Raw genomic sequence first — 57,369 nt, 5'->3', positions numbered from 1 at the left:
GGGTGTAATGGATGTCGGTCTCCCAGCGGAAGCGGCGCCGTTGCGCGGCCGGATAGCCCATGAAGGCCGGCAGCGGGTCGTGCAGGGTGCAGTTCAGTTCGGCGGCGAGCTCGGCGAAGCGGGCCTGGTAGGCGCTGGCGTCGCAGGCCTGGTCCAGGTGCTGGGGCAAGGGCAGCGGCATCAGCACCACCGGCCGCGCCGACCGGAGGATCCATTCCGACAAGATGGCGCGCATCAGGCGCCAGCCGGGACTGTTGGGGGAATCGTAGTCGGGCAGCGGCTGGTAGTGGGTCAGGCGCTGGACCGCATCCTTGGCGCCGACCGCATTGACGATCTTGCGCAGCAGCGCGAAGCGGCCGCCCATGTCGACCGCGCCCTGTTCGGCCGGCGGCAGGTCCTGCATCTCGTAGGGCGTCGGTCGCGGCGGCACATTGCGCAGCAAGAGCGTGTCGCCATCCAGGGAAAAATACGGCTTAGCGTAGATGCGTTCGCGCCCGTCGGCATCGCGGTGCGGCCGGTAGTGGGCCATCACGCGGCGGATGTTCTCGACGAACACGGCGATGACCAGCACATCGTGCTCGATGCCTTGCGCAAACTCGCGCCAGGCCAGGTATTGCTGGTCGGTGCCGGTTGAGGACAGGCCGAAATTGTAGGCTTCCACCCTGGCCCGGGTGGCTTCGGACAGGCGTGCTTCCAGCACGTCGGTGTAGCGGTGGTGGTTGCTGACGGCGTCGCCGGCGGTAAACGAGTCGCCGAAAAACAGCACCCGGCGCGCACCCGGCGCCAGCGCCTTGACGAAGGGCCGGTTGGACCGGAAGCCGTCGTCGTTGGCATGCACCAGGTAACCGCCGCCCTCATGCTGGATGCGGGCTTTCAGGTTGGGGATGAAGCGGTAACCAACGACAGGGTGGTACTCGTAGAGCTGTCTCATTAGAACTCCGCAAGAATGTCCGGACCGTGGTCCGCGCTCGGCCAATTCTGGTCAAAGAGCTCATTCTTGCGTTTGTTCATGGTCAAGCATTTCGCCGACCCTGATTCCAACCCACGCCAAGGTTTGATGTTAAGAAGTTAAGCGTGAGATTAGTTGTTTCCCAGCGTTACGGCAGGTCCTCGACAGGCGTTTCCAGCACCGGTTCAGGCAGCTCGACCGGCTCGGCGCGGCGGCCCGGTTCCAGCTGGCGCGGCGGCTCCGGTTCGATGCGGCGGCCGAAGCCAGGATCGCGGACCGGTTCTGGTTCCGCGCGGCGGCCGAAGCCAGGATCGCGCAGCGGTTCCGGCTGCTCAGGCGCCACTTCGATGATCTCTTCCTCGCCCTCGACTTCGACCGGCTCGTCCAGCACCGGCTCGGCCGGGGCCACGCCGTCTTCATACAGCTCGCCCGGCTCCTCCATCACCTCGACCGGCTCTTCCTCGCGCACCGGCGCAGGACGAGGCGCGCCCGGGAAGGTGGCGCGCGCATCGAGCTTGCCCGAGTCCAGCGCGGCCTTGAAGAAGTCGCCCACCAGCAGGATCGCGTTGTGGCCGCCTTGCCCCCAGTAATTGCTGCGCATCGCCACCCGGTTGTCGTTGAAGCCGACCCAGGCGCCCGCCACCAGGTTCGGGTGCATCAGGATAAACCAGCCGTCGGCGTTCTTCTGGGTGGTGCCGGTCTTGCCGGCCACGTCGGCGGTGATGCCGAAGCGGTAGCGCACGCCGGTGCCGGTGCCGCGGTTGATGACGCCGCGCATCATGTCGATCAGGTTGATCGCCGATTCGCTCGACATCGCGCGGCGCGGCGACTCGCCGCCGAACTCGGCGATCACATTGCCTTCGCGGTCGGTGATGCGCTTGACGAACACCGGCGCGCGGTATTCACCCTGGGCGGCGATGGTCGAATAGGCGTTGACCATTTCCAGCAGGGTGACCGGACTGGTGCCCAGCGCCAGCGACGGCACCGGCGACAGCGGGCTGTCCTTGATGCCGAGGTCGCGCGCCAGCTGGATGATGCCGGGCAGCCCGACATCCTGCATCACCTGGGCGGTAATCGTGTTCTTCGAATACACCAGGCCGTCGCGCAAGGTCATCCGGTTGCCGCTCGAGCCGGTCATGTCGGTCGGGCGCCAGATCTTGCCGTCGCCGGCCTTGATGTCGAGCACCGCGTCAACGTAGGGCTGTTCCGGCGACATGCCTTTTTCCAGCGCGGCGCCGTAGACGATCGGCTTGAAGGTCGAGCCGGGCTGGCGCAGGGCCTGGGCCACGTGGTCGAACTGGTCGCGCTCGAAGTCGCGGCTGCCGACCCAGGCCTTGACCTCGCCGGTGGTCGGGTCCATCGCCACGAAGCCGGTTTCCAGGCGCGTCTTGGCGCTGCGCAGCGCGGCCATGAACTTGCGGTCGGACTTCAGGCGCTTGAGCACGTCCTTGCCCGCCTCGCCTGCCTCGACGGCATTGCGGTATTCGGCGGTGTCGCGCACGAAGGCGTCGAGCAGGCCGCGCTTGGATTTCCAGAAGTATTCGAACGGGTTGATCGCATGATGCATGCCGGCGTAGGCGCCGGTCGACGAGGTGTAAGACAGCCCCGGCTGGCTCCATTCGATGTCGGCGATGATCTGCAGCGCCTTGCCCTGGCGGTCGACCGCGCGCACCGCCGCCTGCTGCAGCGCCGAGTCGAGCGTGGTGTGCACCACCAGCCCGTCGAGCTGGAGGTTGTAGTCGTTCTCGTCGGCCCACTGGATCATCCACTTGCGCACGTGCGCCGAGAAGTGGCTGTCGGTGCCGCCCCGTTCGGGCTGGCGCTCGAAATGCAGGCGCAGCGGGCGCTTCTTGAGCGCCTTGAAGCGCGCCTCGTCGATCACGCCGTGCTTGAGCATCTGGCCCAGCACCACATTGCGCCGCTCGACCGAGCGTTCCGGGTTGGTCACCGGGTTGTAGTACTTGGTGCCCTTGAGCATACCGACCAGGGTCGCGCTTTCGAGGATGTCGAGCCTGGCGGCCGGCTTGTCGAAGTAGGTGCGCGCCGCCATCTCGATGCCGAAGGTGTTGTACAGGAAAGGCACCGTGTTCAGGTAGGCTTCCAGGATCTCGGTCTTGCTATAGGTCGCCTCGATCTTGATCGCGGTGATCATTTCCTTCAGCTTGCGGTTCAGGTTGCGCGAACGCCCGATCTCTTCCGGGAACATATTGCGCGCCAGCTGCTGGGTAATGGTCGAGCCGCCCTGGGAATCGCCGCGCAGGGTGTACAGCACCGCGCCGACGGTGCGGCGGAAATCGATGCCGTTGTGGTCGTAGAAGCGGTGGTCCTCGGTGGCCACCAGCGCCTTGATCACGTGGGGCGAGATCTTGTCCAGCTTGACCCGCTCCTGCAGGCCCGACTCGAAGGTGGCCAGCTGCTTGCCGTCGGCCGTCACCAGGGTGCTGGCTTTGGCTTCGCGCGCCTGGCGCAGGTCGCTGATGCCGGGCGTGAGCGGAATCAGGATCAGCACATACAGCAACAGCAATCCGAGCAGGGCCGCGATGCCCCACAGTACGATCAGTCCCGCGCGCTGCGCCGGTGGATAGCGCAACAGGTGCTCCCTGAACCGCGCGTAGCCCGCTTGCGCGCCAGTCGTTGCCGCGCTGCCCGCGCGGCGGGCCTTCTGGCGCATGCGTTGCGCCAGTTTATCGTTATCGTCCACCATGTATGCCTTGCCAAATGTTCATTTATTGCGAATGGCCGAGTATAGCCGACGCAGGCAAAAAAATGCGTTACGGGTGGCGACAGGAGAAAGCAGGCCTAGTGCGCCGATGGCGGCGCCAGCGTATCGATGTCGCGTCCGCCGAAGCGGCCCATCAGTTCGGCGGCCGCGGCGGCCTCGGGACCGTCGACCGCGTCCAGCACCACCATGCACAGGCCGCGCTGGGCAACGTTTTCATAATTGCGCGCATAGGTATGGTGGCCTTCGCCCATGCCGCCCGGCGCTTCGGTGGCATTGCCGACGGTGAAATTGCCCTGCACCGGGCCGGCCTCGTCGTCGCGCACGCTCACCCTGACCGAATCGCGCGCATAGCCGGCCGCCAGCAGCGCGTCGCGCGCCGCCTCGGCGTCGGCATATTGGTCGAAAATGCGGATCATCTGTGTCGCCATGTTTCCTCCTGGTGTGAGCCGGGCGCGCCCGCAAAGGCGCGCCCCATGGCCAGATGTATAGCACAAGCGCGCGCGGCGGCACGCACCGCTGGCGGTCCTACCAGGCGAACTTGTTCCAGGTGTTTTCGCCGACGATGCCGTCCACACCCAGGCCTTTGGCGCCCTGGAAGCTGCGCACCGCGCTGTCGGTGCCCGGCCCGAAGACGCCGTCCACCGCGACCGCATAGCCGCTCTCGACCAGCTGGCTTTGCACCGCCCTCACCTTCGCGCCCGAGTCGCCCTGCTGGGCCAGCACCGTCAGCGCGGGCCAGCTGGCGTTGCCGACCACGCCGTCAGCGCCCAGGCCCTGCGACGCCTGGAAGTTTTTCACCGCGGTCAACGTGGTGCTGCCGAAGCTGCCGTCCGCCGTCACGCTGTAGCCCCACTGCTGCAGCAGGTACTGGACGGTGCGCACCCGCTCGCCCGTATTGCCGTACTGGACTACTGGCCAGGTCAGGGTCGGGGTCGCACCGCCGCCGCTGCCCGATCCGCTGGTCACCAGCTGCTTATAGCGCGGCCAGTCCCAGCCCGAGCCGGGGTCGGTATGCGACTGGCTGGCGTAGTTGACGTGGCCCTTGACGTCGAAGTTGGCGTCGGGAAGCACCGCATTCCAGCCGCTGGCGCCGTCATACACCTTTTGCGCCAGTGCGCGCGAGGCCAGGATGTCGCGGGTCAGGTCGGCCGAGGCGTTGTACATGGCCGTGGTGTACCAGGCGGACGGATTGGCGACATAGCCCTCATGCTCGATGCCGACCGTGTAGCCATTGGAATTGCCGATGTGCCAGGCCTTGTCCGCTTCGCGCACCATCTGCGTCACCTGGCCGTCCGACGAACGGATCACGTAGTGGGCGCTGACGCCGGCGCTGCAGTTCTGGAACCATGAAATGGAGCCGGCATACGAGCCCTGCGTCGTGTGGACCGCCACGTGGCTGACCGAGACGGTGCGCGCCGAGTAGTTGCAGCTTGCCGCCGGGTTCCAGATCGCCGGCGGGTAATCGGTCGATGCAGCAGCCGGCAGCGCGGCGGCCGCGCAGGCGACCAGCAGGCCTGCGAGCAGGCCATCAATAGTGTTCTTCGTCTTGATTATTCTCCAGGTGGGCGCGTTATTTCGACTGGAAGTCGGGGACCGAGATCTTCGGGTCCGGCACACCGGTCTCAACGGTGATGCGCGGTGCGGCCAGCTTCTTCAGCTTGTCGCGGCCGTAGATTTTTTCCATCTCGACGTGGCGCTGGCGGATCTTGTAGTCGGCGCCCTCGCGGCCCTGGCGGATGGCGGTAAACACCTCATAGGTGTACAGCTGGGCAATTTCGGGCTGCGGTATGCCGCTGTATAAAGCCACCGCCCGCTCCCAGTCTTCCAGCGGGAAAGCGCGGGTTTTGCGCGCGCCGTGGTAGGCCAGCAGCGCGGCGGCGCCGCGGATATTCGCGCGCGTGCTGCTAAGCAAGGTGGCGGGCTGCTCTCGGATCAGGCCGGCGGCCTGCACCAGCGAGGTGCCAAAGTGGCTGTCGTTGCGCAAACCCATGATGCCGTAGTTGGGCGGCATGCCGCCGTGCGGGTCGACCTCGACGTCCGGCTCGCCGTTCTTGCGCGCCTGCCCTTTCGGCATGTGGTGGCGCCAGCGCGTCTCGGCGTACGCGATCGCCTCGAGCAGCTCGACCGGCACGTTGAATTCCGCCGACGCCTCGGCAAAGTACTGCTGGTATTTCTTCGCGTGCAGGTTCAATTCGCTTGCCTTGCCGTCGGCAAATGCGGCGGGCGCCCCTGCCATTCCTGCGGCGAACAGGGCGACAAGCAGCCCGGCCTTGTTGTTCAACTTCATTGACAGCCTCCTGGTCCAGATGACGAAGCCTGCGGCGCAGGCAGAATGCCCGGTACGGCCGGCCGCGCGTCGCGGTCAAGGGCTTGGAAAGTATAGGTATAAGTTTTTCCTGTGGTGAAGAATTGTCATTTCTTAACATTCCAATCGAAAACATTCTTTTTTTAACAGTCCAACGCCTCCCGCAACGCGCCGACATGCGGGCGGGTGTCCGTCCTACTCCCGCAGCGAAGATCGAAATTTAAGATGGCAATGTCAGCCTAATGGGAGAAAAACGATGTCGGCACTCAGCAAACTCAGTCCTTCGATCACGGACATGATCCGTTTCGACCACTCGCACGTGATGGTCACCTTCCACCAGTACACCGGCACCACCCGGCCAAGCGTCAAGAAAGCGCTGGCCGAAACGATCTGCGATGCGGTCGAGATCCACGCCACGCTGGAAGAAGAAATTTTTTATCCGGTGATGCGCGGCCTGGCCGGCGGCGAACCGGTCATCCAGAAGAGCCCGGCCGAGCATGAAGAAATCAAGCGCCTGATCGCCAACCTGCGCGCCACCGACGCCAGCGATTTCCGCCATGACGGGCTGATGCACGAACTAATGCGCGACATCATGCACCACGTCGCCGACGAGGAAACCGTGCTGCTGCCGGAAGCGGAGCGCATGCTCAGCAAGGACCGCCTGAACGAACTGGGCGCGCAGATGACCCGCCGCCGCCTCGAGCTGCTGTCGCCGAAAGCGGGCAAGGTGGCCAAGAACACGCTGGTCGGATTCTCGGGCAGCACCACTGCCATTGTGGTCGGGCTGGCCAGCGCGATGATGGCGGCCAAATTCATCTCCCGGCGCCACGCCTGAGGGGGCTGATACTTTTCAGGCACGATGCCGCCGAATGCGATATCGTGTCTGTATGAACACGCCTTACCTGAAACGCCTGGCGCTGGCAGCAGCCACGTCGCTCTTCCTCGCCCTGCCCGCCGCAGCCGCGCCCGCCGCGGCCACCATCGAGGCTCTCGCCACTGCGTCGCTGTCGGCCCCGCCGGCGGCGCGCCCTTATGACGAACGCAACTGGCTGCAACGCTTCTACGCGCCGCGCGGCTACGCGCCGGCCTGGAGCGGGCACAGCGCGAAACTGGCGCTGGCCCTGCTCGATGGCGCCGAGGCCCACGGGCTCAGTCCTGCGGAGTACCGAAGCGATGCGCTGCGTGCCCAGCTTGACGACGGCGACGCCGGCGAGCCGCGCTTCGACGCCGCCCTGACCCGCGCCATGCTGCATTACCTTGCCGACCTGCGCGTCGGCCGGGTGACCTCCGAATTCCATACCACCCTGCCCGACCCGCGCCTGCACAGCTTCGATCCGGTCGTCCAGTTGCGCGCCGCGCTCGACGGCGGCGGCCTTGCCGCGGCCGTCGCGGCGGCCCAACCGGCGTTTCCGTTCTATGCACGGGTGAAGGACGCGCTGGCGCATTACCGCGCGCTGGCCGCCACCGGGCAGCACAGTGCCTTGCCGCTCCCGGCCACGCTGCGTGCCGGCGACCCGTACGCCGGCGCGGCGCAGTTGCGCGAGCGCCTGGTCTTGCTGGGCGACCTGCCGCCCGGCAGCGCGGCCACCGGCGACGGCGCCTATACGCCCGCGCTGGCCGAGGGCGTGCGCCACTTCCAGCTGCGCCATGGACTCGAAGCCGACGGCGTGCTCGGCAAGGAGACCATGGCCGCGCTCAATGTCCCGCTCAGCCGGCGGGTGCGCCAGCTCGAACTCACGCTCGAACGGCTGCGCTGGCTGCCCGCGCTCGGTCCCGGCCGCGTCATCGCCGTCAACCTGCCGGCCTACCGCCTGTGGGCGCTGGACATCGGCGCCACGGGAGCGCAAGCGGCGCCGCTGGAGATGCGCGTGATTGTCGGCGAGTCGGTCAAGACGCCGACCCCGCTGTTCATCGGCCAGATGCGCTACCTCGAGTTCAATCCTTACTGGAACGTACCGAGCAGCATCGCGCTGGGCGAGCTGCTGCCCAAACTGATGCGCGACCGCGACTACCTGGCGCGCAACGAGATGGAGCTGGTCGGCGCCGGCCTCGCTACGCCTGCCACGACCGTCACCGACGCCAGCCTGGCTGCGCTGCGCGCGGGCAAGCTGAGGGTACGGCAGCGTCCGGGGCCGAAGAACGCGCTCGGCGCTGTCAAATTCGCGATGCCCAATCCGATGAACATCTACCTGCATTCGACCTCGCAGCGCGAACTGTTCGCGCGTAACCGGCGCGACCTCAGCCACGGCTGCATCCGCGTCGAGAAACCGCTGGAACTGGCCCATTTCGTGCTCGGCGACCAGCCCGAATGGACGTTCGACAGCGTGGCGGCGGCGATGGCGCCGGGCCCGATGCGCAAAGTCAATCTGAGCGCGCCGATTCCGGTCGTGCTGTTCTATGCCACCGCCATGGTGGACCGCGACGGCAGCGTCCTGTTCACGCGCGATATCTACCGGCGCGACGTGGCGCTGGAACAAGCGCTGCATACCCATCAAGGTTGATAGGCTCGCCCGGCGGGGTGACAAAGTACGCATTTCTCGCTTGGTCCAACTGCTACCATCTTTCCATGCGGAAAATTTGGTACGGGACTTATGCGTTTTGACGGACTACTGACATCATGGAATGAAGCCACGGCCAGCGGCGTTATCACCCCCGGCAAAGGCGGTGACGACATCATCGTGCATGCATCGGAATTCCCGCAGGATGGACCAGCCCCTGCCGTCGGCGAAGCCGTCTCGTTTGGCGTGGAACTCGGACCCGGCGGCATCAAGCACGCCCACAGCATCTCCCGCCCCCGCGTGTCCTCGCGCGTGGCGGTCAAGCACCAACAGGCGCGCTCATCGTCATCGATGTTCACCGCCGCGCTGGTGGTCCTGACGGCCACTGCGGCCTTGTACTACGCCAGCATGCGCCACCAGGGCGGCCAGCCGGTTCCGGCACCTGCGCCCGTCGCGGCCGAAGCCGCCGCCGCGGCGTTGCGCGCGCACCGGACCGACCTGGTGGCCGCATCCCGCTTCGCGCGGCCGGCGCCGCCGGGCTGCGACGGGCGGACCCGCTGCAGCCAGATGAAGTCATGCGCGGAAGCGACCTACTTCCAGGAGCAATGTCCCGGCGCCGAGATGGACGGCGACCGCGACGGCATCCCCTGCGAAACGCAGTGGTGCAAGCCAGCGCAGGCCGCCCTGCCGCCGGGCCCCTAAGCCTGCATCCGGGGCGCGTCCGAGGCGGGCGCCGCGCTGGGCCGCGCCTCCGAATCGGCCGGCTTGAGCAACAACAGCTGGCCTTCCAGCACCCGGAATTCCAGCGGCGTCGTCATCTGCGTCACCTCGCCATCGGTGGCCACCTTGACCCGCCGCTTGCCGTAGAACTTGCGCGGCTTGACCGTCATGCGCCTGAAGCTGAAGGTCACCAGGTTGTCGGCCTCGCCCAGCCGTCCCAACATCGCCCGCAGCATCAAGCCCAGCATGCCGAGCTTGCCGACCGACTTGGGCGCGATGGCCGCCAGTTTGCCGTCCTCGACCGCGTCCGACAAGGGGGCGATGCCGACCTGCTCCATCTGCAGCCGGTTGTTGCCGACGAATAGGGTGGACGTGCGCAGCGCATGTTCCTTGCCGTCGAGTTCCAGGGTGATGCGCAGGCGGCGGTGGGGGCTGAAAAACGTTTTCAGGCCAGACAGGAAGGCCACGAAACGACTGCGGCCGAATTGCTTCTTGTCGATTTCGCGCTCTTCGAGCAGGCGCGGATACAGGCCGATGCTGGCGTTGACCAGGAAGATGCGGTCATTGACGACGCCGACCTGCACCGGCTGCACCTGGGCGTCGAGCAGCGCGCGCACGGCGTCGCCCAGGTCTTCGGGAATATGGTGGGTGCGGCCGAAATAGTTGAAGGTACCCTGCGGCAGGACGCCGAACAGGCAGCCCTGGGCGACCGCCTCGCGCGCGACGGCGTTGATGGTGCCGTCGCCGCCGGCGGCGACCAGGATGCCGCCGGCCGCCCTGGCCTGCGCCGCCGTGCGCGCGGCGACCTCGGCAATCTTGCCCGGATCGTCGACCAGCGCCAGCTCGAAACGCCGGCCGGCCTGGGTCAGCACTTCTTCGATCACGGAACGCCGCAGCGCCGTTTCCGATGAGCCGGAACCGGCGTTCACTACAATGAAAAACGGCGCCTGCGGATCGGGCTTGATTGCTTGCATGTTCTGGTCAGTGTGATGTGGTATTCGCTACCCTGACTGTACCACCGACGACCCGTTTTCACAGGTTCTGGCCATGCTTCAGGCGCGCCAGCCAGTCCTATGGCCGCGCACATGGGCGGATCGTGCGGCCGATGTGACTTGCCCTCGGCACCAGAAGTGATTCCTGCGTAGGGCCCGGCGCACACTCGCCGGGAGCGGTAAAATGGACTTCCCGATGAGCATTGACGCCTCGCGCAGCAAGCGGGCCACCTGACCATGACCACCTCATGCATATCGATCAGCGCGACCGACTGCGGCGCCGCTCCCGCGGCGCGCCTGAACGCCAGTTGCCTGTGCGTCAGCCATGAACGCCAGGCGCTGGTGGAGGCGCTCGAAGCGGGGTCCGGCGACGCCGAAGTGGCGGCACTGATCGCCGAACGCTGTCCCCACCTGTTCTCGCGCCAGCCGGTGTTCGTGTCGCGCCAGCACGCCGAACGCATCGCCGGGCTGGTCACGGCGATCGAATCGGTCATCGCCCTGCCCGCCTGGCGCGAGGCCGTGCTGGCCAATGCGCCCGCCATCGCGCGCGACGATCCGGGCGCGCGCGGCGTGTTTTTCGGCTACGACTTCCACCTCGGCGACAACGGCATTGCCCTCATCGAAATCAACACCAACGCCGGCGGCGCCCTGCTCAATGCCGCGCTGGCGCATGCCCAGGACCCGTGCCAGGCGATCGCCGGCGCCGCCCACGGCGCGCAGGACGCGCGCCGCCTGGAAGACGAGGTGGTGGCGATGTTCCGCGAAGAATGGCGCCTGGGCGGCCGCGGCGGCCCGCTGCGCAGCGTGGCGATCGTCGACGCCGATCCCCAGGAGCAGTACCTGTATCCCGAGTTCCTGTTGTTCCGCAAGCTGTTCCAGCAGCACGGCATCGCGGCGCTGATCGCCGCGCCCGCGGACCTGGACTGGCGCGGCGGACGCCTGTGGCACGGCGGCACGGCCATCGACCTGGTCTACAACCGCATGACCGATTTCATGCTCGAGGCGCCGGCCAGCGCGGCGATCCGCGCCGCCTACCTCGAGCGCGCGGCCGTCGTCACGCCCCATCCCCACGCCCACGCCCTGTACGCCAACAAGCGCAACCTGGCGATCCTGTCCGACCGCGCCCGCCTCGCCGCGCTGGGCGTGCCGGCCGCCACCCAGGAGATCCTGCTCGCGGGCATCCCGCATACCGAACTGGTCGAGGCGGCCGACGCCGAGCGCCTGTGGGGCCTGCGCCGCCAGCGCTTCTTCAAACCGGCCGACGGTTATGGCGGGCGCGCCGCCTACCGCGGCGACAAGCTGACCCGGCGGGTCTGGAACGAGATCCTGGGCGGCGCCTATGTGGCGCAGGCATTGGTCGCGCCGTCCGAGCGCATGGTCGCCACGCCGAGCGGCACCGCAAGCCTCAAATTCGACCTGCGCGCCTACTGTTACGCCGGGAAAGTGCAGTGGCATGCCGCGCGCGTCTACCAGGGACAGGCGACCAATATGCGCACGCCGGGTGGCGGCTTCGCGGCCGTGTACTTCGTCTAGCCGCCTTGCGGGCGGCGCGCAACCACGGTCGAAAAGCGCTTCACGGTGTTGCCCGGGGCATCGAATTGCTCGACCGCCGCGTGCAGCACCTGCCAGCCGGAAAAGGCGTCATGCAGGGCGTCCTGGCCGAACAGCGTGTAGCCGCCCGGGTTGAACATCTCCAGGTAGGTGGTGCCTTCGATCAGGACATTGACCGCCGCGACGCCGCCCGGGCACGTCAGCTCCTTGATGCGGTTCAGCCAGCCATACGCCTGCACCGGCGGGAAGAACATCAGCAAGCCGACGCAGGCGACCGTGTCGAAACGTCCGGCGACGGCGGCGTCCGCCAGGTTCGCCACGCGCGCGCGCACCGGCAGGCCGAGGCGCCCGGCGCGCTCGTTGAGCGCCGCCACCGCACTGGCGCAACCGTCGAGCGCAAGCACCGGGTAGCCGCATTGGGCTGCCGCGATCGACAGGTTGCCCAGGCCACAGCCCAGGTCGAGCATGTTGCCTTTGACGAAAGGAAGAATAGCCTGTTCAAACGGGTTCAGCGACAGCTCCTGCCGGGCAAGCTGTTTCCTGAACTGGACGTCAAAGAATTGGATCGACTGGTTCACCTTGGTCTCGCTGGCGGATGCATGCAGGGATTATGGCTTGCTAGATTAGCAGCTTCCGGCGCCGCTGTGACAGCTTTTGCGCACACCTTTTTCGCAACCGAATGTCACCATTTATCACCACCACCCACGCGGAAGCGCTCCTTTACTGGCGGTCGTGTGGTCATGCCGGAATATATTTTTTTCAATCACCGTGCGCGACGTCAAAACTTAACTTCTTGTATTAAAGTGTCATCATGGTCCCCACACGGCAGGCTGCGCCATTTGCTGTGGACTTCTTCCTTTGGAGTAGCGATGAGCGGGCAGGAACCAGCGGTTAACCAGAGTTCGCGCGCGGAGATCACCTTGAAATCGATTGGCGACGGCGTCGTCAGCGTTGACGCCATGGGGCGCATCGAATTCATGAACGAGGCTGCCAGCAAGCTCACCGGATGGGGGGCGGCCGAGGCGCTCGGGCGGCCGGCGGCAGAAGTCATTTGCCTGCGCTGCAAGACAACCCTCGAGCCGCTGGTCAATCCGCTGGAGATCGTCCTGCAGCGCAATGCGCCGATGCGCTTGCCTGTTGGCACTGTACTGCTCAGGCGCGACGGCAAGCAGAGCGCGATCGAAGACTCTACCGCGCCCATCCATGACCACAACGGGATGCTGTCCGGCGCGGTCATGCTGTTCCACGACGTGACCTCATCCCAGCAGCTGGTGCTGCAGATGGCCCACCTGGCGAGCCACGACGTGCTCACCGACCTGCCCAACCGCGCCATGCTGGACGACCGCATCCGCCAGGCCGTGGCCGCGGGTGAACGCAACAATGGCGCGTTCGCGGTGCTCTACCTCGACCTCGACCGCTTCAAGCGGATCAACGACTCGCTCGGCCACGCGGTAGGCGACCTGCTGCTGTGTTCGGTGGCGGACCGCTTGCGCGCCTGCGTGCGCAACAGCGATACCGTGTGCCGCCAGGGCGGCGACGAGTTCCTGGTGCTGCTGGCCGACCAGCAGTCCCAGCACCACGCGGCGGCGGCGGCCGAGAAAATCCTCGCCGAACTGGGACGTCCGCACGAGATCGGCGGCCACGCGCTGCTGGTGAGCGCCAGCATCGGGATCAGCGTGTTCCCGGACGACGGGCATGACGCCGCCACCCTGATCAAAAACGCCGACACGGCGATGTACCGGGCCAAGGCCGGCGGGCGCTGCAACGCCCAGTTCTACAAGCACGACATGAACTTGTTGGCAGTGGAACGCCAGCAGATGGAAGCGGACTTGCGGCACGCGCTGGAACAGGGCCAGTTCGTGCTGTATTACCAGGTCAAGGTGGAGCTGGCGAGCGGGCGCGCCAGTGGCGCCGAAGCGCTGCTGCGCTGGGAACACCCGCAGCACGGCACGGTCGGGCCCGAACGCTTCCTGCCTGTCGCCGAAGACGTCGGCCTGATCGTCCCGCTGGGGCGCTGGGTACTGAAGGAAGCCTGCGCCCAGGCCAGGCGCTGGCAAAACGAGGGGGTGGCGCTCGAGACGATGGCGGTGAACGTGTCGGCGCAGGAATTCCGGCGTCCCGACTTTGCCGACTGCGTACGGGAGGTGCTGCGCCAAACGGGACTGGCCCCGGGCTGCCTCGAACTGGAAATCTCCGAATCATCGCTGATGCGCGACGTGGAAGCGAGCAATGCCATGCTCTCAAGCCTGAAGGACATCGGGGTCCGGCTCGCGGTCGACGATTTCGGTACCGGATACTCCAGCCTCAGCTGCCTGACCCGGTTCCCCCTCGACGCCCTGAAGATCGACCGTTCCTTTGTCAGCGCGATCGGCGCGCCGGGCGACGCCAGAGTGATTGCCTCGGTAGCCCTGGCCATGGGCAACGCGCTGGGCTACCGGATCATCGCCCAGGGCGTGGAGGCCCAGGTCCAGGTCGATTTCCTGAAGGCGCGCGGTTGCACGGAAGGCCAGGGATTTTTCTTCGGCGGACCGCTCACGGCAGCCGAGTTCTCGCGCCGCATGGCAGCGAAGGCCGGGGCGTACTTGCGTTGAGCGTCAGGGCGCGCTGCGCACCGCCCATAACAAGGCGGGCGTGGTGTCCGGCTTGGGCGCCGCGGCGTGGTGGACGGCAAAAGGAACCCCTTCCATCCGGTCAACTTCTTTCGCCGGCGCCGGCTGCGGCGCCGGCTGCGCCATCACGATGGCAGGTGCGGCCGACGGCGCCGGCGCCTTGCCGGGGTCGGGCACCACCAACCCAAACGCGAGCGCGAGCCCGACGCATCCTAGTGCAAATGATCTTTCAGACATACCCATCTCCCAGCAGCGTGGCCTCTTGCTGGGCCCGCCACGAAACACTTCAGGCCTCAGTATAGGACGGTTCCGACTGCGTGCCAGTAGATTCGGACCTCTAAATGCACCGCTCAGGCGCAAACACAACACTCGCCTGTTCGCTGGCAACGTTTATATTCTACAAACGAAATATGTCACGCGTATGACGCTTAGAAAAATGGCGTCCGGCAACGCCAAGACCCTGCTTGTGAGACACTAGCGGGCTTGTCGAAGAGGAACATCTGTATGTGGAATGGCGTGCTGTGCGGATTGCTGGCGGGGGCCCTGTGGGGCATGGTGTTTATCGTGCCGGAAATCCTCGCCGCCTTCTCGCCGCTGGAAATGGCGCTCGGGCGCTACGCCGCCTATGGCGCCATCGCCCTGGGGCTGATGGCCCCGCGGCTGCCGTCGCTGCTGCAGCGGCTGGTGCGCAGCGACTATGCGGCGCTGGTGCGCCATGCGCTGGCCGGCAATATCGTCTACTACATGCTGCTGGCCCTGGGCGTGAAGCTGGCCGGGGTGGCGCCCACCTCGCTGATCATCGGGCTGCTGCCGATCGTCGTCACCCTGATGGGCCGCAAGGACCACGGCGCGGTGCCGCTGCGCCAGCTGGCCATGCCGCTGGCGGTGGTGGCCACCGGCATCGCCTTCATCAATGTCGACCTCTTCCTGCACGCCCATGCGGCCGGCGCCAGCGCCTGGCAAACCCTGGCCGGGGTGCTGTGCGCCAGCGGCGCCCTGCTGTGCTGGAGCTGGTACAGCCTCGACAATGCGCGCTACCTGAAGCGCAATCCCCATTTCAGCAGCGCCGAGTGGTCGGCGCTGTACGGCTTGTCGAGCGGCGCGATCGCGCTGGCCATCGCCGCGCTGGCGCTGCCGTTCTTCCATGCCGATGTGACGGGCGCCGCCGGCGCCGCGAGCGGGCGCGACTGGACGCTGTTCTGGATCGCCAACACCCTGCTCGCGCTGGGCGCCTCGGTGATCGGCAACCATCTGTGGAATATCGCCAGCCGCCGGGTGGCGCTGACCTTGTCGGGCCAGCTGATCCTGTTCGAAACCCTGTTTGCCCTGCTGTACGGCTTCATCTACAAGCAGCAGCTGCCGCGGCCGCTGGAAATCGCCGCCATCGTGCTGCTGGTGGCCGGGGTGGCCTGGTCGGTGCGGGTGCACGCCATGGAAGAGCAACCGGCCCCGCCCTGATGCGCCGCGCTAGTCGAGGCGGATGCCGCCGTTCTTGTCCCAGTTCACCTGGGTGATGCCGGGGTCCTCGGCCTCCAGCCGGCGCGCTTCCAGTTCTTGCGGCGACGGCTCGGCGCCGTTGGCGCGCGATTGCTCGACCAGCAGGCGTGCGCCGACCAGCTCGTCGCGGCGGGCAAAGGCGGCCTGGAAAATACGGATCAGCTCCTCGATGTTCCACGGCTTGGCCACGTAGCGGAACACCTCCGCCCGGTTGACCGCGTTCATGATCTCGGAAAAGTCGGTCGAGGCGCTCAGCACCAGCCGCACCGCTTCCGGCTGGATGCCCTTGACCAGGTGCAGCACGTCGGCGCCGTTCAGCCCCGGCATGCGGTAGTCGGACATGACCACGTCGAAACTGGCCTCGCCGGCGCGCAGCACCGCCGCCTCGGGTTCGGAAAACGCCTCCACCACCAGGGTGTCGGGCGGGAAGGCCTGGCGCAGCGCGCGCTGCAGGGCTGCCAGCACATGGACCTCGTCGTCGAGGATCAGGACACGTCTCATGCTCATTTCTCCTGCCTGACATGTAACACGAAGGTTTCGCCCGAGCGGTGCTCGAAGTCGGCGATCTGGGCGATCAGGCGCGTGCTCAGCACATGGTCGGCCGACAGCAGCAAGGCGCCGTCGCGCGTGACCAGGTCGCGGCTCATGCGCATGCCCGGCGCCAGCTTGGCCACCGGCAGCGACAGCTCGGCCACCTTCTCGGCGATCGGCTTGCCGATGCGGATGCCGTAGAAGGCTTCGACCACCGCCGGGTCGTAGCGCTTGCCGCGGCTGGCCGCGACCAGCTCGGCGGCGTGTTCGCCGTCGACGCTGGCCTGCGTCAGCATGCCCACCTGCAGGCTGTAGAAGTCGCTGGCCACGGCCAGGATGCGCGCGCCCAGCGGGATGTCGAAGCCGGCCAGCGCGTCGGGAAAGCCCTCGCCGTCGAAGCGCTCCTTGTGCGAGCGGATGATGCGCGCCACTTCGTGCAGCTCGTCGAGCGGCATCAACAGCTGCTCGCCCAGCAGCGGGTACTTGCGGTACTGGCCCAGGTAGTCGCCCTTGAGCAGCGACACCGGCATGCGCAGCAGGTCGTCGGAGAAGCCGATCTTGCCGATTTCGTGCAGCAGGCCGGCGATGAACAGGTCCTGCACCTCGCGCGCGGGCAGGCCCATGCGGCTGGCGATCAGGCGCGCCAGCTCGGCCACCCGGCGCGAGTGGCCGACCAGCGCGCCGCCGCGCATTTCGATCAGGCTGGAAAAAATCTTGATCGAGGTGAGGAAGTTGTTCTTCAGCCGCTCGTTGGCCGCCATCACCTCGCCGGTGCGCTGTTCGACCTTCTGTTCCAGGGTCGCGTTCAGCTCGCGCAGCGACTCGTTCTGGGCCAGCGTCAGCGCCTCCAGCCTGGCCTTGTCCTTCTCCAGCGCGACCCGCTCGAGCGCATGGCGCACCACCAGCAGGATGTCGCTGTCGTCCCACGGCTTGGTGATGTAGCGGTAGATCTCGCCGCGGTTGATGGCGCCCAGGATCGACTGCACGTCGGCATAGCCGGTCAGGAGCAGGCGCAGGGTGGCCGGCCAGCGCGCGCGCACGATTTCAAGGAAATCGGCGCCGTTCATTTCCGGCATGCGCATGTCGGAAATGACCAGGTCGACCGGTTCGCGCTCGAGCAGCTCAAGGCCGGCCCTGGCGCTTTCGGCCGTGTGCACGCGGTAGCCCTGGCTGCGGAACAGGCGCCGCAGCGCCGACAGGATGTTCGGCTCGTCGTCGACGCACAGGATGGCCGGGCCGGGCGCGCTGTCCGGCTGGGCGATGGCTGGGTTGCTGCTCATGGGTGCGGGTCCTTGTTGCTGTCGGCGCTGGCGTCGTGGCGTACCGGCAGGAAGATGCTGAAGGTGGCGCCGCCGCCGGGAGGGCTGTCGAGCTCGATGCGCCCGTGGTGCTTCTGGACGATGCCATAGGATAACGAAAGCCCCAGGCCGGTCCCGCTGCCGGTCGGCTTGGTGGTGAAGAAGGGATCGAAGATGCGGCCCTGGATCGCTTTCGGGATGCCGCTGCCGTTGTCGGCGATGTCGACCCGCACCATCTCGCCCTCGCGCGCGGTACGGATCGTGATGCGGCCGCGCCGCTCCGTCATCGCGTGGGCGGCGTTGACGATGATGTTCATGAAGACCTGGTTCAGCTGCGACGGCAGGCATTCGATGTCGGGAATGTCGCCGTACTCCTTGACGACGTCGGCCCGGTACTTGACTTCGTTGGCAACGATGTTCAGGGTGGAGTCGATGCCATGGTGAAGGTCGCTCCACTGCCATTCCTGGTGGGCGTCGGCGCGCGAGAAATCCTTCAGGTCCTGCACGATCTTGCGCACCCGTTCGATGCCCTCGCGCGATTCGCCCATCAGCACGGGGATGTCGGCGGTCACGAAGTCAATGTCCACGCTGGCGCGCAGCGCGCGGATCCCTTGCAGCACCTTGGGGTCGGCGATGTGCTGTTCGGCAGCCTGGTAGGCGGCCAGCATGTCCAGCATGCCGTCGATATAGCCGCCCAGGGTGGCGAAGTTCGAGAACACATAGCTGATCGGGTTGTTGATCTCGTGCGCCACGCCCGCGGCCAGCTGGCCGATCGACGCCAGCTTTTCGGACTGCAGCAGCTGTTCCTGGGCCAGGGTCAGCTTGGCGGTCAGGTCCGACAGTTCGGTATGGCGGCGCAGCAGTTCGGCCTCGGCCTCGTCCAGCCCGAGCACGACGCGGCGGGCGAAGGGCAAATCGTCCTTATCGTTCATCGATCATCCTCATGCCGACAAAATGCTGCAAGCTTCTTCATACTGCTCCCCGGTTTCACGGAATACTGCGCGCAGCATCTCGCAGTCGAGGCGCAGGCTGGCCCAGGCCTCGCCCGATACCGGCGGCACCAGCGCATCGGCCTCGCCGCCCAGGTCGAGCGCATGGACGATCGCGTTGGCCACATGGACGATGCTGGGCACGTCGCCCAGGTCGTCCAGCGCGGGCGCATGGTGGTTGCCGATGGCGCGCTGGATCAGCGCCGGGAATTTCCAGGTTTCGGCCAGCATCAGGCCGACCTGCTGGTGGTCGATGCCCAGCACCTGCTGCTCGGCGTCGACCTGCCACGCGTCCTGCTGGTCGCGCCACGCCATCGCCGCCGCATACTGCTGCGGGAAGCGCGTCGCCAGCACCAGCCGGCCGATATCGTGCAGCAGGCCGGACAAAAAAGCGTAGTCCTGGTTCAGGCGGGTGCGGCGGGCGATGTTGCGCGCGCAGACGGCGGTGGCCATCGAGTGGCGCCAGAACAGCGCCAGGTCGAGGTGGGCGCCGCCGCCCGGCAGCGCATGGACGATCGCGCCGGCCGCCACCAGCGAGCGCACGGTGTCGAAGCCGAGCACCATGATGGCCTGGTTGATCGTCTTGACCTTCGAGGCCAGCCCGTAGAACGAGGAATTGGCCACCCGCAGCGTGCGCGCCGCCAGCGCCTGGTCGTGCGAGATGGTCTCGGCCAGCCTGGCGACGTCGACGTCCGGCTGGTCGAAAGTCCGGATCAGCTCGAGGACGATGGTCGGCAAGGCAGGCAGGTCGCGGATGTTGCGCGCGACCTCAGCCTGGGCGATCCGGTGCGGGCCCACGGCCGCCTGTTGCGCCAGCAGCTGCTCGCTTTCTGTCATGGTTGTGCTTTCACGTTGGTTGGCCCTGCGCCTGGGCCGCTTCCCTGAGCGCCGCGGCCGCTTCTTGGGGGACCAGTGTAATCAATATTCCACGCATCTGGCCGTCATGGCCGGGGTGGCGCACCTCGGCCACGAAACGGCGCCCCTGCACTTCCACCGCGCACGACTGGCCATGGGCCAGGGCGCCGACCGCCAGCACCAGGCCAGGCATGGCCTGGGCGGCGTCGGCGCCGATCAGCATGCCCTGGCCGGCGAACAGGCGCTGCGCCGCGTGGTTGGCGAACGCCACCAGCATGTCGTCGGCCAGCCCGATGATCGGCAGCGGCACGTTCTGCAGGCCTTCGCGCACCACGTCGAGCACGATCTCGTCGCGCTCGATCTGGCGCTCCTGCTTGCGCAGCACCGATTCGAGCTGGCGGTTGGCCTGGGCCAGGCCGTGGTTGGCGGTGCGCACCTCCAGCCCGAGCCTGCGGTTTTCGTCGGCCATTTCCTTGTGCGCGAAGCCTTCCTCGATATGCCCGCGCAGCTGGACGTCGTCCCACGGCTTGGTCAGGAACTTGTAGATCGCGCCTTCGTTGACCGCGTCGGTCACTGACTGCAGCTCGGTAAAGCCCGACAGCACGATGCGCACCGTATCCGGATACAGCTGCTTGACGTTGCGCAGGAAGTCGACCCCGGTCATGCCCGGCATGCGCTGGTCCGAGACGATCACGTCGACCTCATTCTGGGCCAGCACTTCCAGTCCTTCGATGCCCGACGACGCGGTCAGGACCTTGTAGCCGCTTGAGCGGATCAGCCGCCGCAGCGCCGACAAAATATTCGGTTCGTCGTCCACCAGCAGCAAGGTGCGCTGGCGCTTGTACATGCGGCGCAGGTGTTCCGGCACCGTGTGGCCTTCGCGCAGATAGGCTTCCATGGCCCCGGCCGGGAGCGGGCGCGAGAACAGGTAGCCCTGCACTTCGTCGCACATGTTGCGGGCCAAAAATTCGCACTGGGCCTCGCTTTCGACGCCTTCGGCGATCACGCGCATGCCCAGGCTGTGGGCCATCGAGATGATCGCATCCGGGATCGAGGTGTCATGCGAGTACGGCCTGATGTCGCGCACGAACGAGCGGTCGATCTTCAGCACCTCGACCGGGAATTCCTTCAGGCTGGCCAGGCTGGAGTAACCGGTGCCGAAGTCGTCGACCGACAGGCCGATGCCCAGTTCGCGCAGGCGGCGCATGACCTGCACGGCGTCGCCGATATCGTCCATCACCAGGGTCTCGGTCAGTTCGAGTTCGAGCCGCGCCGGTTCGAGGCCGGTATCGCGCAGCGCCGCCGCCACCGTCTGCACCAGCTCGGGCTGGCGGAACTGGCGCGCCGACAGGTTGACGGCGATGCGCGGCGCGCCCAGCCCCGCCGCCCGCCAGGCTTCGGCCTGGGCGCAGGCGGTGCGCAGCACCCAGTCGCCGATCGGGATGATCAGGCCGGTCTCGGCGGCCAGCGCAATGAAGCGCGCCGGCGCCACCGTGCCAAATTCCGGGCTCTCCCAGCGCAGCAGCGCCTCCAGGCCCACCAGCGCCCCGCTGGACAGGTCAAACTGCGGCTGGTAGTGCAGCACGAATTCGCCGCGCTCGTGCGCCAGCCGCAGCGCGCGCTCGAGGCGCAGGCGCTCCTGCACGTGCTCGTTCATGCCCGCCTCGAAACACTGCACGTTGTTGCGGCCCCGCTCCTTGGCCTTGTACATCGCGATGTCGGCGTTGTCGATCAGGACATCGGCCGTGTCGCCGTCACCCGGGTACTTGGCCACCCCGGCGCTGCACGACACCGTCAGTTCGTGGCCCGCCACCGTGACCGGCTCGGCGATGCGCGCCATGACCCGCTGCACGACCAGCGCAATGGCGGGCGGATCGCCCGTTTCCGGGAAGGCGATCAGGAATTCGTCGCCATGCAGGCGCGCCACCACGTCGATCCCGCGCACGCTGGCGCGCAGGCGCTCGGCCATCAGCTTCAGGAACTCGTCGCCGACGCGGTGGCTCAGGCTGTCGTTGATGCGCTTGAAGCGGTCCAGGTCAATGAACATCACCCAGATCGAGCCCTTGCGCCGCGCCGCCGCGGCGATCATGTCCTGCAGCTTGTCGACCACCAGTCGGCGGTTGGCCAGGCCGGTCAGGACGTCGTGGTTGGCGCGGTAGAGCAGCTCTTCTTCCGAGCGCTTCTTGTCGGTGATGTCGTAGTGGGCGATCACGAAGTGGCTGACCGCGCCGGCGGCGTCGCGCACCGGGGCGATATCCATCTCCGACCAGACCGGGGTGCCGTCCTTGCGCAGCACGCGCAGCGACACATGGGCCTCGCGCTGCGCCGCCAGCGCCTCGCGGATCTCGGGCACGTCGCGCCGGCCGTCTTCGCGCGTGAGCAGCATCGCCGACTCGCGTCCCACCACCTCGGCGGCGCTGTAGCCGAGCATGCGCTCGAATGCCGGGTTGACGTACTCGATGACGTAGCCGGGCGCGCGCGCGCTGATGATGACGGTGCCGCTGACGCTGGCCTCGATCGCCTGGTCGAGCAGCTTGAGCTTGCGGTTGGCGCCGGTCAGCGCCGCGGTGCGCTCGTCGACCAGCTTGCGCACGTTGCGGGTGCGCGCCACCAGGATGTTGGCCTGGATCGCCGCCAGCAAGGTCACCAGCAGGCCGCCCGCGGCCACCGCGATCGAGGCCAGGAAGTCGGTCGGCCGTTGCGGGTCGGGCGAGATCACCGCCAGCCAGGTGTGGCCTGCGGCCGTGACCGGCGCGCGCACGTCGTCCGGGGTGCGGCTGAGCGCGATGCGCACCAGCAGCCCCCGGGTGTCGGCGGCGCGCGGGGCGCTGCCGATGCGGTGCGCCAGCTGGTCCTCGCTGGCCTGGGCGCCGTCATACAGGCTGACGTTGAATCCTTCCGGCTTGAGCAGGCTGCGTCCGTCGAGCGCGCCGCGGACAAAGCGCCCGATACTGAGCAGCACCGCAGTCTGTCCTGCCAGCTGGTCGCAGCGCGCCGCGCCCGGCGCACCCGGCCCGCCGCGGTAAACCGGGCGCAACAAGGCCACGCCTTCGCGGTCGCTGCCGCCCAGTACCAGCGGGTACAGCCCGGTCATGGCGGTCTCGCCGCTGGCGCAGGCGCGCTGCGCGGCCTCGGCCTGGTCCTGGCGCGAGGCGGCGTCGAGGCCAAGGGCCAGGCGGTTGGCCGACAGCGGCTCGATGTAGTCGACCACCCGGTAGGCGGGGCGTTCCGCCGCGCTGACCAGCCTGCCGCCGCGCAGCTCGGTAATGGCGGAGAACGCCCGTTCGCGCCGGCGCGCCGCTTCAAAGGCGGCGCGCTCGCGCTGCGCCACCACGCGCTGGAACACCACGGCCCGGATGTAGGGCGCGCGCTCGAGGATAGGCGCGGTCAGCTGGGAAAACTCATCGCGGCTGAGCCCGGGATTGGCGACAAACAGGCCGTTGATGTTGGCCAGCTCCTCGACCGCATTATCCAGGCCGCCCTGGAGCGCGCCGACCCGGTTGCCGGCGTGGCGCTGGAATTCGGTTTGTACGTGGTCGTACTCGAACGCGCTGACGGCGAAGAACAGCGCCAGCGTGACACTCGATCCGAGCAGCAAGGTCGCCAGCACCGGCCCGGGCATGCGCATGGCGCTGCGGGAAGGCGGTGCTGTGCGCTGCTTGGGTCCGGGCATCTTCTTCATAGTTCTCTAATAACATCATGTCGACGCACCGGCCTGGAAGCGCCATCGGGCAGGCGGAAGGACTATGCGCAGGTGGCCATGGACACGCGCCGCGCGACTGTTTCCGTAGGGATATGTCCGTTATATCGAGGGTAATGCGGCCCGGCCTCGCAAAGCAAGTTTATTTCATCCGGAGCGAACATGGCGGTTCGTTCGTATGAGCGGCGCAACAAGGTGTCGCGCGGGAAGACGCAGTGGCGCTTGCAGGACCACAGGGATCCCGCCACCAGGTCGTAAAAACTGTGACGGGCACGGCGGGAAGGTCGGATCAGGCCACCAGACCGAACTTGAGCGCATAGCGGATCAGCGCCGCATTCGACGACAGGCCCATTTTCTTGAAGATGCGGGCGCGGTAGGTGTTGACCGAGCTGATGCTGATGCCCAGTTCGGCCGACACCTGCTTGATCTGGCGTCCCGAACCGATCATGCGCAGCACGTCGCGCTCGCGCGGGGTGAGCGTTTCATGCACCGCCAGCTGCTGGGGCGCGGTGGCGTCGGTGACCAGCAACTCGGCCAGGTGTTCGCTGATATAGCTGGCGCCGGCAGTAACCCGCCGCACCGCCTGGATCAGCTCTTCGGCGGCCATGCCCTTGGTTACGTAGCCGGCCGCGCCGGCGCGCAGCGCCGCGACCGCGAACTGCTCTTCCGGGAACATCGACAGGATCAGCACGCACTGCCGGGGGAACCGGGCTTTCAGTTCCAGCAGCCCGGCCAGGCCTTCGTAGTTGGGCAGCGACAGGTCGAGGATGACCACGTCCGGCTCGGCCCCGGGAATCAGGTCGAGCAGTTCATTGAAGCCGGCCGCCTCGCCCACGATGTGCAGGTCGCGCGAGGAACGGATGATTTTCTTGATGCCCTCGCGGATCAGCGCGTGGTCGTCGGCGATTACAATTTTTATCAATGTGGTCTCGTTTTTTTGATCCGGCTACAGTGTATCAAGTCTCGCGGAAATCGGACACTGGCACCAGCGCCGACAGCAGCGTGCCGCCGGAGCGCAGCCGGCGGATGCCGACCCGTCCATGCACCAGTTCGGCGCGCTCGCGCATCCCCACCAGCCCCAGGGTTCCAGGCGCGCGCACCCGCGCCGCCGGGATGCCGACGCCATTGTCGCGCACGCGCAGCAACATGCGCTGGCCGCGCCGCTGCGCGCAGACCGACACGCTGCTGGCGCGCGCGTGGCGCAGGATATTGGTCAGCGCCTCCATGAATATCCTGAACAGCGCCTCGCCCCCCGGACATGCCGGCCCGCCCCTATCGGCCGGCAGGTCGAGCGCCACCGCCACGCGGGTGCGCCGCTCGAAGTCGCGCGCATGCCATGCCAGCGCCGAGTACAGGCCCTGGTTCTGGATCGCGGGCGGGCGCAGCTGCATTGCGATCGAGCGCGCCGAATCGATCGCCTGGTCGAGCGTATCGGACGCGCTGTTCAGTTCCGCCACGAGTTTGCGGCGCGGCAGCGCGCCGCTGCTGGCCTGGATATCTTCCAGCAGCAGCTTGATGTCGATCTTGGCCGCAGACAGGATCTGTCCCAGCTGGTCATGCACTTCGCGCGCCAGCGCGATCCGTTCGTCCTTGCGCACGTGCTGAAGCCAGTCGTACAAAAAGCGCAGCTCGTTGCGCGAAGCGAGGATCTCGTCGGCGGCGGCCTTGCGGCTGCTGATGTCCTGCACGATCTTGACGATATAGCGCGGCTTGCCGTCGTCGCCGTTGATGGTGCCGACAAAATTCTCGGCCCAGGTCACGCTGCCGTCCGGCCTGCGGTAGCGCATCTCGATCAGGAAGGTGTCGGTCTGGCCGGCGCGCAGCTGTTCGACCAGCATCCGGCTCAGCGCGGCGTCGGCCGGATCGGCCAGGCGCTCGATCGTCAAGGCCTTGAGCTGCTGCCCGCCCACGCCCACCAGCCGCTCGAAGGCCGCGTTGGCGCGCACGATGCGGCCGTCGAAGTCGGCCATCACGATGCCGGCCGGCGAACGGTCGAAGACGGCTTCGAGCAGCGCGTTGGCGGTGTCCAGGTCGCGCGTGCGTTCCAGCACCCGGGTTTCCAGCTCGGCGTGGGCTTGCCGGAGCCGCGCCTCGGCATTTTTCTGGCGCGTGATCTCGTTGGCAAACGCGATCGCCCCCTTCCCGCCCGGATAGCAGCGCACGCTGAACCAGCGCTCGCTTGGCCGGTGCAGGAAGTGCAGGCCGACCGTGCGGCGCTCGCGCATGGCGCGCAGCAGGGCGTCGGCCACCGGCGCGAATTCAGGCTCGACATCGGGCAGCTGGCGGCCAATCATCGCTTCGGGCGCTTCGTTCAGCAGCGACGAGCGGATCTTCTTGATGGCCACGATGCGCAGCTCGGGATCGACGCTGAGGAAGGCGTCGCTGGTGCCTTCCATGACGCTTTCCAGGTCGCTGCTGACTTCCGCGATCTGGTTCAGCAAGTGCGCCTCGCGCTCGGCCAGCGCGCGGCGGGTGCGCACCAGCTTGACGTGCGCGTGCACCATGGCGACCAGTTCGCGCGCGCTGAACGGCTTGACCAGGTAGTCGTCGGCGCCAGCCGCCAGCGCCTCCAGGCGCGCATCCTCGCCCGCGTGGGCCGACAGGATGATTACCGGGATCGACTGGATCGCTTCGTCGCCGCGGATGGTGCGCAGCAGCTCGAAGCCGTCAATCCCCGGCATCATCACGTCCAGCAGCACGATATCGGGACGGATGCGGCGCACCGCATCCAGGCCGGCTGCGGCCTCGCCGGCCGTTGCGACCGCGCACCAGGGCTGCAACAGGCATTCGAGGTAGCGCACGACGTCGGCGTTGTCGTCAATGACCACGGCCTTGATCAGGCCGGCGCCGGCCGCCGCCGCAGGGGGCGCCCCGGCTGGCGCACGCGCGGCGCGCGCATCGGCGGCGCGCCGTGCGTCCGCCACGATCGCCTCGCCCTGGGCGTTGAGGCGGATCTCGGCGCGCAGGTCCGCGCCATCGTTGCCTGGCGCCGCGCGGCGCGCCGGAATGCGCGCGGCGATCGTCGTGCCCACGCCCTCGGCGCTGTCGGCCTCCAGGCTGCCGTCGAGCAGGCGCACCAGCTCCGACGCCAGCGCCAGGCCAAGACCGCTGCCCTCTGCGCCGGCGCGTTCGCTGTGATGCGCGCCGCGGTAGAAGCGCTCGAAGATGTGCGGCAGGTCGTGCGCGCCGATGCCCACGCCCGTGTCGCTGACCGACAGCACGATGACGCCGTCGTCCTCGCGCAGCGCCAGTTCCACCTTGCCCTGCGGGGTGAACTTGAGCGCGTTCGACAGCAGGTTGAGGACCACCTTTTCCCACATCTCAAGGTCGATCAGCACGTCGACCGGGTGCGGCGGCACCGATGCCGCGAACGCCACGCCGGCGCTGTCGAAGGAAGGCCTGAACAGGCTGGCCAGGCCGAGCGTCACCTGGGCCAGGTCGGTGCGTTCCATCCGCACCTGCATGCGGCCCGCTTCGATGCTGGCGAAATCGAGCAGGGAATTGACCAGCCGCTTCATGCGCAGCGCGTTGCGGCGCGCCATCTCGAGCGGTTCGCGGGCGCCGTCCGCCACCGCGCCGGGCGATTCGAGCAGGCCCTCGAGCGGCCCGAGGATCAGGGTCAGCGGGGTGCGCAGCTCGTGGCTGGCGTTGGCGAAGAAGGCGCTCCTGGAGCGGTTCAGCTCCGCCATCGCCGTCATGCGCTCGCGCTCGATGCGCGCCGCCTCGGCGTTGGCGATCGCGGTGGCGACGTGGCCGGCGACGAAATCGAGGAAGGTGCGGTGCGCCGCATCGAGCGCCTTGCGCGGGTTGACGCCGATGACGAACACGCCGCAAGCCTGGCGCGCCCCGGGCAGCATCAGCGGATAGGCCAGGCCGTGGCGCGGACGCTCCGGCCAGATGCCATAGGAGGCGTCGCCGGCCAGCATCTCGCTGGCGTCGAACTCCTGCACCTGGCCGGTGGCGAAGGCGCGCGCGGCCGGTCCGGCGGCATGGATGCAGCCGCCCTCCACGCCCGTATGGAACACGGTGCGCGGCGCGCGCTGTCCCGGCTCGACGAGGTAGAGCGCGGCGCACGGCAGGTCGTCGAGGCTCTGCGACAGCGCCTCGGCCAGCGCCGCGTACACCTGTTCGCCGCGCCCCGAAGCCACCCGCGCCGCCAGTTCGCCCAGGGTGCGCAGGCGGCGTTCGTTGACGACCCGTTCCGAGGTTTCGATCACCGAGATGAACACCCCGGCGATGCCGTCGTCGCTGCGGATCGGGCTGTACGAAAAAGTGAAGTAGCATTCCTCGACGTAGCCGTAACGCTGCAACACCAGCAGCAGGTCGTCGTGGCGCAGCGCGCGGCCGGTGTCGAGCACCGAGTGGAGCATCGGGCCGAGCGTGGCCCATGCTTCCGACCATACCAGCGAGGTCGGCTTGCCGAGCGCCCACGGATGCTTCTCGCCGAAGATGCAGATCGAAGCGTCGTTGTAGATGTAGACCAGTTCGGGGCCGGACAGCACCACCAGCTGGAAGTTGGAGCCCAGCGCGATGCTGACGGCCGCCCGGATGCTGTCGGGCCAGCCGGACACCGGCCCGAGCGGCGTGTCCTCCCAGTCATGCTCGTTGACCCGGCGCACCATCTCGCCCTCGCCGGCGAACATCCGTGGGACGTCGTGGTTGTCCTTCAATGTGACGCAGTTGAGCTCGCTTGGCATGATGGTCCGCGGGTCAGGTAATCGGTGGGCGCGCGGGAGAAGGCGGGCTGGTCCGTAGAATACCTTTTTCCCCAGCTCGCCTCAAGCGGGGCAAGACGCCTGTCAATACCGGGCAGTTCAAGGCGCTCCGGCGGCTGGCTTGTGCACCAGCACGGGGACACTGCTGTGGACCAGCACCTTGAGCGCCTCGCTGCCCAGCAGTTGGGCGGACCCGCCCCTGGCGCCATGCGCGGCCAGGAACACCAGGTCGCATTGGGCGGCCTGGGCGGTGTCGACGATGGCGCGCCAGGGTTCCTCGCCCATCACGAGCCGCACCGAACAGGGAACGCCTTGCGCGGCGGCGCTGTCGCTGGCGAACTGGAGCGCGGCGTCGGCGAATTTCTGGAACAGGCGCGCGCGCCTGTCGGCAAAGTCGGGGTCATGGTGGGTCCAGGCTTCCAGCTCGTCCGCGCCTGGGGTGGCCAGCACATGGATGGCGGTAATGCGCGCGCCGGCCTCCTTGGCAAACAGCACGGCGCTGCGCACCGCCTTGCGTGACAGGGCCGAACCGTCGGTCGGCAACAAGATGTGCTTGTACATCGCCCCTCCTCGCGGTGATGCCTGCTGCTACCTGGTGGTGCGCAGGTCGTCCACCGGCTCGCGCCCGAAACCGGTGCCGAGCATGTATTCGACTACTGCGCGCGCCGTTTGTTGCGGCGGGCTCAGTTCGCCTGCGCGCTCCAGTTCCACGAAGCGCTCGCGCAGCGGAAAGCGCTCAGGCGGCGTGGCGCGGATTTCGGCCTGCATATCGGTGTCGATCACGCCGGGCGCCAGGCTGCAGATGCGCACGCCCGGCACGGCGTCGAGCGCGACCGCGCGCGCGTGCTGGTCGAGCGCGGCCTTGGTGGCGCAATACACGCTCCAGCCCGGGTAGGCATTGCGCCCGGCGCCGCTCGAGACATGCAGGATGCGGCGCTCGGCGCCCTGGCTGAGCGCGACCACGGCCGCCGACAGCATCATCGGCGCGGCGATGTTGAGCGTGACGGCGCGCGCCACCGCCAGCGGGTCCTGGTCGAGCAAGGTGCCCACCGGCTGCACGACGCCGGCGTTATTGATGAGGAGGATGGCGTTGTCGCCTGCCAGGAAATGGCGCAGCGCGCTGCCGGCAAGCCAGTTGCCGAGGGCGTTGGCATCGGCCAGGTCGATTTCGATCTGCGACAGCAGGCCGGGGCAGCGCGCCTGCATGGCGTCGGAAAATGTGCGCGCCAGTCCCAGTACCGGGATGTCGCGCGTGAGCAGGTCCGAGGCGATGGCCTCGCCCAGCCCTTTGGTGTGTCCGGTAACGATTGCTTTCATGCTGGCACCTCTTTCATCGCAGGCGACGTCGATGCGTACATGTTAGCACCGCGTGCGCGTGCGCACTGCGCCCGCGCCACCGGATTGCGTGATTTCCTTAGAAGCTTGCCCAGTCGCCAGCAGCACCGGCGGTGGCCGCAATCATGCGCGGGGCCGGCTTTGGCGCGGCGCGCCGGACCGGGGCCAGCGCCGCCGGCGCCTGCTCCGTTGCGCCCAGCCTGAACAGGCTGACCGCACGCGTCAGTCCGGCGGCCTGGTCCTGCATCTGGGCCGAGGCGGCAGCGGCCTCTTCCACCAAGGCGGCGTTTTGCTGCGTGACCTGGTCCATCTGGGTCACCGCCATGTTGATCTGCTCGATGCCGGCGCTTTGCTCGGCGCTGGCGGCGGAGATCTCGCTCATGATGTCGGTAACGCTGCGCACGCTCTGGATGATCGCGTCCATCGTCACGCCGGCCTGGTCCACCAGCCTGGCGCCCTGGTCGACCTTGGTCACCGAATTGTCGATCAGCGCCTTGATTTCCTTCGCCGCGCTGGCCGAACGTTGCGCCAGCGTGCGCACTTCAGACGCCACCACGGCGAAGCCGCGGCCCTGCTCGCCGGCGCGCGCCGCTTCCACCGCCGCGTTCAGCGCCAGGATGTTGGTCTGGAAGGCGATGCCGTCGATGACGCTGATGATGTCGACGATGCTCCTGGACGACTCATTGATCGATTGCATGGTGTCGACCACTTGCGCCACGACCGCGCCGCCCTTTGAGGCCACGTCCGAGGCCGACACCGCCAGCTGGTTGGCCTGGCGGGCGTTGTCGGCGTTCTGGCGCACGGTCGAGGTCAGCTCCTCCATCGACGACGCGGTTTCTTCCAGCGCGCTGGCTTGCTGTTCGGTACGCGCCGACAGTTCCTGGTTGCCGGCCGCGATTTCACTCGACGCGGTGTGGATCATGTCCGTGCTGGTGCGCACTTCGAGGACCACCTTGGCAAGCTGCTCGCGCATGGCGGCCATCGCGTATAACATGCTGGCCGTGTCGCCCGGGCGGACCGCCACCTGCACGCCCAGGTTGCCCGCCGCGATTTCCGCTGCGATCGAGGAAGCATAGTCGGGCTCGCCGCCCAGCTGCAGCAGCAGGCGGCGCGTGATCGAGTAGCCGATCGCGGCGGCCAGCGCGATGGCGATGGCGCCCAGGCCCAGCATCAGGGTGCGCGCAGCTTCATAGGTCACGACTGCCGCGTCGGCCGTTTCTTCAATCTGCCTGACTTCGTGGTCGATCAGGATATTGAGCTTCTCCTTGTAGGCTCCCAGGACCGGACGCAGCTCATTGGAAAGGTAGGCCTTCGCGCCCTCATCGTCGCCAGCGGCGATCAGCGCCAGCAGTTTGTCCTGTCCTTCCCGGTATCTGGCGCGGTGCTCGACGATGGCGCGCAGCATCGCCGTCCCTTTTTCGGACTTGATCGCGCGCTGCAGCTCATCGATCGTGGCGTCGCCCGCCTGGCGCGACGCCATAATGGCGCTGACCTGGCCCTTGCGGTCGTCGGCATTTGCATTCAGCATCATGTTACGCAACGAGATCGCAATGGTGTCGACGCTGGTCAGCAGCATGCTGGCCTTGCGCAGCTTTGGCCACTTGTCACCAACAATCAGGTGGGTGCCCGCATCGAGGGTGGCGAGCTTGCTGAGCCCCACGCCGATCGTGATGACCAGCAGCAGGCAGACGACGCCGAAGCCCAGCGTCAGGCGGGTTCCAACTTTCAGTTTTGATAGATTCATCGTGTTTCTCTTGTATGTTCTTAGAAAGCGCGGCGCTTACGCAGCCAGTGCGGTGTCAAGGGCAAGCATGTGGTGGGACGACATCAGGCGCGCGATGTCGACCAGGATCAGCATGCGCTCATCGACGGTGCCGACGCCGACGATGTAGTCGATCGCCAGCGCACCGGTGGCACCGGGCGGCGGCTTGATCTGTTCGGGGGCGAGCGTGATGACGTCCGACACGCTGTCTACCACCAGGCCGAGCGTCTGGCCGCCGATCGACAGCACGACGACGACCGTCAGCGCGTCATACACCGGGGCGGCGACGCCAAGGATCACGCGCAGGTCAACGATGGGCAGGATCACCCCGCGCAGGTTGATGACGCCCTTGATGAACCCGGGTGCGTTGGCAATCCGGGTGACTGCGTCATAGCCGCGGATTTCCTGGATGCGGCCGATATCGATACCGTACTCCTCACCATCGATGGCGATAGCGAGTACTTCGCGCGGCGCGTAGCCGGCGTCAATGTTATTCATGGGTTTGGCGATCGTGATGTTGAAAAAATCAGATCTTGGACTGCTATTCGCAACGCGGACGGGGTGTCGGTCCGGCGTCGGATACGTGGGGCAAGAGTTGCTTGCGGGGTCGAACGCAATAAAAGACAGCGAGCGGGTATTCTACCGGAAAATACCAAAGATAAGTTGCCGAGTTGAACTATTCGTTGCGCTAAAGATACTGCAGGCGCGGCCAGCGCGCCCGCAGCGGGGAACTGCTTACGGCTGCCAGTTCACGTTGACCGTGGCCGTGCCGCTGGCCGGGGTGACGAAGGTATGGTTGCTGCCGCCCTCCCACACCGTCGGATTCGCGCTCTTCTTCAGGAACTTGAAACTGATGGTGGAGGACGCCGGCACGCTGACATCGGTGTACCAGCTTGGATACGCATGGATCACCTGGTTGAACAGCGGGCCGATCGGCGCGGCCGAACTCCAGCTGGTGAGCTCGTGCTTGTCGCCGGACAGGTAGACGTTCTCGCCCACGCTGGTGTAGGCGTTGTTGACGACAAAGCGCACCGTCACCTGCGGCCCGGTCAGCACTTCAAAGGCGTTGTACGCGCCGCTGGCCACGCCGCTGGCGTTCTTGACGCTGACCGCATACACGCCCGCCGCAATGGCCGGCACCTGCACCTTGACCTGGGTGTCTTCCCACGACAGGATCGCGGTGCCGGTCACGGCGGTGGCGCCGAACATCACGGTGCCCTTGGTGGCGCCGAAGCCGCGGCCATCGATCGTGATGGTCTTGCCGGCCATCGACATCATGGGGCCGACGTGGGCCATGGTTGGCGTGGCGGTCGCGGCGGTGTACTGCCATACCGCCACGGCGCCCGGCGCCAGCGAGAAGTTCGACACCGCGCCGCTGCTGTTGACGGTGATGCTGTTGCCCGCCAGGCCGATGCCGGCCAGTACATCGCCGTAGGTGCCGGCCGGCAGGCCTGCATAGAAGCCGGTAATGTTGGTGGCGTTGACCAGGTCGCGGTTGATGGCGACCACGGCCACGTTCGGGCCGAACTTGCGCTCGAAGATCAGCACGTTGCTGCTGACCCAGCGCTGGGTCGTCGTGCCGTAGGCAATCGCCGGATTCGTCTTACGCAGCGGGGCCAGTTTGGCGACCATCTTGTAGGCGGTGGTCGTGGTGCTGAACGAGGTCATCCTGGCGCGGTTGTCCGGGTCGCCCGTGCCTTCCATGTACTGTTCGGTGCCGTAGTAGATGGCCGGCACGCCGCGCGAGGTCAGCGTGAACGCCAGCGCCTGCTCCAGCTTGCGGTTGTTGGCGCCCGCCGCCTTGAAGCGCGGCATGTCGTGGTTGTCGATGAAGGTCACCTGGTCGTTGACCTGGCTGTACTGGGAGGCGGTATCGGTCAGCATCTGGTTCAGGCTGGTCATGTCGGCCGACCCGTCCTTGAAGACCTGGCGCACCTTCTGGCCGAACTGGAAGTCGAGCAGGCTCATGCCGCTCTTGTTGGCGAAGTAGTGGTTGGCCGGGTCGACTTCATTCTCGCCGAGGAACCATTCGCCAAAGGTGAACACCGGCTTGTAGCCGTGCACATAGGCCATGAAGCTCTTTTGCCAGCCGAACGGCATGTGCTTGACCGCGTCCATGCGGATGCCGTCGATGCCCAGGTCCAGCCAGGTCTTGATGGCGGCCTTGAAATAGGCATCCATCTGCGGCTTGTTGTGGTTGATGTCGGCCAGGTCGAACAGGTTGCGGTAAATGCCATCTTCCAGGTTCGAGAAGCTGGTGCCGCCGGTGTGGTGGAAATAGCCGTTGGGGTCGGTGGTGTACGAGCTGAGCAGGACGCCGTTGTCGTACAGCTTGCCGTTTTCCGCGAAGCTGGCGTCGGTCTGCATCGCCGGCGAGGTGTGGTTCGGCGCGAAGTCGATGATGACCTTGATGTTCTTCGCGTGCGCCGCGGCGATCAGGTTGGTGAAGTCGGTCAGCGTGCCGTAGGCCAGGTTGGGCTTCTTGAAGTCGCGCGCCCAGTAGCCGTGGTACGAGGTGTTGTAGGTCCCGGAATAGTTCACCAGCGCGGTGATGTTTTCCACCGGCTGGGAAATCCAGACGGCGGTGATGCCCATGCCGGTCAGGTAGCCGTCGGCGATCTTGGCCTGGATGCCGGCCCAGTCGCCGCCGCAGTAGAGCTTCTTCTGGGTGCAGCCGGCGCTGTAGGCCGCGCCGGCCGGATTATTTGCGGTATTGCCGTCCACAAAACGGTCGGTCACGATCTGGTAGATCACGTCCGTGTTGTAGCCCTGCTTGTTGGCAACGTTGGTGTCCGGCAGCGCATGCGCCGGTGCGGCGAGGCCTGCGGCAAATGCCAGGGCCAGGAATGGTGCGGTCAGTCTTGTCTCCATAACCTTGTTCCTTTGTAGTTGTTGTCGATGGTGCCCGCCGATGACGCCCTGGCTCTGCGGCCAGCTGTCATGCACCATCGATGAACCAGCCAAGGATGCCGTAGTTTTACTACCCAAGCAATCTCATTCGACTCCATCGTTGTAAATATCACCAATTGTTCGCGTAGTTTGCCTACACAGACAAGAAAGCCGAGCGAAATTACGCCGGGGCAAACCAGTGGCGCGGCGATGCTGTGGAAGAAAAGTGGCTAGCGCAGCAGCGACAGCACCGTGCGGGGATGGTTGTTGGCTTGCGCCACCATCGCGTTGGCCGCCTGCTGGAGGATTTGCGTGCGGGTCAGCGCAACGGTTTCGGCGGCATAGTCGGTGTCGACGATGCGCGCACGGCTTGATGCCAGGTTTTCAGCGCTGCTGGCTGCCGCGCTGGCGGCAATCTCCAGGCGCTTGGAGGAGGCGCCGACGGCGACGCGCTGGTTCGACACGAAGGCCAGCGCTTCGTCGATATGGCGGATCGCAATCGAGGTGCGGCGCAGGTCGAGGTCGTCCAGGCCCAGCGCGCCGGCATTCATCGCCGACAGGCTGATCTCGATGTGGTCGCTGGCGTTGGCGCCGACTTGCACCTGCACCTTGCGCATGGCGGTGGTGCCACTGGTCTCGGGAAACACCACGTTAAATCCTGCCAGCGGCTGGTCCGGCGGGCGATCGCTGCCATCAGCCACCACGCTGCGCGCCGTACGCTCGAGGCCGCCGTCGGCGTCGAGCCCGCCGATCGCGCCGGTGTCGGCGTTGGTCAGGTTCATCACGGTCTGCACGTAGGCCACGCCATTGGCCTTGAAATCGGCGACGAACGCCGCTTCGGTGGCGATCGCGCCGTCGGTCACGGCGTCGAGCGCCTGCGTCAGGGTGTTACCCCGGTTATTGCCCAGGTAAGTCATGACGCCTTTGATGCCGCCTTCGACCCCCATCTCCTTCAGCTTGTCGTGCATGTAACGGGTCGCCGCGAAGCCGCCGGCATACACCGAGCTCTCGAAACTGGCGACGAACGCCGTCGTGGCGACTGTTTCGCCGTTGTTGGTGGCGCCGCGCACGCGGTCGTCGGCGCCGTGGATCAGCTCGGCCGCGCCTTCGATGAACCAGCCCGGCAGGTTCATGCCGGTATCGCGGTACATCACCGCGTGGACCATTTCGTGCGCGACGATCCGGTCGAGGCCGTCGCCGCCATCAGCGCCATGCGCGAGGGTAAAGTCGCTCATATCGAGCGCCATCATCAGGTTTGGCCATGCGACATAGGCCAGCACGTTGGACGGGCCGTCGTTGAGCGCGTCAAGGTCGATCCGCAGGTCGGCGCCGTCACCCTGGATGCCGTAGTACTTGCTGATCAGCTTTTCCGACTGGGTCAGCCAGCCGCCCGATTTCAGGCCGTCGATGACGGCACGCCTGGCCTTGTCGCCGCCGATGCTGCCGAGGTCTTGCGAGAACACGGCATCGCCGTTGAATTCGGTGGTGTTGCCGATCTGGGTGATGTTGGCGAGGATTTCGCGCGCCTCCAGCTGGAGCGCTTCGCGGTCACCCTGCGCATAGGCCGAGGAGCCGCCCTGCACCGCCAGCTGGCGCAGCCGCTGCAGGTTGTCGGCGACCTGGGCCATGGCGCTGTCGGCAACCTGAAGCATGGAAGCCGCATCGTTGATGTTGCGGCCGGCCGCGTTCAGGCCATTCATGTTGGACGTCATCCGCTGCGCGATCGCCATCCCGGCCGCGTCGTCGGCCGCACGGGTCACCCGCATCCCGCTCGACAGGCGGCTGATGGTGCGTGCAATGTCCTCTCCCGCGGCGGAGGCCCGGCGCTGCGCTTGCAGCGAAAGGACATTGGAGGTAATGGTCAGCGACATGGTGGACGAACCCGGCATTGGTCTTCATCTTTAACGGCGCCGCTTTTCTTTTCTTGAGTAAATATTATTCAAAACAAGAGAGATACTTGCTATTTAGATATGGTTTCAATCCGCAGGGGCGCCGCGCAGGCGGCTGACGTCGAGCGGGGACACCAGTTGCCCGTCGTTGCGCCATCCGGCGCGGATATAGGACACGACTGCCGCGATATCGCTGTCGGACAAGGCAGCACCGAACGGCGGCATGCCGTAAGGGCGTGGATTGCCTGCCGTGCCTGGCGGGTAGCCGCCGTTGAGCACGATGCGGATCGGGTTGGTCGGGTTGCCCAGCGCCAGCGCACGGTTTCCCGCCAGCGAAGGGTAAGCCGGCGGCGCCCCCTTGCCGTCGGCGCCGTGGCAGCTTGCGCAGTTCTGCTCGTACAGTTTTGCCCCCAGCCTCAGCACGGCAGCCGGGTCGCCGGCGCCGCCCGCCGCGCCGGACACGGCGGCGTTTGCGGTCTTCGGCAAGGTTTTCAGGTAGATGGCCATTGCCGCCACATCCGAATCGGCGACATGCTGGAGGCTGGTGCTGACAACTTCCGCCATCGGGCCGACGGCCGCACCGCGCTGCGAGACCCCGGTCTTGAGCAGGCTGGCAATATCGGCCACCTGCCATTCGCCCAGGCCGTTGACGGGATCAGGCGTCAGGGCCGGCGCGTACCAGCCGGCGTCGGGCATCAGTCCCCCGCCCAGGCCTTCACGCGCCAGCGATCCACCCAGCGCGCTGCGGCTTGCATGGCAGGCGCTGCAATGCCCCAGCCCCTGCACCAGGTAGGCGCCGCGGTTCCACTCGGCCGTCTGGTTCGCCTGCGGCTGGAACTCGCCCGGCGTGAAATACAGCGCGCGCCAGAACGCCAGCAGCACGCGCTGGTTGTACGGGAACGCCAGCGTGTGCTCGCGGTTCGCTTGCCTGACGGGGCGAATGGTGCGGAAATAAGCGTACAAGGCATCGGAATCGGCCCGCACCATCTTAGTGTAATTGGGATAGGGGAAAGCCGGGTACAGGAAGCTGCCGTCCTTCGATTTACCGTTATGCAGCGCGCGCCAGAAGTCGTCCGCCGTCCAGCTGCCGATGCCGGTGGCCTGGTCCGGCGTCACGTTGGGTGCGTAGATGGCGCCGAACGGCGTGTTGATGGCGCGGCCGCCCGCATATTCCTCGCCGCCGCGCGCGGTGTGGCAGGCCATGCAGTTGCCTGCCCGCGCCAGGTATTTGCCCTTTTCAAGCTGCGCGCCGGCGTCCGCCACCGCAACGGCGGCTTCATCCGCGCCGGGATCGCGGACGGTTTGCAGGCCGACCACCGCCAGCGACGCCAGCCCGAGCACAGCAATGATAATCAGGAAATGTCGTTTCATGTTACTGCCCATGTGAGTGAGGGACGCTGCCGCAGGCGATCGGCAGGCGGACGGACGTGGCGGGCGCCGGCAGCATCGCGGCCGGCACCGGCTGGGCGGCCAGCCACCCGGCGACGGCGGCCGCGTCTTCGGGGCTGAGCTGCCTGCTGACCTGGGCCATGCAGTCGGGAGCGGCGGCGCGGCGCGAACCATTCTTCCACGCGCCCAGCTGCGCATTGAGGTAGTCGCGCGGCAGGCCGAGCAGGCCCGGCGTCGCCGGCAGCACGCCGCCCAATGCCTGGCCGTGGCAGGCGGCACAGGCGGGAATCTTTTTCGATGCATCGCCCGACAAGGCCAGCGCCCGCCCGCGTTCCAGCGCCGCGGCCGGCATCCGGCCCGGCCGCGGCGGCGCGTATGGCGGGTGCTGGCTGGCGAAGTAGTCGGCGATTTCGCGCAGGTAGTCATCCGGCATGTGGGCCACCAGGTAGGTCATCAGGGGATACTGGCGCCGGCCCTGCTGGAAGTTGAGCAGCTGGTTGTACAGGTAGCCGGCCGGCTTGCCGGCGATGCGGGGAAAGAATCCTTCGCTGGTGGCGCGCCCCTCCTTGCCATGGCAGGCTACGCAGGCCAGCGAGCGCTGGGCGATGGTGTCGGGGACGGCCAGTTGCTGCGCGGCGGCAGGCAGCACGGCAGCGGCGATGGCCGCGAACATCAGGTTATGTATCTTCATGGACAGTATTGTCCGGCAGGCGGCCGCAGCAAAACAGAGGCAGGTGCGGGCGATTTTTGCATATCAGTTGGCCACTGCTACGCCCGCGCCGGCCGGCCCCGCGCGCATATTCCCCTAGGACAGGCACCCATCTGATACGCTGTTTTTCCCGCCCACTGCTGCTGTACTAAAAAGCCGCCCGGGAGGACAATGCACGCATACAAGGAGCCCACCATGACGAAACCAAAGGACAGCACCACGCGCTCGTTCGGCCGGACGATGAAAGCGATCGCCTGGTCGTTCACCGGCCTGCGCCGCAAACGCGACTTCGACGACGACGTCGAGGGCGGCATGAACCCCTTCCACGTGCTGGCCGCCGCGCTGATCGGCGCCGCCCTGTTCATCGGCGTGCTGGTCGCGTTCGCCAGGTACGCGGTCGCCTGAGCATGAAGCTGTACGAGGCGTTTGCGGAAGAGATAGCGCAGTCGATCCGCGCCGGGGTGCTCAAGCGCGGCGACCGCCTGCCCTCGGTGCGCCAGGCCAGCACCAGCCGCGCCATCAGCCCCTCGACCGTGTTCGAGGCCTATTACCTGCTTGAAGCGCGTGGCCTGATCCGCGCGCGCGAACGGTCGGGCTACTACGTGACCGCCGGCGCCAGGGCGCAGCTTCCCGAGCCGGGCATCAGCGCCCGGCCGGATGGCGGCTCCACCGCGATCGAGGTCAGCGAACTGGTATTCGACATCCTCGAATCGACCAGGATGCGCGACGTGGTGCCGTTCGGCTCGGCCTTCCCCAGCCCGCTGTTGTATCCGCTGCCCCGGCTGGCCCGTTCGATGGCCTCCAGCGTGCAGGCGATGGACCCGTGGAGCACGGTGGACGACCTGACGCCCGGCAACGCCAGCCTGCGGCGGCAGATCGCGCTGCGCTACCTGGCCGACGGCATGCCGGTCCACACCGACGAGATCGTCATCACCAACGGCGCGCTGGAAGCGCTCAACCTGTGCCTGCACGCAGTGGCCCGTCCGGGCGACGCCGTCATTATCGAATCGCCCGCTTTCTACGGCGCCTTGCAGGCGCTGGAAGGCTTCGGCGTCAGGGCGATCCAGGTGGCGACCCATCCGCGCGAGGGCATCGACCTGGCCGAACTGGCCGCCGCGCTGGAGCGCCACGCGCCGAAAGCCTGCTGGCTGATGACCAATTTCCAGAACCCGACGGGCAGCCTGATGCCTGACGAAAAAAAGCAGGCAGTGGTCGCGCTGCTGGCGGCCCATGGCGTCCCCCTGATCGAGGACGATGTCTATGGCGAACTGTATTTCGGCAGCATGCGGCCGCTCCCCGCCAAGGCCTACGACAAGCAGGGCCTGGTGATGCACTGCTCGTCGTTCTCGAAGAGCCTGGCGCCGGGTTACCGGGTGGGCTGGGCCGTGCCGGGCCGGTTCACCCGCGATGTCGCGCGCCTCAAGCTGACCCGCACGCTGTCGGCGTCGGCGCCGGCCCAGGCGGCGCTGGCCGACTACCTGGCCAAGGGCGGCTACGACAAGCACCTGCGCCAGCTGCGCCATGCGCTGTCGATGCAGCAGGAAGCGATGCTGCAGGCGATCGAACGCCACTTCCCGGCCGGCACCCGCGCCACCCGGCCCGACGGCGGCTACTTCATCTGGGTCGAGCTGCCCGGGAACGCGGACACGATCGCGATCCACCGCCAGGCGCTGTCGCTCGGCATCAGCGTCGCGCCCGGCCCGATGTTCTCGGCGCAGCGCCGCTTCGGCAACTGCCTGAGGCTCAATTATGGCCATCCGTGGGACGCGCGCGCGGAAGCGGCGATGGCGACCCTGGGGCGGCTCGCCAGCGCCGCTATCCTGGCCTAGGCCGACACCGCGCTTGCACCGCGCAGCTCCTGGATCGCCATGTCTAGGAATGCCCGTACCTTGCGCGCCGCATGCCTGCCCTCGTGATGCATCACATGCACCGGCAAGGCCGCCGTTTCATGCGCGCGCAGCACTTCGACCAGCCTGCCGTCCGACAGCTGCGGCGCCACCATGTACGACAACACACGCGTCATGCCGAAACCATCCGTCGCCGCAATGATTGCCTCGTCGTTCGACATGACGCTCAGGCGGGGCTGCACGCGGACGCTCACTGCCGTGTCGTCTTTCATGAAGCGCCAGTCGGGCGATGGCGTGACGCCGCGGGCAGACACGATGACGTGCTGCTTCAGGTCCGCGGGCGCCAGCGGCGTGCCGTGCGCCTCCAGGTAGGACGGTGAGGCGCACACGACCCGGCGCACTGTCCCGACAGGCACTGCCTGGTAGCTCGAATCCTGCAGTTGTCCGATGCGGATTGCCACGTCAACCCCCTCCTCCATCATATTGACCACCCGGTCGGCAAAACGGCATTCGACTTCGGCTTCCGGATAGCGCCGCAGGTAGGCCAGGACGACCGGCGTCACGTACATGCGGCCGAACAAGGCCGGGGCGGTGACCACAATGCGGCCGCGCACGGCCGCGTGCGCGCCGGATGCCTGGTCTTCCATGTCGGTGATATCGGCCAGGACCCTGCGACAGTCGCTGGCATAGCGGGCCCCGACCTCGGTGACCCGCACTACCCGCGTGGTGCGGGTCAACAGCCGCACGCCCATCGCCGTTTCCAGTTCCCCCACCGCGCGCGTGACCGCTGGGGGCGAGATTTTCATTTTCCGCGCCGCAGCTGCGAACCCGCCCTCGTCTACCACCGCGAGAAATATCGCCATCGATTCCAACCGGTCCATATTATTCCTACCCATGAAATAGTTCATTCCAATTTTAAGCCATTCACACCTTCCGGCAAATGAATGACACTGCATTGTCCCCGCAAGAAAACACGGGGCACCAACCCTCAGATTAATTTTGGAGAAGAACATGACGCGCATTAAAACCATCGATAGCAGGAACGCCAACGCCGAACAAACCGAACTGCTCAATGCAATCGAGAGCCAGCTGGGCATGGTTCCCAATTTCCTGAAAGTGTTCGCCAATTCCCCGGTCGCCTTGCGCGCCTTCCTCGGCCTGCACGGCATCGCCGGCGCCGGCACGCTCGATGCACTGACCCGCGAACGCATCGCGCTGGCGCTGGCGCAGCAGAACGGTTGCGAATACTGCGTCTCGGCCCACACCGCGATCGGCCGCAAGACCGGCCTGTCGGCGGAAGAAATGGCGGCCGCCCGCGCCGGCACCAGCGCAGACCCGCAAGCTGCGCTGGCCGTGCAGTTCGCGCGCAGCCTGATGGACAAGAAGGGCGACATCGGCGCACTCGAACTGGCGCAAGTGCGCAGCGCCGGCTACAGCGATGCCGACATCGTCGAGATCATCACGCATGTCGGGATGAACTTCCTGACCAACGTGCTGGGCAAGGCGAGCCAGGTCGACATCGACTTTCCAAAAGTAAGCCTGAAGCTTGCCGCTTAAGTCCGCGGCCTGCTCGATTGACTGTTAAAGGAGCTGACAAATGGGACGAGCCTTTTCCGATATCGCGTTCACCGCGCAGGTGCGCGCGCTGCAGACCCAGAAGGGGAGCCGCGCGCAGTACGCGCCACTGGACCAGGCGAGGGACCGCGGCGATCGTCTCGGCCCCAGCGAAGTGGCGTTCATCGAGCAGGCTGATCATTTTTACCAGGCCACCGTCAGCGAGACCGGCTGGCCCTACGTCCAGCACCGCGGCGGGCCTGCCGGGTTCATCCGGGTCATGGATGACAAGACGCTGGGCTTCGCCGACTTCGCCGGGAACCTGCAGTACATCAGCGTCGGGAACCTCCAGCATGACGACCGGATTGCGATGATCTTCATGGACTATGCCAACCAGCGGCGGCTCAAACTGCTGGGCCGCGCGCGGACCGTCGACATAGCCGGCGAGCCCGAACTGGCCCAGCGTTTGCGCGACCCCGGGTATCACGGCCGCATCGAGCGCGCCTTCATCATTGAAGTCGAAGGCTTCGACTGGAATTGTCCGCAACACATCACCCCGCGATTCACCGAGGAACAGGTCGGCAGCATGACCGCGCCCCTGCATCGCCAGCTGCGGCACCTGAAAGACCAGCTGGCGCTGGCCTCGGCCACCAGCATGCCGGATGCCCAGGGCAATGGCGAACTGGCGCTGACGGTGAGCGGCATGCGGCAACTCACGAGCAAGGTACGTGCCTATGAACTGCGCGATCCGGCCGGGCAAAGCCTGCCCGCCTTCCAGGCCGGCGCCCACCTCGAGGTGCCGGTGCTGCTTGCCGACGGAAGCCTGGGCATCCGGTGTTATTCGATCACGTCCGATCCATCGCAACGGCAAGTCTATGAGATCGCCGTGCTGCGCGAAGACGGCGGCAAGGGCGGATCGCGCGCAGTGCACGAGCAATTGCGCCTGGGCCTGACCCTGCGCTGCTCCTTACCGAAGAACAGCTTCGCGCTCGACGGCAAGGCGCCACGGGTGGTATTCGTCGCTGGCGGCATTGGCATTACGCCGATCCGCAGCATGCTGTACGAGGCGCGCGCCCGGGGCCAGGAGTTTGACCTCCACTACGCTGCCAGGTCGCGCCGCGACGCCGCCTTCCTCGAACAACTCGCCGCTGAATTCGGCGCCAGGGTCACGGTGTATGCAGCTGACGAGGGTGTCCGGCTCGATGCGCAGGCACTTTTGCTGTCCCAGCCGCCCGGGCGCCAGTTCTACGTGTGCGGCCCGGCGCGCCTGGTTGACGCCTTCTTGCAAGGCGCCGCCGCCCTGGGTCGCGACCCGGGGCTGATCCATTACGAGCGCTTTAACAACGCTGCCGGCACGGGCGCGAATCATGCCATCACCGTGACCCTGGCCAGGAGCAGGAAGATGTTGCAGGTGCCCGCGGCCAGCAGCATTCTCGACGTGGTGGAAGCGGCAGGCATCGCTGCCCCCGCTTCATGCAGGGCAGGCGCGTGCGGGCTGTGCGCCGTGAAAGTACTGGAGGGAGATCCTGAGCATCGCGACGCCGTACTGTCGCAGCAACAGCGGGACGCCGGCGGATTGATGTGCATTTGCGTCTCGCGCGCCAATGGAGAAACACTGACATTGGATTTATAGATCTTTTTAAACATTGATTGAAGGAGAATGACCATGCTTGCCAATCCGATCCTGCGTCCGCCGCTTCCCCCATTCACGCGCGAATCAGCCCTGCAAAAAGTGCGCGCCGCCGAAGATGGGTGGAACAGCCGTGACGCCGAGAAAGTCTCGTCCGCCTATAGCATTGATACCCGGTGGCGCAACCGCGCTGAGTTTGTCGCTGGCCGGCAACAGGCGCAAGCCTTCCTCGAACGCAAATGGACCAGGGAGCTGGACTACCGCCTGATCAAGGAATTATGGGCATTCACGGACAACCGCATTGCGGTTCGCTACGCGTACGAATGGCACGATGATTCGGGCAACTGGTTCCGCTCGTACGGCAATGAGAACTGGGAATTTGGCGAAGACGGATTGATGGTCAACCGGTTTGCGTGCATCAACGACATGCCGATCAAGGAATCGGAACGCAAATTCCATTGGCCGCTGGGACGGCGCCCCGACGGCCATCCTGGCCTGTCCGAGCTCGGCCTCTAGCCGGAGCGAGGCCGCGCTGCGGCGGCGTGTGGCGTAAAATGAATTCCTCTTGATCCACCACCGGGGAGAAACACGATGAAATGGCTTGCCATGATGACGCTGTTGCTCGCAACCCAGGCGAGCGCCCACCACGGCTGGAGCGAATACGACGCCGAACGGCCGCTCAAGGTGAGCGGCAGCATCGAGGAATCCGGTTATGAGCACCCGCACGGCTACGTGCGCTTGAAAGCGGGCGACAAGACCTGGCTGGTGGTGCTGGCCCCGCCTTCACGCATGGAGAACCGCGGCCTCTCCCCTGCCATGCTGGCCAAGGGGACCACCGCCAGCGTGCTCGGCTACCAGAACCGTAACAAGCCGCAAGAGATGCGCGCCGAGCGCATCACGATCAACGGAAAGACCACGGAGCTGCGCTGATGGCCGACGCCGCCGGCTTGCTGGGCTGGCTGGAAGCGAGCAGCCTGTCCGCTGCGATGCGCGGCAGCCTGTGGATGTATCCGATCGTCGAGATCGTCCACATCACCGGCTTTGCCATCCTGGTCGGCTCGGTCGCGATGTTCGACCTGCGCGTGCTGGGCTTCGCGCGCGCGCTGCCGGTGCAGGCGCTGGGCCGCCACCTGCTGCCATGGGCGCTGGCCGCCCTCGCCCTGATCGTGCCGGCCGGGCTGATGATGTTCTCCGCCCATCCCCATGATTTCGCCAGCAACAAGGTCTTCCAGCTGAAGCTGGCCCTGATCGGCGCCGCGGGCGTAAACGCCGCCCTGTTCCACGCCGGCCCCTGGCGCGATGCGGGCGCATGGAACGAAGGCGTGCAGGCTCCCCCGTTGGCCAGGGCGCAGGCCCTCTTGTCGCTGGCAATCTGGCTCGCCGTGATCAGCTGCGGCCGCCTGCTGGCCTACACGTGAGAATCCGGGCCATGGCGCGCCGCCTGCTGCTGTGTTTGCTCTGTTTTGCCTGCATCCAGCCGGGCGCGGCGGCGGACGAGTCGTTCTGGTCGCTGCTGCGGGAGGGCGGCAAGATCGTGCTGGTCCGCCACGCCCAGACCGTGCCCGGCGTGGGCGATCCGCCCGGCTTCGTGCTCGACGATTGCAGCACGCAACGCAACCTGTCCGACAAGGGCCGCGCGGACGCGGCGCGGATCGGTAAGGAATTCCGTCGGCGCGGCATTCCCGTTGCCGAAGTATTGTCGAGCCGGTGGTGCCGCTGCGTCGACACGGCCAACATCGCCTTCGGCAAGGTGCGCACGGCCACCATGCTCGACTCGATGTTCAACGACCGCGAACGCCGCGATGAAGACAAGCTGGGCGCGCTGTATGCCTACCTCGCGCGCCGCCCCGCCGCGGCGGGCAACCTGGTGCTCGTCACCCATGCCCAGAATATCGGCGCCCTGACCGGCGAGTCGGTGGCCTCCGGCGAAATGCTGGTGGTGCGCCTGGACGGACCACGCAGGCTGGCCGTGCTCGAGCGCGCGGCACCATGAGGCTGGCCGGCGCGCTCCACCCTACGCGGGCTGTCAGCCGACGTAGCGCCGGCGCTGCGGCCGGGTAAGCACGCGCAGCGCGACCGGAAACGCGATGCCCGCGTTTTTCAGGTAGTTGGCGGCAGCGAGCGTTCCCTGGGCCGCCTGGACGGCGATCCCGAGGTCGACCTTGACCGCGGATGCGCGATCCGGGCGAGGAAGGAAGTGATTGTCCAAAAATGCCTCCGGCTGATGTGTTCGGGGAAATCCTACGATCCTACTGCAATCGCGACCTTTCCAACAGGCTGATTCTTGCCGCGGGCGCAGCCGGGTGGCCCGGGGTCAGAACTGGCGTGTGTAGCCCACGGTGACCGCACCGAAGCGGCGGCGCGCATACGCGATGGCCGGCGGGCCGTCGCCTTCAGGTTCTGGCAGCTTGAGCCAGGTGTACTGCAGCGTCAGGCTGTGCTGCGCAGCCAGCCGATAGCCCAGCCCCGCGCGCAGCTGCCAGGCCAGGCCGCTCTTGTCTGCCGGACCGAAGCACTTGCAGCTGTCGCCCAGGCCAAGCAGCGGCAGCTTGACCCGGCCCCAGCCGATACCGCCGCCGATAAAGCTGTCAAGCGACCCGGACAGCCTGTCGGTGCGGAAAGCATTGGCGAACACAGCCTGGTAACGCCCCTTCCCGTCCACCGCCTCGCTCAGCGGAGCCAGGGTCAGGCGCGTGACCTCCATGCGGCCGGTTTCGTATTCGAGTTCATAGCGCAGGTGGCCGGACTGGCGGCCGACGGCCACGCCGCCATGCACCCCGCGCTCCAGCTCCACCTGGCCGTTGAACGGAGCGCCGGCGCCGAAGTCGATCGCGGCATCCCAGCTTTCCAGGGTGCTGGCGCCCGCGTGGACGCCCCAATACCGCACCGGTTCGGCCGCCACCGCCTGTGTAGCCAGCAGCGCCGCGGCCGCCGCCATGCCCAACTTGCTCAATTTGCTCATCGGAATTCCTTAATTGCCAAAGGTGGTGCCGAATACGGCATTGAGGTCGCTCGCCGTGGCCGACGCCCCGTGGGCGACGCCGACCAGCTGGATTTGCTGGAAATAGTTCTGCTCGACCGCCTCGATAAAGCCTGCCTGGCCGGTGGACTGGTAGGCCGCCGCCAGCTGGGCCACCAGTGCCTTCACTGCCGCATTGTCGTGGTTGGCGATGAGGTAGCCTTCCACATCGAACCTGAAAGCATTATCCACACTGACACTAAATTTGGCGCCACGGTCGGCGTAGCCCTGCGCGGCCAAGCCCATGTACTGCGCTTCGGCGGCCGACACCAGCTCGGTCAGGCCGCGGGCGTTCTGGTAAAGGTGGATGTCGACCGCCGCGCTGCCGGCGGCCGCCGCCATGAATCCCGGTGATGTGGCGACCAGCTCGTAGCAGGCGTACGGCAGCGCGTCGCCATCGACGGCAAAGGTGACGTCCCTGGTGAACGGCTGGTAGAAGGACGACACGTGCTTGCCGCCGGGCGAGCCATGCATCGAATCGAAGGCCACGCCAGTGAAGATATTGCCGGCGCCGGCCGCGGTTTGCCGGGCATCGGCAATGTCGTCCGTGTAGTAGATCTCGCCGCTGGCGAGGCGGATGCTGTACACCTGGTCTGGCGGCGTAACGTCGAACGCGAGCAGGCCCGGGTCGACGATGACGCCGTTGACGATGCCGTCGTCGTCGCCCCTGGCGCCGTCGGTCAGGGTCAGCACGATGCGGTCGACCCGGCCGTCGCCGTTCAGGTCGACCAGGGTGGCGCCGTCGTCCATGGTCGACAGGTCCTGGTCGTCGAGGAAGCTGTACCAGGCCTGGCTGGCCTGGTCAAACTTGACGAAGTCGTTCGAGACCACGCCGCTGGCGCCAAGGTCGATCACCACCCGGGTTTGCAGGCCGGCGCGCTCGGGCGCGAGGTCGGGCAGCGCGGCCACGTCGTCTTCCGGGCTGATCGTAAAGTTAAAGACGGGCGACGCCGCGCGGAAGGCGCCTGGCAGCGCGGCCGGCAGGCCGGACAGGAACAGGTCCTTCAGCTGGGCGCCGCCGGTCAGCTGGACGGCGTCCGTTGCAGTGCCGATGCTGCCCGCGATGACCGCGCCAAACGAGGACAGCGGAGCTGCCTTGCCCAGCTCGAAATCTGCGAGCGAGGCCAGCGGCATGTGCGCAACCGAGTTCTGCTGCCAGTCCAGGATGCCGTCGCCGTTATAGTCGCCATTGTATGCCGCAAGCTCGACCGACGGGGCTACGCCGTCGAGGTCGGTGACGATGGTGACCGATACCGGGGCCTGGCCGAGCACCGCGCCGCTGGCGCTGAGGATTTGCGCCGTGAAGGTATAGATTCCGTCATCGAGCGGGCCCGGGCCGACGTTGACCGCGCCGCTGAGGATGTCCGCGGCCGTGACCGCCGCCTTCCCGACCACTTCGCCGGACGGCGACAGCAGGCGCACGCTGCCACCTTCCACCAGCAGGCCACTGCCCTTGAGGGTAAAGGCCGGGTCGCGCACGCTGGTGACGGTATCGCTGTTGCTGCTGCCATCGTCCGACTTCGGATCAAGCCCGGTTTCGAGGACCGGCGGTGCGGGAGGTGCGGGAAGCGGAACCGGCTTAACGGGCGGAACTGGCTTGGGCGTTGGCTTCGGGGCTGGCTCGGGGGCGGGCTCCGGAACTGGAGCCGGAACGGGCGCAACCGGAACTGGTGGAACGGGCTCCGGCTCCGGCTCCGGCTCCGGCACTGGCTCCGGCACGACTGGCGGAGGCATGACTGGCGGAGGCACAATCACGATCATGTCGTTGTCATCAATCGTGCCCGTGGCGGCGACGCCGCCGGTGGTCAGCTCCAGGGTTTCCGCGCTTTCGACCAGGGCGTCATCGACCGTGACCGCGGTTACCGTGAAGCTGGTCACGTTTGCCGGGACGACGACGATGCCGCCAGCCTGGTCGCCGTCCTTCCAGCTCACGCCGTCGCTGAACACAAGGCTGCTGTAGTCGGCGGCCGTCGCCGTGCCGCCCAGCGCCAGCGCAAATTCGGTGGCGACCGGTGCGCCGCTGTTGAGCGTCACGGTGAACACCAGCGTGCCGCCTTCGGCAACGGTGCTGTCGGCCGGCGACTGTGCCGGGTGTGCGCTGTCGTCGACCGTCACGGCGCTGACCACCACGCCGCTGTCGTTGTCGCTGATGGTCACCACGCCGACGTTGTCGACGATTGCAGCAAACGTGCTGTCGCTTAACACTACCGACAGGTTGCGCACGCCATCGACCGAAGCATTGTCGACCAGCGGCACGTGGATGGTCTTGGTTGTCTCGTTCGGCGCGAAGGTCAGCGTGCCGCCGCCGGCGGCATAGTCGGCCCCGGCATGCGCGCTGCCGTCTTGCAGGCTGTACTTGACCGTCACGGTGTCGGTAGTTGCCTTGCTCAGCGAAACAGTGATGGTCGCGAAGCCGGCCGCTTCGTTCGCCGACACGTCGGCAAGCGACAGCTGCGGCTGGGCCAGCAGGTATTCGTTCAGCGAGGCGAGCAGCCCGGTGGTCGCGGCGTTGCCGCTCACCTTGCCGCCACTGATCGCCAGCGACTGGCCGTTGAAGGTCAGGCCGATGAAACTGTGCGCGTCGCCATTGGCTTCGGTGTTCGGGTCGATGACCTTGAAGCCGCCGCCGGTCGTCGCCAGTGTGTGGTTGGTGCTGCCGGTGGCATAGAACACCATTGTGCTGACGTCGCCGCTGGGCGCGCGCCAGTTGATCACGCCGTCGATGCGGTGCTGGACGCCCAGCGCATCCGTCAACAGGATCGTGCCGGAAAGGTCGTTCCCCTGCGAGCCGCCGAACAATCCGGTCGTGGTCGCTTGCTGAAACTGGAAGTTCGACCAGCCGAGCGCAGTCAGGTAGGTCGAAAACGACGATTCATTGGTCTTCGACGCGTCGCCGATGAAACCATTGGAAAACGATACGGATACGATGCTCGTGGCCAAAATGAGCCCCCAAAAGTTGGATGGTGTGGTGTCCGGTCGGACAGGTATTCGAGACGGGATTGGCGGGCTCGGCGTGCAGGTGGCGGCGTGGTTGGGGCCGCACGCTAGTGTAACTACGCAACTTTCAAGGAAGCAAGAACTCGATGTCGGCGCAACATCAAACATTGCCTGCGCTGCGAATGTCGTTGTCATAGAACAACATATGCGTGCCGCATTGTTGCGCAGAGGCCTTGCTTTTTTCATCTCAGGATGACAAAACAATTATCTTCTGTGCTACTTTAATACGCTCGACTCCAGCTTCCGAGCGTATGGAACCATGAACCAGGACAGCCCTGCCGTTTCATCCGATGTTCCTCCAGCCGATGCGGCCGCGCTGTCGCTCGAGCATTTGCTCAACCATCTCCCCGGCGTGGTGTACCGCTGCGAGCGCAGCTACCCGTGGCGGATGCAATACATCAGTCCGGGCGTCGAAAAACTGACCGGCTATCCCCCGGCCGCCTTCAGCGCCGGCGCCGCCATGACTTTCGGCAGCCTCATCCATCCGGACGACAGGGAGATGGCGTCGCGGGTGGTCGAAGAAGCTTTAAAGCAAGGCCAGCCATTCCAGCTGACGTATCGCATCCGGTGCGCGGACGGCGCTTGCAAGTGGGTGTGGGAACAGGGCGCCGCCCTCGTCGCCGAGGACGGGACGGTGACGATCCAGGGCTTCATCGGCGACTTCACACGGGTGCGCCGGGCCGACCTGAAGGTGATGGAACAGGCCTCGCTGCTCGACAAGGCGCGCGACGCGATCGTGGTCATCGGCGCCGATGCGCGCATCAGCTACTGGAACCGCGGGGCCGAACGGCTGTACGGCTGGAGCGCCGGCGAGGCCGAAGGCCAGCGCCTGTGCGACCTGCTTTACGAGGACCAGGCCGCGTTCCAGTCGGCGTATGACACCACCATGGCCGAAGGCGACTGGCGCGGCGAGCAGTGCCAGCGGCGGCGCGACGGCACGCTGGCCCATACCGACAGCCGCTGGACCCTGGTCGAGCCCGGCAACGGCAATGGCAACGGCGCCACCCGCAAGATCATGTCGATCAGTACCGATATCAGCGAGCGCAAGCAGCACGAGGACAAGATATTCCGGCTGGCGTTTTACGATGCGCTCACCGAGTTGCCCAACCGGGCCAACCTGCTCGACCACCTGCGCCGCGCGCTGATCGGCAGCGCCCGCTCGGGCAAGTTCGGCGCGCTGATGTTCTGCGACCTCGATCATTTCAAGACCCTCAACGACACCCATGGCCACGCGGCCGGCGACATGCTGCTGCAGGCCGCCGCGCGCCGGCTGGAACAGAGCGTGCGCGAAGCGGACATGGTGGCGCGCCTCGGCGGCGACGAGTTCGTCATCCTGATCGCCCCGCAAGACGACACGCGCGAGGCCGCGGCGATGCAGGCCGAAGCGGTGGCGAACAAGATCGTGGCGGCGATGGCGGCGCCGTTCAAGCTGGCGGACTTCAGCTACTCGGTGTCGGCCAGCATCGGGATGGTGCTGCTCTCGGGGGGCAGCGATACCGTGGAATCGGCGCTCAAGCAGGCCGACAGCGCGATGTACCAGGCCAAGGCCAGCGGCCGCAACACCTTCCGCTTCTACGATCCCAAGATGCAGGCCGCCCTGTTTGCCAGGGCCGAGCTGGAGAACGGCCTGCAACGGGCGCTGCGCAACAATGAGTTTCTCCTGTACTACCAGCCCCAGATGGACGACAACAACCACGTCACCGGGGCCGAAGCGCTGCTGCGCTGGTGCCTGCCAAACGGCGAACTGCGCCTGCCAAAGGACTTCATCCACACGGCGGAAGAGACCGACCTCATCGTCGAGATCGGCATGTGGGTGCTGAAAACGGCGTGCCGCCAGCTGGCCATCTGGCAGCGCCAGCCCGACACGGCGCACCTGACCTTGTCGGTCAATGTCAGCGCGCGCCAGTTCGTCGAACCCGACCTGGTGGCGATGACCGAGGCGATCCTGCGCCAGACCGGGGCCGACCCGCGCGGCCTCAAGTTCGAGCTGACCGAGAGCCTGGTGGTGACCGACTTTGCCCACACGGCGCAGCAGATGAAGGCCTTGCGCAAACTGGGCATCAGTTTTTCGCTCGACGACTTCGGCACCGGCTACTCGTCACTGGTCTGCCTGCGCAACCTGCCGATCGACCAGCTCAAGATCGACCACTCCTTCATGCGCGGCGTGCTGACCGACCGCAACGACGCCGCCATCGTGCGCTCGATCATCGCCTTGAGCGGCAGCCTGGGACTGCAGGTGATTGCTGAAGGCGTCGAGACGCTCGGGCAGCGCCAGTTCCTGTCCGATGCCGGCTGCTTCGCCTACCAGGGCTACCTGTATGAGCAGGCGATCACCGAAGAACACTTCTCGCGCTTTGCGCGCAGCGCGCATTAGGGCGGCGGGACGGCCGCGGCGCTGATGTACACGGCGCGGAAATCGTTCACGTTGGTCAGCGTTGGGCCAGACACCACCGAATCGCCGAGGGCCTGGAAGAAGCCGTGTCCGTCGTTGTTGGCCAGGCGCTCGCGCGGATTGACCTGGAGCGCCCAGGCCCGTTCGAGGGTGTCGGGCGCCAGGCATGCACCGGCAATCTCTTCCTGCCCGTCGACCCCGTCGGTGTCGCAGGCGATCGCGTGAATGCCGGCGTGGCCGTCGAGCGCAACCCCCAGCGCAAGCAGAAACTCGACATTGCGCCCGCCGCGGCCATCGCCGCGTATCGTCACCGTGGTCTCGCCCCCGGACAGCAAGATACAGGGAGCGCTGAACGGCTGGCCAAAGCGCGCGACCTGGCGGGCGATGCCGGCCATGACGGTGCCGACGTCGCGTGCTTCGCCTTCGATGCTGTCGCCAAGGATGTGCGCAGGAACCCCGGCGGCGCGCGCCACGGCGGCGGCCGCTTCCAGCGCCATCTGGGGCGTGGCGATCATCCGTGTTTCGCTGCTGGCCAGGCGCGGGTCGCCCGGCTTGACGGTTTCGCCGCGGCCGCTCTCGAGCAGCGCGCGCGCCTGCGGCGGCACGTCGATGGCATAGCGCTGCAGGATCGCCAGCGCATCGGCGCAGGTGGTCGGGTCGGCGCTGGTCGGTCCGCTGGCGATATTGATCGGGTCGTCGCCGGGCACGTCGGAGATGGCCAGCGTGACCAGCCGGGCCGGATGGCATGCCGCCGCGAGGCGGCCGCCCTTGATCGCCGACAGGTGGCGGCGCACGCAATTCATTTCGCTGATGGTGGCGCCGCTTCTGAGCAGGTCGCGGTTGAGCGCCTGCTTGTCGGCCAGGGCCAGCCCTTCGCCCGGCAGCGCCAGCAAGGACGAGCCGCCGCCGGAGATCAGGCAAATCACCAGGTCGTCTTCGCCCAGGCCCTGCACCAGCGCGAGGATGCGCCGCGCCGCCTCGAGCCCGGCCTGGTCGGGAACCGGATGCGCCGCCTCGACAATCTCGATGCGTTCGCACGGCACCTTGTAGCCGTAGCGCGTCACTACCAGGCCGCTCAACGGCGCCGGCCAGTGCTGCTCGACCACACGGGCCATCTCCGCCGATGCCTTGCCGGCGCCAATGACCAGGGTGCGGCCGGCGGGTGGCGGCGGCAAGTGCTGTGGCAGGCAGTGGCGCGGCTGGGCGGCATCGACGGCAGCGGCAAACATTTTCTGCAACAGCGCTTTGGGCGGCATGACAAGCTCCTTGCGGGCGCCATGGCGCCGGGTTGAATTCAACCAAGTATATGCGAAGCCGCGGCGTGGCATTGCGCTTCCGCCCCTCATATATGTTTTGCGAATGGATGGTATCGAAACATCGAATTGGATTTATTTCTGACGGAGGCCGATACTGGACTCATTCCACTAGTTCACGAAAGCGCTAAATGACTTCCATTACCTTCCCCTTCGTTTCGGAAAACACGGTCTTGTCGTCGCTGGCTGGCTCCGTCGCACGCTGGTTCAAGACGGCCGCCGCGCCAGAAACCGCCAGCACCGATGCAGCAGGCGTGCCGAGCCTGATGAGCCTTTACCGCATGGCAGGTTCGGGCGACTCGGTCGGCCCTGAAGTCGCAGCCGCCCTCGCCAAAATGGCCAAGTAAGTCCCGTCGCCGGGCGGCCTGTCCAGGCCGTCCGCTTGCCTCATCCCTTCAACACCCCTCCTTCCCCTCCGCTGTGGAATAATCCCGGTTTGCCGGCTGCCATGCCGCGCCTGAACCTGGAGCCCCAATGAGTTACGACCTGATGGTATTTGCGCCCGAGGCCGCGCCGCCCAAGCGCGCCGCCTTCCTCGACTGGTACGACCAGCAGACAGAGTGGGATGAAGGCCAGCCCTGGGACAACCCCGCCCTCGCGACCCCGGCACTGCAAGCCTTCTATGCGGAGCTGTCGGCTGAGTTTCCGCCTGCGCAAGAAGATGCCGGGGAAGACACCGGCACCGAATACACGATCGGCAGTTCGCTGATCTACATGTCGTTCCTGGACTGGGACAAGATCGACCGCGCGCACGAAGCGGTGTTCAGCCTCGCCGGCAAGCACGGGCTGGGCTTCTTCGACGTCAGTTCAGACCTGGCCGAGGCCTGGCTGCCGGACAAAAAAGGCGGCCTGCGCATCGCCCACTCGGACTAAGGATGCCCATGCAAAAATTGATCTCGGAACTGACCCGGCTTTACCTGCCGGCCGGCGCAGTGTCGCCTGAAGCGCTGGCAGCGCACGTGCTCGGCAATACCACGCTTGCCGTGACGCTGGCGGACGACGGTGGCCAGGTCCGCGCCATCGTGGTCCCCTTCCGCAAAATGCGCGGCGGTGACGGGGCGCAGCACTGGAGCCAGCTGTGTTCGTTAGCGAATGCCTTGCAAACTGAACTCGGCTTGCCGGCGCCGGCGGTGAGCATCTCGGGCGCGGACGGTTATGGCCTGTGGCTGTCCCTGGACAGGCCGGTGCCGGCGGCGCAGGCGCAACAGTTCGTGGAACTGCTGGTCAATGCGTACTTGCCGGACATGGCCATCGACCCGGGCGCAGTGCTCGCCCCGGTCGAGCTGCCACCGTGCCTGAACCGAAGCAGCGGCAAATGGGCGGCATTTATCCATCCGGGCATGGGCGCCTCGTTTGCCGACGAGCCGGGGCTGGAGATGGCGCCACCGGTCGCGGGACAAGTGGCATTCCTGGAGGGGCTGCACAGCATCAGCGGCGAGCAGCTGCGCCACGCGCTGGAGGTGCTTGGGCCGGCGCTGGATGCGCCGCCTGCCGCCAGCGCGCCCGCGCCGCAGCGCGATGCGAGCACCAGCGGCCTGCTGCTGAAGGACGCAACGCTGGAAGACATCGTCAGCTTCCTGCACTCGAAGAACATCGAGCCGACTTTCCGGCACCTGCTGCCAAAGTAGGCGGTCTCAGGCCCCGGCCTGCCCGTTGGCCTGGGACAGCACTTCGAGCACCCGCACCTGCACAGCCTGGCCGTCACGGCGCGGCCATTCGATCACGCTGCCCTCTGCCATGCCCAGCAGGGCCGTGCCGATCGGCGTCAGGACCGAGATCTGGTTCGGTGCCGTGTTCAGGTCGGCCGGATAGACGAGGGTCAGGCAGAACTCTTCCCTTGGCGCGATCACTTCAAAGCGCACCGTCGAGTTCATCGTCACCACCCTGGCCGGCAGTTCATCGGGCTCCACGATATCGGCGCGGGCCAGTTCACCGAGCAGCGCGTTTTTACAATCGAGGGCCGATGCAGGCAGCCGGTCGGCGATCAGTTCGAGGCGTTCGGCGTCCGACGCCAGTACAAAGATTTCAGGTTTCATTTTTAACTCCACATGTAGATTGGGCAGGCGCTGTTGTCCCGCCGAGCCTAGGCAAGCCAGGCGAGGATCGCAAGTTTGCACGCGATAAGTATCCGGATCCGTGTACGCGCCTGCTTCCCCCTGTTGATGATGTCCTTCGCGCGGCGCCGTTTGCCGGAACGGGCGAGAAATTGTTTTGCCCAGGCGCCGGCATCCCGCGCGGGCGAGCTACGATTGTTTGTCATGGTGAGTAATCCCAACGCCCCGTGGGGCGAAGCAAGAGAGCTGTGAACCTGCAGCCGGCGCGAGCTGGCATGCAGTGCTGGGGATTGGGTGGCTCGGCGTCGTGGAGAACTGGTGTTCAGTTCAACCGGCTCGCCGAGCCTAAGGAAGGCAGGCGAATACCTGCTTGGTCTGGCGCCCGCAAGACGTCATCGCCATCAACAGCGCAGCGCGGTGGGATGCAGCCGGAAAATCCCGAACAGCCGGGTTCACGAAGCCCCTGCTCATCAAAGAGCATGCAATGGCTTGTTGAACAAAACGCTGTTTCATTGGGATCTGTTAAGAGGTGCTTGACCCATTATAGCGCCAATCGGGCAGTCCACCTCGCAGGGCCGCGTTAAGGTAACATCAGCAGGCAAGCCACACCGGCCCTTTCCCCGCAACCTGATCGCGCTTATGAACCAAACCGTCCGCCTTCGCCCGGATACGCTGCGTGCATGGGCGCTATGCCTGGTGCTGTGCCTGATGGCTGGCTGCGTTGGCTTGCCGGCGCACCATCAGCGTACCCACTCGACGGCAGACCTGGACACCGGCGACACCCGTCTTGGGCGGGCGATCCGGCCCTTGGTCATGGCGCATACCGGCATGTCGGGCGTGTATCCCCTTGGCGATGCGCGCGACGCCTTTGCCGCGCGGGCGATGCTGGCGCAAGCCGCCGACCGCACCCTCGATGTCCAGTACTACATCTGGCGCAACGATATGACGGGTTCATTGCTGTTTACCGCCCTGCGCCAGGCGGCCGACCGCGGCGTGCGGGTCAGGCTGCTGCTCGATGACAACAATACCAGCGGGCTGGATGGCGCGCTGGCGGCAATCGATGCCCATCCCAATATCGAAGTCCGGCTCTTCAATCCCTTTGTCATCCGTGGCATGCGCGTGTTTGGTTTCCTGACCGACTTTGCACGGCTCAACCGGCGCATGCACAACAAATCGTTTACCGCCGACAGCCAGGTCACCGTGGTGGGCGGCCGCAACGTCGGCGACGAATATTTTGGCGCAGATGGCGACGTGCTGTTTGCCGACCTCGACGTGTTGGCGGTCGGGCCGGTTGTTACCGAGGTCGCCCACGATTTCGACCGCTACTGGAACAGCAAATCATCCTATCCCGCCGACCGCATCCTGCCAGCCGCTGACGACGCTGCGGCGGCCACGCTGTCGGCTGCCGCATTGCAGCTCGCAAGCAGTGCGCGCGCCCAGTCCTACGCCAGTGCCGTGCACAGTACCGCCTTCCACCATGACCTGCTGAACGGTACGCTTGCGATGGAATGGGCCGTGACGCGCATGGTCAGCGACGACCCGGCCAAAGGACTGGGCCTGGCCAGGCGGGGCACCCTGATATTCGACAAGATCAGGAAGATGATGGGCGAACCGGCCACGGAGCTGAACCTGGTGTCGCCGTATTTCGTGCCCACCGGCGCAGGCGTCGAGGCGTTTGTCGCGCTGGCCAAAAAAGGGGTGAAAATCAGGGTGCTGACCAATGCACTGGAGGCGACCGACGTGGCGGCCGTCCATTCGGGTTACGCCAAGCACCGCAAGCCCCTGCTGGAAGCGGGCATCTCGCTGTACGAGCTGCGCCGTTTGTCGCCGGTTTCCACGGCCAGGAGCGACACCGGCATGTCGGGCAGTTCCGCCTCCAGCCTGCACAGCAAGACCTTCTCTGTCGACCGTTCGCGGGTGTTCATCGGGTCCTTCAACTTTGACCCGCGCTCGGCCAAGCTCAACACGGAGATGGGTTTTGTGATCGACAGCCCGACCTTGGCGGGCCGTATTTCCAGGGCGTTCGAACAACGCATTCCGGCGCAAGCTTACGAGGTACGGCTGTCCGCGGACGGCCAGCTGTACTGGCAGGAGCGGCGCGGCAGCGCCACTGTGCGGCATGAGGTCGAGCCGGGCACGAGCTTCGGGCAGCGCGCCGCTGTCTGGTTCATGTCCTTGCTGCCGGTCGACTGGTTGCTGTAGCGGTCGGTTCAGGAGCCCATTTCCAGGTCGAATTGCGCCACGCCTTCGACCTCTCCATGCACGCGGTCGCCCGCTTGCAAGGCGCCGACTCCCGCCGGCGTCCCGGAAAAAATCAGATCCCCCGGCGCCAGTGCGACGAAGCGCGAAATGTGGCTGATCACGTCGGCGACCGGCCAGATCATCTCCTGCAAGCTGCCTTGCTGGCGGACCACGCCGTTCACCGTCAGCGTGATGCGCGCCTTGGCGGGATGCCCGACCTCGCTGACCGGATGCAGCGCGCTGCAAGGGGCCGACGCATCGAAGCCCTTGGCGAAGTCCCAGGGCCGGCTCAGTTCCTTGGCCACGGCCTGCAGGTCGCGCCGGGTCAGGTCCAGCCCGACGCCGTAGCCCCACACCAGCGCGAGCGCGTCGTCGGGCGCAATGTTGGCGCCGCCGCCTGCCAGCGCAACGACCATCT

The 57,369-nt window shown here is 66.5% G+C and carries 49 protein-coding genes (2 of these 49 only partly in view); 19 read left to right on the top strand and 30 right to left on the bottom strand.

Annotated elements, in window-relative coordinates:
* The 5 genes from LMJ30_RS13710 to LMJ30_RS13690 all read right to left on the bottom strand — a co-directional run.
* Nucleotides 1–931, bottom strand: the 5' portion of a protein-coding gene (locus LMJ30_RS13710; RefSeq protein WP_229432875.1) for an SGNH/GDSL hydrolase family protein. 98 nt of this gene lie to the left of the window's left edge; the window shows 931 of its 1,029 coding nt (coding positions 1–931); the start codon lies at nt 929–931; its stop codon lies beyond the left edge, outside the window.
* Nucleotides 932–1,097: 166 nt separating this feature from the next.
* Entirely contained in the window at nt 1,098–3,653 is a 2,556-nt protein-coding gene (locus tag LMJ30_RS13705) for a transglycosylase domain-containing protein (protein ID WP_229432874.1), read from the bottom strand.
* 95 nt (nt 3,654–3,748) lie between these two features.
* Nucleotides 3,749–4,099, bottom strand: a complete 351-nt coding sequence (locus LMJ30_RS13700) for a hypothetical protein (protein ID WP_229432873.1) — start codon at nt 4,097–4,099, stop codon at nt 3,749–3,751.
* A 97-nt stretch (nt 4,100–4,196) separates the two neighbouring features.
* Complete coding sequence (locus tag LMJ30_RS13695) at nt 4,197–5,288, bottom strand: peptidoglycan recognition protein family protein (protein ID WP_229432872.1); 1,092 nt, start codon at nt 5,286–5,288, stop codon at nt 4,197–4,199.
* Nucleotides 5,242–5,958, bottom strand: coding sequence for a hypothetical protein (locus tag LMJ30_RS13690; protein ID WP_229432871.1), 717 nt, complete (start codon nt 5,956–5,958; stop codon nt 5,242–5,244). Before LMJ30_RS13690 ends, LMJ30_RS13695 begins: the two co-directional genes overlap by 47 nt.
* A 274-nt stretch (nt 5,959–6,232) precedes the next feature.
* Between LMJ30_RS13690 and LMJ30_RS13685 the strand changes: the two genes are divergently transcribed.
* From LMJ30_RS13685 to LMJ30_RS13675, 3 genes are all read left to right on the top strand, one after another.
* Nucleotides 6,233–6,811, top strand: coding sequence for a hemerythrin domain-containing protein (locus LMJ30_RS13685; RefSeq protein WP_229432870.1), 579 nt, complete (start codon nt 6,233–6,235; stop codon nt 6,809–6,811).
* A 52-nt stretch (nt 6,812–6,863) separates the two neighbouring features.
* A complete protein-coding gene (locus LMJ30_RS13680; RefSeq protein WP_229432869.1) occupies nt 6,864–8,477 on the top strand; it encodes a L,D-transpeptidase family protein in 1,614 nt (537 codons plus the stop codon).
* Nucleotides 8,478–8,567: 90 nt separating this feature from the next.
* A complete protein-coding gene (locus LMJ30_RS13675) occupies nt 8,568–9,176 on the top strand; it encodes an excalibur calcium-binding domain-containing protein (RefSeq protein ID WP_229432868.1) in 609 nt (202 codons plus the stop codon).
* Here the strand turns inward: LMJ30_RS13675 and LMJ30_RS13670 are convergent.
* Nucleotides 9,173–10,168, bottom strand: a complete 996-nt coding sequence (locus tag LMJ30_RS13670; protein ID WP_229432867.1) for a diacylglycerol/lipid kinase family protein — start codon at nt 10,166–10,168, stop codon at nt 9,173–9,175. The two genes, LMJ30_RS13675 and LMJ30_RS13670, sit on opposite strands and share 4 nt — an antisense overlap.
* A gap of 255 nt (nt 10,169–10,423) precedes the next feature.
* Between LMJ30_RS13670 and LMJ30_RS13665 the strand changes: the two genes are divergently transcribed.
* Nucleotides 10,424–11,719 (top strand): hypothetical protein, encoded by a 1,296-nt coding sequence (locus LMJ30_RS13665; RefSeq protein WP_229432866.1) that lies wholly within the window; start codon nt 10,424–10,426, stop codon nt 11,717–11,719.
* Here LMJ30_RS13665 and LMJ30_RS13660 read toward each other — a convergent pair.
* A complete protein-coding gene (locus tag LMJ30_RS13660) occupies nt 11,716–12,315 on the bottom strand; it encodes a class I SAM-dependent methyltransferase (protein WP_229432865.1) in 600 nt (199 codons plus the stop codon). The genes LMJ30_RS13665 and LMJ30_RS13660 overlap by 4 nt on opposite strands.
* Before the next feature lie 291 nt (nt 12,316–12,606).
* On the opposite strand from LMJ30_RS13660, the gene LMJ30_RS13655 reads away from it, so the two are divergent.
* Entirely contained in the window at nt 12,607–14,328 is a 1,722-nt protein-coding gene (locus LMJ30_RS13655; protein WP_229432864.1) for a sensor domain-containing protein, read from the top strand.
* 3 nt (nt 14,329–14,331) lie between these two features.
* Here LMJ30_RS13655 and LMJ30_RS13650 read toward each other — a convergent pair whose 3' ends face one another.
* Nucleotides 14,332–14,583 (bottom strand): hypothetical protein, encoded by a 252-nt coding sequence (locus tag LMJ30_RS13650; protein WP_229432863.1) that lies wholly within the window; start codon nt 14,581–14,583, stop codon nt 14,332–14,334.
* A 267-nt stretch (nt 14,584–14,850) separates the two neighbouring features.
* Here LMJ30_RS13650 and LMJ30_RS13645 point away from each other — a divergent pair, with 267 nt between their 5' ends.
* A complete protein-coding gene (locus LMJ30_RS13645) occupies nt 14,851–15,804 on the top strand; it encodes a DMT family transporter (RefSeq protein ID WP_229432862.1) in 954 nt (317 codons plus the stop codon).
* 9 nt (nt 15,805–15,813) lie between these two features.
* Here LMJ30_RS13645 and LMJ30_RS13640 read toward each other — a convergent pair whose 3' ends face one another.
* From LMJ30_RS13640 to LMJ30_RS13565, 15 genes are all read right to left on the bottom strand, one after another.
* Nucleotides 15,814–16,344: a response regulator gene (locus LMJ30_RS13640; RefSeq protein ID WP_229432861.1), complete on the bottom strand. Its 531-nt coding sequence runs from the start codon at nt 16,342–16,344 to the stop codon at nt 15,814–15,816.
* A gap of 2 nt (nt 16,345–16,346) precedes the next feature.
* On the bottom strand, nt 16,347–17,654 hold the full coding sequence (nosR, locus tag LMJ30_RS13635; protein WP_229432860.1) for a response regulator c-di-GMP phosphodiesterase, NosR family: 1,308 nt from the start codon (nt 17,652–17,654) through the stop codon (nt 16,347–16,349).
* The gene (locus LMJ30_RS13630) at nt 17,651–18,604 is read right to left on the bottom strand and encodes an ATP-binding protein (protein ID WP_229432859.1); all 954 of its coding nucleotides are present in this window, start codon (nt 18,602–18,604) and stop codon (nt 17,651–17,653) included. The genes nosR and LMJ30_RS13630 overlap by 4 nt, the downstream gene beginning before the upstream one ends.
* A gap of 9 nt (nt 18,605–18,613) precedes the next feature.
* The gene (locus LMJ30_RS13625) at nt 18,614–19,498 is read right to left on the bottom strand and encodes an HDOD domain-containing protein (protein ID WP_229432858.1); all 885 of its coding nucleotides are present in this window, start codon (nt 19,496–19,498) and stop codon (nt 18,614–18,616) included.
* Nucleotides 19,499–19,508: 10 nt separating this feature from the next.
* Entirely contained in the window at nt 19,509–23,198 is a 3,690-nt protein-coding gene (locus LMJ30_RS13620; protein WP_229432857.1) for an EAL domain-containing protein, read from the bottom strand.
* Between the two features lie 307 nt (nt 23,199–23,505).
* The gene (locus LMJ30_RS13615; protein WP_229432856.1) at nt 23,506–24,138 is read right to left on the bottom strand and encodes a response regulator; all 633 of its coding nucleotides are present in this window, start codon (nt 24,136–24,138) and stop codon (nt 23,506–23,508) included.
* Nucleotides 24,139–24,172: 34 nt separating this feature from the next.
* Complete coding sequence (locus LMJ30_RS13610; RefSeq protein WP_229432855.1) at nt 24,173–27,913, bottom strand: ATP-binding protein; 3,741 nt, start codon at nt 27,911–27,913, stop codon at nt 24,173–24,175.
* Between the two features lie 117 nt (nt 27,914–28,030).
* On the bottom strand, nt 28,031–28,492 hold the full coding sequence (locus LMJ30_RS13605; protein WP_229432854.1) for a universal stress protein: 462 nt from the start codon (nt 28,490–28,492) through the stop codon (nt 28,031–28,033).
* Nucleotides 28,493–28,519: 27 nt separating this feature from the next.
* Nucleotides 28,520–29,248 (bottom strand): SDR family oxidoreductase, encoded by a 729-nt coding sequence (locus LMJ30_RS13600; protein WP_229432853.1) that lies wholly within the window; start codon nt 29,246–29,248, stop codon nt 28,520–28,522.
* A gap of 97 nt (nt 29,249–29,345) precedes the next feature.
* Nucleotides 29,346–31,010 (bottom strand): methyl-accepting chemotaxis protein, encoded by a 1,665-nt coding sequence (locus LMJ30_RS21775; RefSeq protein WP_307729301.1) that lies wholly within the window; start codon nt 31,008–31,010, stop codon nt 29,346–29,348.
* A 36-nt stretch (nt 31,011–31,046) separates the two neighbouring features.
* A complete protein-coding gene (locus tag LMJ30_RS13585) occupies nt 31,047–31,526 on the bottom strand; it encodes a chemotaxis protein CheW (RefSeq protein ID WP_229432852.1) in 480 nt (159 codons plus the stop codon).
* A gap of 237 nt (nt 31,527–31,763) precedes the next feature.
* Nucleotides 31,764–33,899 (bottom strand): alpha-amylase family glycosyl hydrolase, encoded by a 2,136-nt coding sequence (locus tag LMJ30_RS13580; RefSeq protein WP_229432851.1) that lies wholly within the window; start codon nt 33,897–33,899, stop codon nt 31,764–31,766.
* 248 nt (nt 33,900–34,147) lie between these two features.
* Nucleotides 34,148–35,806, bottom strand: a complete 1,659-nt coding sequence (locus tag LMJ30_RS13575; RefSeq protein ID WP_229432850.1) for a flagellinolysin — start codon at nt 35,804–35,806, stop codon at nt 34,148–34,150.
* 87 nt (nt 35,807–35,893) lie between these two features.
* On the bottom strand, nt 35,894–37,177 hold the full coding sequence (locus LMJ30_RS13570) for a c-type cytochrome (RefSeq protein WP_229432849.1): 1,284 nt from the start codon (nt 37,175–37,177) through the stop codon (nt 35,894–35,896).
* Nucleotide 37,178: 1 nt separating this feature from the next.
* On the bottom strand, nt 37,179–37,886 hold the full coding sequence (locus LMJ30_RS13565) for a c-type cytochrome (RefSeq protein WP_371873005.1): 708 nt from the start codon (nt 37,884–37,886) through the stop codon (nt 37,179–37,181).
* Nucleotides 37,887–38,099: 213 nt separating this feature from the next.
* Here LMJ30_RS13565 and LMJ30_RS13560 point away from each other — a divergent pair, with 213 nt between their 5' ends.
* Together LMJ30_RS13560 and LMJ30_RS13555 are read left to right on the top strand one after the other, a co-directional pair.
* Entirely contained in the window at nt 38,100–38,309 is a 210-nt protein-coding gene (locus tag LMJ30_RS13560) for a DUF2970 domain-containing protein (RefSeq protein WP_229432848.1), read from the top strand.
* Nucleotides 38,310–38,311: 2 nt separating this feature from the next.
* On the top strand, nt 38,312–39,733 hold the full coding sequence (locus LMJ30_RS13555) for an aminotransferase-like domain-containing protein (RefSeq protein ID WP_229432847.1): 1,422 nt from the start codon (nt 38,312–38,314) through the stop codon (nt 39,731–39,733).
* Here LMJ30_RS13555 and LMJ30_RS13550 read toward each other — a convergent pair.
* On the bottom strand, nt 39,730–40,632 hold the full coding sequence (locus LMJ30_RS13550) for a LysR family transcriptional regulator (RefSeq protein ID WP_229432846.1): 903 nt from the start codon (nt 40,630–40,632) through the stop codon (nt 39,730–39,732). The two genes, LMJ30_RS13555 and LMJ30_RS13550, sit on opposite strands and share 4 nt — an antisense overlap.
* Nucleotides 40,633–40,762: 130 nt before the next feature.
* On the opposite strand from LMJ30_RS13550, the gene LMJ30_RS13545 reads away from it, so the two are divergent.
* From LMJ30_RS13545 to LMJ30_RS13520, 6 genes are all read left to right on the top strand, one after another.
* Nucleotides 40,763–41,308: a carboxymuconolactone decarboxylase family protein gene (locus tag LMJ30_RS13545; RefSeq protein WP_229432845.1), complete on the top strand. Its 546-nt coding sequence runs from the start codon at nt 40,763–40,765 to the stop codon at nt 41,306–41,308.
* Nucleotides 41,309–41,348: 40 nt separating this feature from the next.
* Nucleotides 41,349–42,938 (top strand): 2Fe-2S iron-sulfur cluster-binding protein, encoded by a 1,590-nt coding sequence (locus LMJ30_RS13540; protein WP_229432844.1) that lies wholly within the window; start codon nt 41,349–41,351, stop codon nt 42,936–42,938.
* Nucleotides 42,939–42,971: 33 nt separating this feature from the next.
* Entirely contained in the window at nt 42,972–43,451 is a 480-nt protein-coding gene (locus LMJ30_RS13535; RefSeq protein WP_229432843.1) for a nuclear transport factor 2 family protein, read from the top strand.
* A gap of 75 nt (nt 43,452–43,526) precedes the next feature.
* On the top strand, nt 43,527–43,865 hold the full coding sequence (locus tag LMJ30_RS13530) for a DUF6152 family protein (protein WP_229432842.1): 339 nt from the start codon (nt 43,527–43,529) through the stop codon (nt 43,863–43,865).
* On the top strand, nt 43,865–44,353 hold the full coding sequence (locus LMJ30_RS13525; protein ID WP_229432841.1) for a DUF6644 family protein: 489 nt from the start codon (nt 43,865–43,867) through the stop codon (nt 44,351–44,353). Before LMJ30_RS13530 ends, LMJ30_RS13525 begins: the two co-directional genes overlap by 1 nt.
* Nucleotides 44,350–44,928: a histidine phosphatase family protein gene (locus LMJ30_RS13520; protein WP_229432840.1), complete on the top strand. Its 579-nt coding sequence runs from the start codon at nt 44,350–44,352 to the stop codon at nt 44,926–44,928. The genes LMJ30_RS13525 and LMJ30_RS13520 overlap by 4 nt, the downstream gene beginning before the upstream one ends.
* Before the next feature lie 33 nt (nt 44,929–44,961).
* On the opposite strand, the gene LMJ30_RS13515 is transcribed toward LMJ30_RS13520, so the two are convergent.
* The 3 genes from LMJ30_RS13515 to LMJ30_RS13505 form a co-directional block, all read right to left on the bottom strand.
* A complete protein-coding gene (locus tag LMJ30_RS13515) occupies nt 44,962–45,144 on the bottom strand; it encodes a hypothetical protein (RefSeq protein WP_229432839.1) in 183 nt (60 codons plus the stop codon).
* A 105-nt stretch (nt 45,145–45,249) separates the two neighbouring features.
* Nucleotides 45,250–45,897 carry an outer membrane protein gene (locus LMJ30_RS13510; protein WP_229432838.1) on the bottom strand — a complete coding sequence of 216 codons (648 nt, stop codon included), beginning with the start codon at nt 45,895–45,897 and terminating at the stop codon, nt 45,250–45,252.
* 9 nt (nt 45,898–45,906) lie between these two features.
* Entirely contained in the window at nt 45,907–48,894 is a 2,988-nt protein-coding gene (locus LMJ30_RS13505; RefSeq protein ID WP_229432837.1) for a Calx-beta domain-containing protein, read from the bottom strand.
* 316 nt (nt 48,895–49,210) lie between these two features.
* Here LMJ30_RS13505 and LMJ30_RS21770 point away from each other — a divergent pair, with 316 nt between their 5' ends.
* Complete coding sequence (locus LMJ30_RS21770; protein ID WP_307729300.1) at nt 49,211–51,325, top strand: sensor domain-containing protein; 2,115 nt, start codon at nt 49,211–49,213, stop codon at nt 51,323–51,325.
* On the opposite strand, the gene LMJ30_RS13485 is transcribed toward LMJ30_RS21770, so the two are convergent.
* A complete protein-coding gene (locus LMJ30_RS13485) occupies nt 51,322–52,599 on the bottom strand; it encodes a glycerate kinase type-2 family protein (RefSeq protein ID WP_229432836.1) in 1,278 nt (425 codons plus the stop codon). The two genes, LMJ30_RS21770 and LMJ30_RS13485, sit on opposite strands and share 4 nt — an antisense overlap.
* A gap of 188 nt (nt 52,600–52,787) precedes the next feature.
* Between LMJ30_RS13485 and LMJ30_RS13480 the strand changes: the two genes are divergently transcribed.
* From LMJ30_RS13480 to LMJ30_RS13470, 3 genes are all read left to right on the top strand, one after another.
* Entirely contained in the window at nt 52,788–53,003 is a 216-nt protein-coding gene (locus LMJ30_RS13480; protein ID WP_229432835.1) for a hypothetical protein, read from the top strand.
* Between the two features lie 127 nt (nt 53,004–53,130).
* Nucleotides 53,131–53,529, top strand: a complete 399-nt coding sequence (locus LMJ30_RS13475; RefSeq protein WP_229432834.1) for a hypothetical protein — start codon at nt 53,131–53,133, stop codon at nt 53,527–53,529.
* Between the two features lie 8 nt (nt 53,530–53,537).
* Nucleotides 53,538–54,284 carry a hypothetical protein gene (locus tag LMJ30_RS13470; protein ID WP_229432833.1) on the top strand — a complete coding sequence of 249 codons (747 nt, stop codon included), beginning with the start codon at nt 53,538–53,540 and terminating at the stop codon, nt 54,282–54,284.
* Nucleotides 54,285–54,290: 6 nt separating this feature from the next.
* Here LMJ30_RS13470 and rnk read toward each other — a convergent pair whose 3' ends face one another.
* The gene (rnk, locus tag LMJ30_RS13465; RefSeq protein ID WP_229432832.1) at nt 54,291–54,692 is read right to left on the bottom strand and encodes a nucleoside diphosphate kinase regulator; all 402 of its coding nucleotides are present in this window, start codon (nt 54,690–54,692) and stop codon (nt 54,291–54,293) included.
* A gap of 657 nt (nt 54,693–55,349) precedes the next feature.
* Here rnk and LMJ30_RS13460 point away from each other — a divergent pair.
* Nucleotides 55,350–56,912: a phospholipase D family protein gene (locus LMJ30_RS13460; protein WP_307729299.1), complete on the top strand. Its 1,563-nt coding sequence runs from the start codon at nt 55,350–55,352 to the stop codon at nt 56,910–56,912.
* Between the two features lie 8 nt (nt 56,913–56,920).
* Here LMJ30_RS13460 and LMJ30_RS13455 read toward each other — a convergent pair whose 3' ends face one another.
* Nucleotides 56,921–57,369, bottom strand: partial view of a fumarylacetoacetate hydrolase family protein gene (locus LMJ30_RS13455; protein ID WP_229433018.1) — the 3' portion only. 244 nt of this gene lie beyond the right edge of the window; only the last 449 of its 693 coding nucleotides appear in the window; its start codon lies off the right edge, out of view; the stop codon is at nt 56,921–56,923.

It is taken from the genome of Massilia agrisoli (assembly GCF_020831365.1).
Lineage (GTDB): Bacteria > Pseudomonadota > Gammaproteobacteria > Burkholderiales > Burkholderiaceae_D > Telluria_A > Telluria_A agrisoli.
The sequence above is the reverse complement of the archived record's forward strand: the minus strand, read 5'-3'. Positions and strand labels throughout refer to the sequence as shown.

Excerpts from the sequence above, each read along its gene's own strand:
- LMJ30_RS13690 (WP_229432871.1), bottom strand. The coding sequence starts at position 5,958 with ATGAAGTTGAACAACAAGGCCGGGCTGCTTGTCGCCCTGTTCGCCGCA.
- LMJ30_RS13605 (WP_229432854.1), bottom strand. The coding sequence starts at position 28,492 with ATGTACAAGCACATCTTGTTGCCGACCGACGGTTCGGCCCTGTCACGC.
- LMJ30_RS13580 (WP_229432851.1), bottom strand. The coding sequence starts at position 33,899 with ATGGAGACAAGACTGACCGCACCATTCCTGGCCCTGGCATTTGCCGCA.
- LMJ30_RS13625 (WP_229432858.1), bottom strand. The coding sequence starts at position 19,498 with ATGACAGAAAGCGAGCAGCTGCTGGCGCAACAGGCGGCCGTGGGCCCG.
- LMJ30_RS13485 (WP_229432836.1), bottom strand. The coding sequence starts at position 52,599 with ATGCCGCCCAAAGCGCTGTTGCAGAAAATGTTTGCCGCTGCCGTCGAT.
- LMJ30_RS13475 (WP_229432834.1), top strand. The coding sequence starts at position 53,131 with ATGAGTTACGACCTGATGGTATTTGCGCCCGAGGCCGCGCCGCCCAAG.
- LMJ30_RS13535 (WP_229432843.1), top strand. The coding sequence starts at position 42,972 with ATGCTTGCCAATCCGATCCTGCGTCCGCCGCTTCCCCCATTCACGCGC.
- LMJ30_RS13665 (WP_229432866.1), top strand. The coding sequence starts at position 10,424 with ATGACCACCTCATGCATATCGATCAGCGCGACCGACTGCGGCGCCGCT.
- LMJ30_RS13545 (WP_229432845.1), top strand. The coding sequence starts at position 40,763 with ATGACGCGCATTAAAACCATCGATAGCAGGAACGCCAACGCCGAACAA.
- LMJ30_RS13575 (WP_229432850.1), bottom strand. The coding sequence starts at position 35,806 with ATGCCGGGTTCGTCCACCATGTCGCTGACCATTACCTCCAATGTCCTT.
- LMJ30_RS13620 (WP_229432857.1), bottom strand. The coding sequence starts at position 23,198 with ATGAAGAAGATGCCCGGACCCAAGCAGCGCACAGCACCGCCTTCCCGC.
- LMJ30_RS13685 (WP_229432870.1), top strand. The coding sequence starts at position 6,233 with ATGTCGGCACTCAGCAAACTCAGTCCTTCGATCACGGACATGATCCGT.
- nosR (WP_229432860.1), bottom strand. The coding sequence starts at position 17,654 with ATGAGCAGCAACCCAGCCATCGCCCAGCCGGACAGCGCGCCCGGCCCG.
- LMJ30_RS13650 (WP_229432863.1), bottom strand. The coding sequence starts at position 14,583 with ATGTCTGAAAGATCATTTGCACTAGGATGCGTCGGGCTCGCGCTCGCG.
- LMJ30_RS13555 (WP_229432847.1), top strand. The coding sequence starts at position 38,312 with ATGAAGCTGTACGAGGCGTTTGCGGAAGAGATAGCGCAGTCGATCCGC.
- LMJ30_RS13530 (WP_229432842.1), top strand. The coding sequence starts at position 43,527 with ATGAAATGGCTTGCCATGATGACGCTGTTGCTCGCAACCCAGGCGAGC.
- LMJ30_RS13460 (WP_307729299.1), top strand. The coding sequence starts at position 55,350 with ATGAACCAAACCGTCCGCCTTCGCCCGGATACGCTGCGTGCATGGGCG.
- LMJ30_RS13550 (WP_229432846.1), bottom strand. The coding sequence starts at position 40,632 with ATGGACCGGTTGGAATCGATGGCGATATTTCTCGCGGTGGTAGACGAG.
- LMJ30_RS13560 (WP_229432848.1), top strand. The coding sequence starts at position 38,100 with ATGACGAAACCAAAGGACAGCACCACGCGCTCGTTCGGCCGGACGATG.
- LMJ30_RS13700 (WP_229432873.1), bottom strand. The coding sequence starts at position 4,099 with ATGGCGACACAGATGATCCGCATTTTCGACCAATATGCCGACGCCGAG.
- LMJ30_RS13645 (WP_229432862.1), top strand. The coding sequence starts at position 14,851 with ATGTGGAATGGCGTGCTGTGCGGATTGCTGGCGGGGGCCCTGTGGGGC.
- LMJ30_RS13510 (WP_229432838.1), bottom strand. The coding sequence starts at position 45,897 with ATGAGCAAATTGAGCAAGTTGGGCATGGCGGCGGCCGCGGCGCTGCTG.
- LMJ30_RS13570 (WP_229432849.1), bottom strand. The coding sequence starts at position 37,177 with ATGAAACGACATTTCCTGATTATCATTGCTGTGCTCGGGCTGGCGTCG.
- rnk (WP_229432832.1), bottom strand. The coding sequence starts at position 54,692 with ATGAAACCTGAAATCTTTGTACTGGCGTCGGACGCCGAACGCCTCGAA.
- LMJ30_RS13680 (WP_229432869.1), top strand. The coding sequence starts at position 6,864 with ATGAACACGCCTTACCTGAAACGCCTGGCGCTGGCAGCAGCCACGTCG.
- LMJ30_RS13470 (WP_229432833.1), top strand. The coding sequence starts at position 53,538 with ATGCAAAAATTGATCTCGGAACTGACCCGGCTTTACCTGCCGGCCGGC.
- LMJ30_RS21775 (WP_307729301.1), bottom strand. The coding sequence starts at position 31,010 with ATGAATCTATCAAAACTGAAAGTTGGAACCCGCCTGACGCTGGGCTTC.
- LMJ30_RS13655 (WP_229432864.1), top strand. The coding sequence starts at position 12,607 with ATGAGCGGGCAGGAACCAGCGGTTAACCAGAGTTCGCGCGCGGAGATC.
- LMJ30_RS13480 (WP_229432835.1), top strand. The coding sequence starts at position 52,788 with ATGACTTCCATTACCTTCCCCTTCGTTTCGGAAAACACGGTCTTGTCG.
- LMJ30_RS13670 (WP_229432867.1), bottom strand. The coding sequence starts at position 10,168 with ATGCAAGCAATCAAGCCCGATCCGCAGGCGCCGTTTTTCATTGTAGTG.
- LMJ30_RS13585 (WP_229432852.1), bottom strand. The coding sequence starts at position 31,526 with ATGAATAACATTGACGCCGGCTACGCGCCGCGCGAAGTACTCGCTATC.
- LMJ30_RS13610 (WP_229432855.1), bottom strand. The coding sequence starts at position 27,913 with ATGCCAAGCGAGCTCAACTGCGTCACATTGAAGGACAACCACGACGTC.
- LMJ30_RS21770 (WP_307729300.1), top strand. The coding sequence starts at position 49,211 with ATGAACCAGGACAGCCCTGCCGTTTCATCCGATGTTCCTCCAGCCGAT.
- LMJ30_RS13600 (WP_229432853.1), bottom strand. The coding sequence starts at position 29,248 with ATGAAAGCAATCGTTACCGGACACACCAAAGGGCTGGGCGAGGCCATC.
- LMJ30_RS13640 (WP_229432861.1), bottom strand. The coding sequence starts at position 16,344 with ATGAGACGTGTCCTGATCCTCGACGACGAGGTCCATGTGCTGGCAGCC.
- LMJ30_RS13565 (WP_371873005.1), bottom strand. The coding sequence starts at position 37,886 with ATGAAGATACATAACCTGATGTTCGCGGCCATCGCCGCTGCCGTGCTG.
- LMJ30_RS13675 (WP_229432868.1), top strand. The coding sequence starts at position 8,568 with ATGCGTTTTGACGGACTACTGACATCATGGAATGAAGCCACGGCCAGC.
- LMJ30_RS13630 (WP_229432859.1), bottom strand. The coding sequence starts at position 18,604 with ATGAACGATAAGGACGATTTGCCCTTCGCCCGCCGCGTCGTGCTCGGG.
- LMJ30_RS13540 (WP_229432844.1), top strand. The coding sequence starts at position 41,349 with ATGGGACGAGCCTTTTCCGATATCGCGTTCACCGCGCAGGTGCGCGCG.
- LMJ30_RS13525 (WP_229432841.1), top strand. The coding sequence starts at position 43,865 with ATGGCCGACGCCGCCGGCTTGCTGGGCTGGCTGGAAGCGAGCAGCCTG.
- LMJ30_RS13705 (WP_229432874.1), bottom strand. The coding sequence starts at position 3,653 with ATGGTGGACGATAACGATAAACTGGCGCAACGCATGCGCCAGAAGGCC.